We start from the raw sequence: 55847 nt of genomic DNA on the forward strand, positions 1-55847 counted from the left end.
TCCAGGCCGATGGAGATACCGGCGAGGACGACGGTGGCGGGACCGGTGAGCGAGGTCTTGCCGATGTCCCTGACGGGCCGCCGGGTGGTCTCGGTGAAGTAGCCGGTGAGCTGCTGGATCAGGGCGGCCAGCACGATGCCGATCGCCACGGCCACGAGCGCGAGGATCCGCGGGTCGCCGTCCTTCGCGGCGATGCCCGCGTCGGTGACGCCGTCGAGGTCGGCGTACGTGCCGGGGAGGTAGACGAAGACGGCCACCGCCACCAGCACCAGCGAGATCACCGCGGAGATGAAGAAGCCCCGGTTGATCGCGCTCATGCCGCTGCGGTCGGCCCGGCGCGGCGCCACCGCGAAGATGCCGATCATGGCGGTGATCACGCCGATCGCCGGCACGAGCAGGGGGAACGCCAGTCCCGAGTCGCCGAAGGCCACCTTGCCGAGGATCAGCGCGGCGACCAGCGTCACGGCGTACGACTCGAAGAGGTCGGCCGCCATGCCCGCGCAGTCGCCGACGTTGTCGCCCACGTTGTCGGCGATGGTCGCGGCATTGCGCGGATCGTCCTCCGGAATGCCCTGCTCGACCTTGCCGACCAGGTCGGCGCCGACGTCGGCGGCCTTGGTGAAGATGCCGCCGCCGACCCGCATGAACATCGCGATCAGTGCGGCGCCGAGGCCGAAGCCCTCCAGCACCTTCGGCGCGTCGGCCGCGTACACCAGCACCACGCAGGAGGCGCCCAGGAGGCCGAGTCCCACCGTGAACATGCCGACGACGCCGCCCGTGCGAAAGGCGATCTTCATCGCTTTGTGCGAGACGAGGGTGAGATCTTTCTCCGGCTCACCCGGGGCCGGTGTCGCTTCCCGCGCCGCCGCGGCGACGCGCACATTGCTGCGTACGGCGAGCCACATGCCGATATAGCCGGTGGCCGCCGAGAACGCCGCGCCGATCAGGAAGAACACCGATCGTCCGGCACGCTGATTCCAGTCGTCCGCGGGCAGCAGCATGAGCAGGAAGAACACGACGACGGCGAATACGCCGAGCGTGCGCAGCTGCCGGGCCAGATAGGCGTTCGCGCCTTCCTGGACGGCCGCCGCGATCTTCTTCATGCTGTCGGTTCCCTCGCCCGCCGCGAGCACCTGGCGCACCAGGAATCCCGCGAGCACCAGCGCTGCCAGCGCGACGACCGCGATGACCGCGACCAGGGCGCGGTTCCCGTCGGTCAGTACGGCGGCGGCGACGGTCGAGGCATCGCCCAACTGATGAGGGGTGGAAAGCTCCGCCATTCGTCCTCCTTGACGCTTGGGCTGAGCTCAAGATGTGGACGGGATTGTAGGTACCGGAACCTGATCAAAACAGTGCACGACAAAGGGAATTGACCTGTCAACCGGAAGGGCACCGGAAGTAGTAATGCCCCTCCGGCATTAATGCCGTGATCCTTTTTTCTGATCCGTTTACCTGATCCTTTTCCGCGCGACTGATCGTGAAGGAATTCACTTGTCGCCCGCACGGGACCACTGTAGGCGTGGCCGTCATCTTCCGCACACGACAAAGGGCCCTACGAGGTAGGGCCCTTCGGGTGATGCTGAGGGTCAGGCGGGCGGCAGGACCGCGGTCGCGGTCGGCCAGGTCATGCGGATCAGTCCGCCGTCCTTGCCTGCCGAGACCTCCACGTCGTCGACGAGACCGCTGATGACCGCGAGGCCCATCTCGTCCTCCTCGGCCTCCGCGTCGTCGACGGCGGCGTCCGGAGCTCCGGCCCCGGAGACCGCGTGCGGCGCCTTGTCGCCGACCTCGATGGAGAACTGCTTCTCCTCCTCGATCAGCGACACGTTGACCGGCGCCGTGATGCCGCCGTGCTGATGCAGGCCCACGGCCCGGGTGCAGGCCTCGCCGACGGCGAGCCTGACCTCGTCGAGGACGGCCTCGTCCACTCCGGCCCTGCGTGCCACCGCGGCCGCCACGAGACGGGCGGTGCGGACATGCTCGGGCAGCGCGCTGAAACGGAGTTCGACGGTGGCCATGCATCCCCCTCGGACTACGGGCGTGCTACGAGGGGCCGGGCCGCCGACAGCCCGGCCCCTCCTTGGTTCGGTAGTCCCGGGCCCACGGCCCGGGACCGGTCGTCAGTCGGTGGCCGCCACCGCTTCCTCGACCGAGGTGTGAATCGGGAACACCTTGGTGAGGCCGGTGATACGGAAGATCTTGAGAATGCGCTCCTGGTTGCAGACCAGGCGCAGCGAGCCCTCATGGGCGCGCACCCGCTTCAGTCCGCCGACCAGCACGCCGAGCCCGGTGGAGTCGAGGAAGTCCACGCCCTCCATATCGACGACGAGGTGGAAACTCCCGTCGTTCACCAGCTCGACCAGCTGCTCGCGCAGCTTGGGCGCGGTGTATACGTCAATTTCGCCACCGACCTCGACGACCGTACGATCGCCGACGGTACGGGTCGACAGGGACAGGTCCACGGATCCTCCAGCACCTTGCTATCGAGCGGTCGTCCCTCGGGACACCTCGGCTTGAAGCCCCCAGGACGGTTCGCCAGCCGCGATGGCATTCAATCACTTACCGGCAGGCGTGCACGACGCCTTGGTCCCATTGTCCGTCACGCCAGTGACACACTCGGAGCCGATGGCCAAGAATCACCGATCCGATCGACCCCCGGCGGGGCACGGCTCCCGGCCGGATCCGGGCACGGTCCTGGGCCGGCTCGCCGCGGGACCGAGCCGGGCTGCGCGCATCACTCATACGGAGCACTTGCCCCCGCGTGCGGGCCGTCATGCCGTCTGGCCGGACCGGATTCGCCCGGAGGTCGTCGCGGCGGTGCAGGCCGCGGGCATCGAACACCCCTGGGCCCACCAGGCACGGGCGGCGGAACACGCCCTGGACGGCGAGTCGGTGGTCGTCGCCACCGGCACCGCCTCCGGCAAGTCCCTGGCCTATCTGGTGCCGGTCCTGTCGACGCTCCTGGACGGCTCCGAGGCCCCGAACGGGCGTGGCGCCACCGCCCTGTACCTGGCTCCCACCAAGGCGCTGGCGGCCGATCAGTGCCGGTCCGTGAAGGAACTCGCGCGGCCGCTTGGCACATCCGTGCGGGCCGCCGTGTACGACGGCGACACGCCCGTCGAGGAACGCGAGTGGATCCGCCAGTACGCCACCTACGTCCTCACCAATCCGGACATGCTGCACCGCGGGATCCTGCCGTCCCACTCCCGCTGGTCCTCCTTCCTGAAGTCGCTGAAGTACGTCGTCGTCGACGAGTGCCACACCTACCGCGGCGTCTTCGGCTCGCACGTCGCCCAGGTGCTGCGCAGATTGCGCCGACTGTGCGCCCGCTACGGCGCGTCGCCCGTCTTCCTGCTGGCCTCCGCCACCGCAGCCGAGCCTTCCGTGGCGGCCCGCCGGCTCACCGGGCTGCCGGTGGCCGAGGTCGCCGACGACGCCTCACCGCGCGGTGAACTGGTGTTCGCCCTCTGGGAACCGCCACTGACCGAACTGGAGGGCGAGAAGGGCGCACCGGTCCGCCGCACCGCCACCGCCGAGGCCGCCGACCTGCTCACCGACCTCACCGTGCAGGGCATGCGCTCGATCACCTTCGTACGCTCCCGGCGCGGCGCCGAGCTGATCTCGGTGATCGCCCAGGAGCGCCTGGCCGAGGTCGACCGGTCGCTGACCCGGCGGGTGGCGGCCTACCGCGGCGGCTACCTCCCCGAGGAGCGCCGTGCCCTGGAACACGCCCTGCACTCGGGCGAACTCCTCGGCCTCGCGGCGACGAACGCCCTCGAACTCGGCGTCGACATCTCCGGCCTGGACGCCGTGGTCATCGCCGGCTATCCGGGCACCCGGGCGTCGCTGTGGCAGCAGGCCGGGCGGGCGGGCCGGTCCGGGCAGGGGGCGCTGGCGGTGCTGGTCGCCCGGGACGACCCGCTGGACACCTTCCTCGTCCACCATCCGGAGGCCCTGTTCGACCAGCCGGTGGAGTCCACGGTCCTCGACCCCGACAACCCGTACGTCCTCGCCCCCCACCTGTGCGCCGCCGCGGCCGAGCTGCCCCTGACGGAGGACGACCTGAAGCTCTTCGGCCCCGCCTGCGAGGAGCTGCTCCCCCAGCTGGAGGCCGCGAAGCTGCTGCGCCGGCGGACCCGGGCCTGGCACTGGACGCGCCGTGAGCGGGCCGCCGACCTGACCGACATCCGCGGGGAGGGCGGACGCCCGGTCCAGGTCGTCGAGGCGGGGACGGGCCGACTGCTGGGCACGGTCGACGCCGGTGCCGCCCACACGACCGTCCACGAGGGCGCCGTCCACCTCCACCAGGGCCGCACGTACCTCGTGCGGTCCCTGGACCTGGAGGACTCCGTCGCCCTGGTCGAGCAGGCCACGCCGTCGTACTCGACGGTGGCCCGCGACACGACGTCGATCTCCGTCCTCGAGACCGACATCGAGGTCCCGTGGGGCGACGGACGCCTCTGCCTCGGCTCCGTCGAGGTCACCAACCAGGTGGTCTCCTTCCTGCGCCGTCGCCTGATCACCGGCGAAGTCCTGGGCGAGACGAAGCTCGACCTCCCTCCCCGGACCCTGCGCACACGGGCGGTGTGGTGGACGGTCACCGAGGACCAGCTGGACGAGGCCCGGATCAACCCGGAGATCCTCGGCGGCGCCCTGCACGCGGCCGAGCACGCGTCGATCGGCATGCTGCCCCTGTTCGCCACGTGCGACCGCTGGGACATCGGGGGCGTGTCGGTGCCGCTGCACCCGGACACACTGCTGCCGACGGTCTTCGTGTACGACGGCCATCCGGGTGGTGCGGGCTTCGCCGAGCGCGCCTTCCACACGGCCCGGGCCTGGCTCACGGCCACCCGGGAGGCCATCGCCTCCTGCGAGTGCGACGCCGGCTGCCCGTCCTGCATCCAGTCCCCCAAGTGCGGCAACGGCAACGAGCCGCTGCACAAGCGGGGGGCCGTACGACTTGCTCACGGTGCTGCTGCGGGGGGCGGAGACCGGGGCGGAGGGGCGGTAGACGCGCCTCGTCACGGCGTCGCCCGCTCCCCCGCCGGGGCCGCTCCCGGCCCAGCCGCCGGGTCCGCCGCCGGGCTGGCTCTGGACCGGATCTCCGCCCTGAACGGCCCCCGGCCCGACGCCGCCGTCACGTCCGAGACCTGGCCGGTGAGGACGCACCGCACCAGCCGCGTGCCCTGGGCCCGCGCGATCCGGTCCGCGCGGGCGCAGGCCGCCGTACCGCCGAGCGACCAGTGGTCGGCCGCCGCCAGCGCCGCGAGGTCGGCCCCGCCGGCCGCGCGATGCCGGGCCACGACCGCCTGGCCCAGAGCCAGCACGATGCCGAACACCAGGCACAGGACGGCGATCGCACCGACGCTCCAGACGGTGGCGGACCCCCGGTCGCAGCCCCCTGGGGCGTCCCGGCCGGACGCCCGGCGGAGCGAGGGACCGCCCCTCACGGCCCCGCCCCCGCCACTTCGTCCACCGGCGCGTCGGCCGTCCGGCCCGGGGCCGGACCCACTGCCGGGTCCGGCCCCGGATCCGCTGTCGGAGCCGCCGCGCGATCCACGGCCGGGCTCACCGCCTGCTCGACCGAGGCCACGGCCTCCTCCCGCACCTCGAAGGGCAGGCCGTGCAGCATCGGCGATGCGGCCACGACCACCACGCGGACGCGGTCCGCCTCCCGGGCCACGGTGACCCGCGCGCCGTCGGGCGCCGCTTCCCGGGCGACCTTGACGACCGCGTCGGCCGGGTCCTCACGGGCCGCCGCACGGGCGCCCGTGCGGGCCGCGTCCACGCACTGGATCTGGGCGGCCACGACCAGCAGAGCCCACACCAGCGCCATCGCGAACACCACCAGTACCGGCAGCACCACGGCGGTCTCCGCCGTCACGAACCCCCCGTCGGCTCCCCCACGGACCTCTCTCCCACGGACATCCCGTCCCGCCGACCGGTCACATCCGCGCATCGAGCGCCTTCTTCACGATGCCCTGGAGCTCCGCGCTGACCGCCCCGCTCGTCACCACCTTGTAGAGCACCACGGCGAACGCCACCGCCGCGACGATGCCCATCGCGTACTCGGACGTGACCATTCCCGCGTCCCGCCGCGCCACGGCCTGCCGCCACGCCGCACATGCCCCGCACACCAGGGCACGCAGCCGTGCCCGTACCAGTCGACTCATCACAACCCCCGTGAGGTTCGGTTCCGTCATTCACTCGCTCGTCCGTCGGTCACCCGCTCGCCGGCTTCACGCCGTTCCGCTCCGCTCCGTCACCCACCACCTCCTCCGCCGCCCAACACCCCGCCCGCGAGGCCGATCACCACCGGCAGTACGCCCACCGCGACGAACGCGGGCAGGAAGCACAGCCCCACCGGCGCGGTGACCATGACGGCCGCCCGGCGGGCACGGACCGTCGTGGCGCGCGCCCGGTCGGCGCGGGCCTGGGCGGCGAGCCGGGCGACCGGTCCGGCGGCGGGCATGCCGGAGACGTCGGCGCGTTCCAGCAGTCGTGCCAGGGGTCCGGCGTCCGGCAGCGCGGCCAGCCCGCGCCACGCACCGCCCGGTTCGCCGCCGAGCCGGACTTCCGCGGCGCCGCGCGTCAGCGCGTCCCCGACGGGCCCGCCGAGGGCGTCGCCCACGGCCTGGGCCGCGATCACCGGGCCGGCGCCCGCCGCGACGCAGGCCGCCAGCAGGTCCGCGGCCAAGGGCAGTTGACGCGCGGCCTCCACGGCGAGGGTCTCCTGCTCGGCCGACCCGGTGGCCGACCGCTTCGCGTGCCAGCGCCACAGCACCGCCGCCGCGGCCAGCCCCACCACGGCGCCGAAGACACCGCCCACCAGGGCCCACCCGGCGCCCACCGTGCCCACCAGGGGCAGCCATCTGCGCGCGGTGTCCAGCACCTCGCCGCGCCGTGGGCCGGCCCGGGCCGGTGCCGGGATCAGCAGTGCCGCGAGCCGCTTGCGCACCGTCCGCTTCCGCCGTTCGGCCGCGGCCCGGCTCACCAGCCATCCGAGGACCAGTGCCGTCCCCAGCACTGCCCCCAGCCTGTGGACGACGTCCCCGTTCACGCCGCCGCCTCCGCGCCCCGCACGATCCGGGTCACCCACCACACTCCGAGGCCCTCCAGTACCGCGCCGGCCAGCAGGCAGCCGAGCCCTCCTCCGGTGTGCAGCAGCACATGCAGCGGGTCGGAGCCGAGGGCGACACCGAGCAGAAGGCCCAGCACCGGCAGGCCGGCGAGCATCACCGCCGTGGCGCGGGCGCCCGCCAACTGGGCGCGCAGGTCGGCCCGCTGGTCCCGTTCGGCGCGCAGCGCGCCCTCCAGCCTCTCGAGCCCCGCGGCGAGCCCGGCGCCCTGGTCAACGGCCACTCGCCAGCAGGCCGCGAGGCCCCGCAGCCCGTCGGCGCCCGGTCGGCGTGCCGCCGCCGCCAGCGCGGCCGGGACGTCCCCGCCGAACCTGGCTGCCGCCAGGACCGCCGCCTGCCCGTCACCGAGCCCTCCGGAGTCCTGGGCGGCGCACAACAGTGCCTCGCCCGGCTGGCGCCCCGCACGGACCTCGCCCGCGAGCACGCCGCACAGCGCGATCACCGCGTCCTGCCGGTGCTCCCGGTCCCGCCGCTCCCGGCCGGCCACCCGCACCCACCGCAGCACCGGCACTCCGGCCGCCCCCGCGACGACCGGGAGCACCGAGGCGCCCAGGACCGCCAGCACCAGCCCGGCCGCCAAGGACCACCACTCGGCCCGCAGCCGAGCGCGAAGCTGCCGCAGCCCGTCCGCCATCCGGCGTGCCGTGGACGGCCCGGTCCCGCCCGCTCCGTCCCCCGCGAGCAGCACCCGCGCGCGCCGTGCCCCCGCGTGCCACCCGGCCGTCAGCCACGTCCCCGTTCCCAGACACGCCAGGGCGGCGGCCATCGTCACTTCACTCGTCCCCATCACCTGTTCGCCTCCCTTCCCCGGGCCGCGCTCCGAGTCCTTCGCCGCGCAGCAGCTCCCGCAGTCGCCCCCACCCGCGCTCCGCCACGAACGCCTCCGCGCCCCACCGCAGCGCCGGGACCGTCCGCACCAGACCCGACGGGTCCCGTTCCAGTACGTGCACCTCGGCGATCCGCCGCCGTCCCGCCCGGTCCCGCGCCAGGTGCAGGACGACCGACAGGGCCGCCGCCAGTTGGCTGTGCAGGGCCGCCCGGTCGAGCCCCGCGGCGGTGCCGAGCGCCTCCAGCCGGGCGGGTACGTCGGCGGCGGCGTTGGCGTGCACGGTCCCGCAACCGCCTTCGTGGCCGGTGTTCAACGCGGCGAGCAGATGCACCACTTCGGGGCCGCGCACCTCACCGACGACCAGCCGGTCCGGCCGCATCCGCAGGGCCTGCCGCACGAGGTCCTCCAGGCTGACCAGGCCCGCGCCCTCCTGGTTGGCGGGTCTGGTCTCCAGGCGGACGACGTGCGGGTGGTCCGGCCGCAGTTCCGCCGAGTCCTCGGCGAGCACGATCCGTTCACCGGGTCCGACGAGCCCGAGCAGCGCGCTCAGCAGCGTCGTCTTGCCGCTGCCGGTGCCGCCGCTGACGAGGAAGGACAGCCGGGCCCGCAGGAGCGCCCGCAGCACCCGGTCCCCGCCGGGCGGCACGGTGCCCGCCGCCGCCAGCTCGTCGAGCGTGAACGCGCGCGGTCGTACCACCCGCAGCGACAGACACGTGCAGCCGACGGCGACCGGAGGCAGCACGGCGTGCAGCCGGGTGCCGTCGGGCAGCCGGGCGTCCACCCACGGCCGGGCGTCGTCGAGCCGGCGCCCGGCGACAGCGGCGAGGCGCTGTGCGAGCCGCCGCACCGCCCCGGCGTCCGCGAAGGCGACCGACGTGAGCTCCAGGCCCCCGCCCCGGTCCACCCAGACCCGGTCCGGGGCGGACACCAGGACGTCGGTCACCGACGGATCGGCGAGCAGCGGTTCCAACGGTCCGCTGCCGACGAGCTCCGACCGCAACTGCTCGGCGGCACCGAGGACCTCCGCGTCCCCCAGCACCCGCCCCTGCTCCCGCAGCGCCTGTGCCACGCGCGCCGGAGTCGGCTCCGCCCCGCTCTCGGCGAGCCACCGCCGCACACCGTCGAGCAGCCCGGAGGCGGACCCCGCGGCCGTCCCGGGCCCGCCCTCGAGGGCAGCTGCGGGCACCCGCCCCGGCGTGAGGGCGGAAGCCGGGACCGGAAACGTCCTCGGACCCCGCGGTTCCTCTCCCCGGGCAAGCACGGTGGTCATGCGGGAGGCCTGCGCGGCAGACGGCTCCGACCGGACCCTCGGGGCAGCCCCCGCCGGCGCCCTCGCGCACGACCCCACGGCCGCCCCCACGGTCTCCAGGGGACCCGCCCACGCGGGCCGCCTGGGCACCTCCTCGCGCCCCATCCCGGCAGGCTGCCCGGGACCCACCCCCCTGGCCGCCCGCGCAGCCACCACACCGGCCGGCACGCCCTCGCCCCCCACGTCTTCGGCGCCCACCGGCGTCCTCATGCCGCACCGCCCGTCTCCGCCGCCAGGGCGCGCTCCCAGAACTCCCGGCAGAAGCGCGCCAGTGGCCCGCGTCCGGCGGCACCCGGAGGGCGCTTGCCCTCGGCCGCCCGCAGCACCCCGGACTCGACGGGCACCTCACCGACCAGCGGCAGCCCGAGCAGCCGGGCCACCTCGCGGTCGTCGAGCCCCGGCGCGTACGGACCCCGCACCGCGACCCGCAGGTCGCGCAGGACCATGCCGACCGCGGAGGCCACCCGCCCGGCCGCCGCGACGGCACGCAGCTCGGCCGGGACGACGAGGAGTCCGACGTCGATCTGGGCGAGGACCTCGGCGACCCCGTCGTCGATCCGGCGCGGCAGGTCGACGACGACCGTGCCGCCCCTGCGCCGCGCCGCGGCGAGGACCGCCCGTACGGCCGGGGCCGGCACGGCGACGCAGTCCCCCCGGTCCCAGCTGAGCACGCGCAGCGAATGCAGCTCGGGCAGCGACTCCTCCAATGCGCCCCCGCCGACCCGCCCGCGTGAGGCCGCGAACGCGGGCCATCTGAGTCCCTCGGCCGTCTCGCCGCCGAGCAGGACGTCGAGTCCGCCGCCCAATGGGTCGGCGTCCACCAGCAGGCTGCGCAGTCCCTGGCGTGCCGAGGTGACGGCGAGCGCGCAGGCCAGGGTGGACGCTCCGGCACCTCCGCGACCGCCGATGACACCCACGGTGAGGGCGGGGCGGCCGACGCCCTCCGTGACGTCGGCGATGCGGTCGACCAGCCACTGCTCACCGTCGGGCAGCATCAGGACGTGGTCGGCGCCGATCTCGACGGCCCTCTGCCAGACCCCGGAATCGTCCTGGTCTCGGCCGACCAGCACCACGCCTCGTCTGCGCGCGGCCCCGCGTACGCGCCGTGCGGCGTCGTCGCCCACCAGGACGAGCGGCGCCGCCTCCCAGCTGCCGCGCTGCCCGGACTCCGACGGCCTCCCGGGCACCGAGTGGTGCACCTCGGGTGTGGCGCCGGCCGCCGCGCACAGGCGCAGCAGGTCGTCGAGGAGCTCGGTGTCCTCGGTGACGATCAGTGGGCCGCCCTGTCGTCCACCGGCGGCGGGCGGCGGATCGTGTGTGAAGGTCCCGGTCATGCCTTCGTCCCCCTTCGTTGTGCACTGCTTCGCTGTGTTCCGCTTCGTCGCGTTCTGCTGCGTTGGCGTCCTGCGCGTCACTTCGCCGGAAACCGGCCATATGCGCCCGGCAAAGCGAACCGGTCATGAGCGGCGCGTCCCGAACGCGTGGAATCACGGTGCAGCGGTCCGCGAAATCGTGTGGATCTTGGTCGATAACTGTGGACAACTCGGGGGCCGTGAATATCGCCGTCACCCATACCGGTGAGTCCGGAGTCGCCCCGCTCCACCCAGCGCACGAGTCCCGCAGAGCAGCCCGACGGCTACACACAGTTAATAATCATGCGCATGACAAACTGCTCCCCCAAAGGGACCCGGCGCGCCGACCGCGCCACCTGCGAGAAGAAAAACCCACCCGGACATGCGACGACCCCCGCCGGGGGGGAGAGCGGGGGTCGTCTCCACGGCCGACTCGGGGGGGGAGGAGTCGGACCGGGTTAGCACGGTCGCGAACGATCCGTGACTTCCATGGTGTACCCGAGAGCCTTCTCAGGCAAACCCACACGCCACACCTTACGCCGAATGGGCTGCGCCTATGCTCGGGGTCGTGGAAAACCACTCCTCGCCCCGTACCGCGGCCTTCTTCGACCTGGACAAGACGGTCATTGCGAAGTCGAGCACACTCACCTTCAGCAAGTCGTTCTACCAGGGCGGGCTGATCAACCGCAGGGCCGCCCTGCGGACCGCCTATACCCAGTTCGTCTTCCTCGCGGGCGGCGCCGACCACGACCAGATGGAGCGGATGCGCGAGTACCTGTCCGCGCTCTGCCGCGGCTGGAACGTCCAGCTGGTCAAAGAGATCGTCGCCGAGACTCTGCACGACCTGATCGACCCGATCATCTACGACGAGGCCGCGTCCCTGATCGAGGAGCACCACACCGCCGGCCGTGACGTCGTCATCGTCTCCACGTCGGGCGCCGAGGTCGTCGAACCGATCGGCGAGCTGCTGGGGGCGGACCGGGTGGTGGCCACGCGCATGATCGTGGGCGACGACGGCTGCTTCACCGGGGAGGTGGAGTACTACGCCTACGGCCCGACCAAGGCCGAGGCGATCCGCGAACTGGCCGCGTCCGAGGGGTACGACCTCGCCCGCTGCTACGCGTACAGCGACTCGGCGACCGATCTGCCGATGCTGGAGGCCGTCGGCCATCCGCACGCCGTCAACCCGGACCGCGCCCTGCGGCGTGAGGCACTCGCGCGTGAATGGCCGATTCTCGATTTCCACCGGCCCGTACGGCTCAAGCAGCGGATCCCGGGCTTCGCCGTACCGCCGCGTCCTGCCCTTGTCGCCGCCGCCGCGATAGGTGCCGCGGCGGCCACTGCGGGCCTCGTCTGGTACGCGAGCCGACGCCGGACGGCAGTGGCCTGATCCGCACCCTTTCACACGTGTTTGACCGCAGAAGTAAAGAAGTGCGGCGAAGGCTTCCGCTTGTTCCCGGGCAGGAGTACAAAGGAGTCAACGGCCCGCGAGACCAAGGACATCCGAAAGGATCGCCTTAAGAACGCATTTGGCCCCACGGACCGAGCATGAACACCGGGCACCCACGCGACGTCGACCCGTCGATTACGGGCCAGCCGCACCAGGTGACGGGCAAAGTCCCGACCTGATGGGCATATATCGAGGACGCTTGGTAACGCGGTGAGCATGCCAGCGGCGGTACGAATTCTCGTACCGCCGCATTGCGTTGCGCGGCTCCGGCGCCCGGCTTACGCCGCTCCGCGCTGGAGCGCCTCGCACACCGCCGTCGACTCGCGCGCGCCCAGCTCCACCGCCCTGCCGCAGTGCGCGATCCAGGCGGCCATGCCCTCGGGGGTACCGGAGACGTATCCGTCGAGGGCCGCCAGGTAGGCCGCGCGCCCCAGCTCGGCGTGTCCGACCTCGGCGGCGCAGACCGACTTCGGATCCAGGCCGCTGCCGACCAGGACGATCCGCTCGGCCGTACGCGCGACGAGGCCGTTGTGCGAGGTGAAGGGACGCAGGGCCATCAGCTCGCCGTGCACGACGGCGGCGGTCACCAGCGCCGGGGCGGAACCCCCCGCGACGACCAGCTCCGCCAGGCCCTCCAGACGGCCGTGGGCCTCCCCGGCACCCGGCAGCGGGAGCGCGACGAGTGGCTCGTCCACCGGCTCGCCCTCCTGGCGCGGCCGTCCCACCTGATCGGCCTTGTCCGCGGCCGCCACCAGGTGCAGCCGGGCCAGCACCCGCAGCGGGGACTGGCGCCAGATGGACAGCAGCTGTCCCGCCTCGGCGGTCAGCCGCAGGGCCGCGCCCACCGTGCGCGCCTCGTCGTCGCCGCTGAAGTCCGTCCGCCGGCGCACCTCCTCCAGCGCCCAGTCCGCGCCGGACAGCGCCGCCGAACCCCGGGCGCCGCGCAGCGCCGCCTCGGACGTGATCTCGTTGCTGCGTCGCCGCATGATCCGGTGACCGTAGACCCGGTCCACGGCCTTGCGTACGGACTCCACGGTCTCGGCCGCACCGGGCAGCGAGCCCAGGGCCGCGAGCGGATCGGCGGTCGCGCCTGTCGTACTCATGGGTACGACCCTACGCACCCCGACGCCACACCCCACGAATGAGTGGTCTTCTTCACGCACCTCCAGACTCTCCTGCCACGGACAGCTATCGCTCCACTACGCTTGGTGAACATGAAAATTGCTTTCGTCGGGAAGGGCGGCAGCGGCAAGACCACCCTGTCCTCCCTGTTCATCCGCCAGCTCGCCGCCACCGGCGCGCCCGTCGTCGCGATCGACGCCGACATCAACCAGCACCTGGGCGCCGCACTGGGCCTCGACGAGGCGGACGCGGCCGCGCTGCCCGCGATGGGCGACCACCTTCCGCTGATCAAGGACCACCTGCGCGGCACCAACCCGCGCATCGCCTCCGCCGACAAGATGATCAAGACGACGCCGCCCGGCGAGGGCTCGCGGCTGCTGCGGGTGCGCGAGGACAACCCGGTCTACGAGGCCTGCGCCCGCCCGGTGGAACTCGACGGCGACACCGTCCGTCTGATGGTCACCGGACCCTTCACCGAGGCCGATCTGGGAGTCGCCTGCTACCACTCCAAGACAGGAGCGGTGGAGCTGTGTCTGAACCACCTGGTCGACGGCCGTGACGAATACGTCGTGGTCGACATGACGGCGGGCTCGGACTCGTTCGCCTCCGGCATGTTCACCCGCTTCGACGTCACGTTCCTGGTCGCCGAGCCGACCCGGAAGGGGGTCTCCGTCTACCGCCAGTACAAGGAGTACGCCCGCGACTTCGGCGTCGCCCTGCAGGTCGTCGGCAACAAGGTGCAGGGGCAGGACGACCTCGACTTCCTGCGCGACGAGGTCGGGGACGACCTGCTGACGACCGTCGGACACTCGGACTGGGTGCGCGCCATGGAGAAGGGCCGCCCGCCCCGGTTCGAGCTCCTGGAGGACGTCAACCGCCGGGCGCTGCGGACGTTGCACACGGCCGCGGACGCGGCGTACGAGCTGCGGGACTGGGAGCGCTACACGCGGCAGATGGTGCACTTCCACCTGAAGAACGCCCGGAGCTGGGGCAACGAGCGGACCGGGGCAGACCTCGCCGCGCAGGTCGACCCCGGTTTCGTCCTCGGCGAGGAGGTCGTCGCCCCGGTGTGACGCCTACTGCTTGGTCGCCGGCGCTCCGGGCACGCCCTTCGGCGCCGGCGCGGGGGCGGCCGACAGGAAGGACGCCCAGCCCTTCTCGGGTGCCTCGCCGACGCCCAGGGTGCGCAGCTTCTTCAGGGTCTTCGGGTCCTGGGCGTCCAGCCAGTCCACGAGCTGCCGGAAGGAGACGCAGCGCACCTCCTCCTTGGTGCACACCTTCTCGACGACCTCCTCGACGGCCCGCATGTAGGTGCCGCCGTTCCACGACTCGAAGTGGTTGCCGATGATCAGCGGCGCGCGGTTGCCGTCGTAGGCCCGCTGGAAACCCTGCAGCAGGCTGTCGCGCATCTGGTCGCCCCAGAACTCGTGCTTGGCGGGGTCGCCCTGGGTGGCGGTGCCGGACTGGTTGACCATGAAGTTGTAGTCCATGGTGAGCTGCTCGTAGGAGTGCCCGGGGAACGGGACGAGCTGCATCGACAGGTCCCACAGTCCGTACTTCTTCTTCGGCCAGACCTGGTTGTTCACGCCGCTGCTGTCGTACCGGAAGCCCATCTGGCTCGCGGCCCGCATGAAGTTCTCCTGGCCCTCCAGGCACGGGGTGCGGGCGCCGATCAGCTCCTTGTCGTAGTCGAAGGGCAGCGGTGAGGCGTTCTTCAGCCCGGTGTTGGTCTTCCAGGTCTTCACGAACCGCTTGGCCTGGCTGATCTCGCTCTTCCACTCGTCGACCGACCACTCGCCGACGCCGCCACCGGCACCGCAGAAGTGACCGTTGAAGTGAGTACCGACCTCGTTGCCCTCCAGCCACGCCTGACGCAGCTGTGTGACGGTGTCGGTGATGCCCTCCTCGTCGTTGAAGCCGATGTCGGAGCGGCCCGGGGAGTGCTGCGGCGGCTGGTAGAGGTCCCCCTTGTCCTTCGGCAGCATGTACACGCCGCTCAGGAAGTACGTCATGGTGGCGTTGTTCTCCTTGGCCACCTCACGGAAGTGGGAGAACAGCTTCTGGCTGTCCTCGCCCGCCCCGTCCCACGAGAACACCACGAACTGCGGAGGCTTCTGACCGGGCTTGAGACGCTCGGGCCGGGGCAGATGTGGCTGCGCGCCGGTGTACGCCGTCGAGCCGTCACCGATCAGCCGTACCGCGTTCTTGGGCGCCGGCGCCGCTTTTCCCTTCTCCTTCTGCGGTCCGTGCGTTCCCTCGGAATGGTTGCCGCTGGTGCCGATCGCGCAGCCGGCGAACGACGCGGCGCAGATCGCGGCGATCACGACGCGCGTGGCGGTCCTGTGGTTGGCGGCCATGTTCCGCCCACCTTCTTCCTTCTCTCGGGCCAACGCCGACGAGGGCGATGTCGGGTGCTGTACCGGGACGTGCCGTCAGCGCCGTCAAGGTGGCACGAGTCCGAGAAGGAATTAGTACGACAAGCCGATGAAAAGACTGATTCACTCGCCAGAGCGGCCTATTACTCCATATGCGCGAAAAGTCTATGCCTCCTCTTTACTCTGAATTACGATCCGTTTACTGAGCGCATTCACCGAGTGCTCAGGCGTCCCGCCGCTGTACGCCGTGACCCACGGCCGCGACACCGCCCCCGCCGAGCGGGGGACCACCCCTGACCGCGACCGCGCAGCCCCGGAGGAGACGGGAAACATGTCAGCCTGCGTCCCCGCCCGCGCCGATTCGGCCCGGACCAAGCACGTCCACCCACCCCACAGCCCACCGCCCGAGCGCCCCCGGCGATTCCGCATCGCGGGCGCCGACGTCTCGGCCTCGATCGCGGTCTTCCTGATCGCCCTCCCCCTGTCCCTGGGCATCGCCCTCGCCACCGGCGCGCCCCTCCAGGCCGGCCTCGTCGCCGCCGCGGTGGGCGGGATCGTCGCCGGGCGGCTCGGTGGCTGCCCGCTCCAGGTCAGCGGACCCGCGGCCGGACTCACCGTGGTCACCGCCGACCTCATCCACCGCTACGGCTGGCGTACGACCTGCGCCATCACCGTCTTCGCCGGGCTCGCCCAGCTGGGCCTGGGCTGTCTGCGCGTGGCACGCACCGCCCTCGCCGTCAGCCCCGCCATCGTGCACGGCATGCTCGCCGGCATCGGCGTCACCATCGCCGTCGCCCAGCTGCACATCGTCCTCGGCGGCACGCCGCAGAGCGCGGTTCCCGACAACCTGCGCGCACTGCCCGCCCAGTTGGCGGACGTGCAGCCCGCCGACCTGGCGGTGAGCGTGCTGACCCTGACCCTGCTGCTGCTCTGGCCCCGCGTCCCCGGCCGGGCCGGGCAGCTCCTGGGCAAGGTGCCCGCCGCCCTGGTCGCCGTCGCCGGTGCCACCGCGGTCGCCGCCCTCGCCGGACTCCGGCTGCCCAAGGTCGACCTGCCCTCCTGGAGCAGCCACGCCCTGGCCACGCTGCCCGACGGTCCGGTGCTCGGGCTCGTCGCCGCCGTCCTCACCACCACGCTCGTGTGCAGCGTGCAGTCCCTGCTCGGCGCGGTCGCCGTGGACAAGCTCGTCGCCGCCCGGCCGGGTCCGACCGGCCGCGTCGAACGCTCCGACCTGGACCGCGAACTGCTCGGCCAGGGCGCCGCCAACGTCGTCTCCGGAACCCTCGGGGGTCTGCCCATCGCCGGCGTGGCGGTACGCAGCTCGGCGAATGTGCAGGCGGGCGCCGTCAGCCGGAACTCCACGATCCTGCACGGCGGTCTCGTGGTGATCGCCGCGCTGCTGATGGTCCCGGCCCTGGAGCTCATCCCGCTCGCCTCGCTCGCCGCCCTGGTCATGGCCGTCGGCCTCAAGATGGTGTCCCTGAACCACATCCGCACGGTGACCCGCCACCGAGAGGTCCTGGTCTACGCCGTCACCACCTGCGGCGTGGTGTTCTTCGGCGTCCTGGAGGGCGTCGCACTGGGCATCGCCGTGGCCGTCGGAGTCGCCCTGCACCGGCTGACCCGCACCCGCATCAGGCACGTCGACACGGAAGGAGTCCACCACGTACACGTCCGGGGCCAGTTGACGTTCCTGGCGGTGCCTCGGCTCAGCAGAGTCCTGCACCAGGTGCCTCACGGTGCCGACGCCGTCGTGGAGTTGGACGGATCGTTCATGGACCACGCGGCGTACGAGACGCTGCAGGACTGGCAGAAGACGCACACCGCGCAGGGCGGCTCCGTCGAGATCACCGGGCGTCGCCCCGGGCTCCGCATCTCCGAGCCGGCCGACACGGACGGCTGCCGCTGCCGCCCCTGGACGCCCTGGCGCAACCACCAGTGCGAACGCCCGCAGACGGCACCCGCGCCCTCGCCCGACGGCGCCCGGCAGCCCGGGGCCGACGGGACGGACGGCACCGGCGGTACCGGTGACACCCCCGGGCCCGACCAGCTCGGCAGAGCGAGTCGTAGCGGGTCCAGCGGACGCGAACTGGCGCGCGGCATCAGCGCCTTCCACCGCAACACCGCCCCACTGGTGCGCGGCGAGCTGGCCCGGCTGGCGCGCGAAGGGCAGCAGCCCTCCCAGCTGTTCCTGGCCTGCGCCGACTCCCGGCTGGTCACGTCGATGATCACCTCCAGCGGCCCCGGCGACCTCTTCGTCGTGCGCAACGTGGGCAACCTCGTGCCGCTGCCCGGCGAGGAGGGCGGTGACGACTCGGTCGCCGCCGCGATCGAGTACGCGGTGGACGTGCTGAAGGTGCGGTCCATCACGGTGTGCGGCCACTCGGGGTGCGGTGCCATGCAGGCGTTGCTCAGCACCGAGCCCGGGGGCCCGCAGACGCCGCTCAAGCGGTGGCTGCGGCACGGGGCTCCGAGCCTGCGGCGTCTGACCGAGGACGAGGAGTCCTGGACCCGGCTGGCGGGACGGCGCCCCGCCGACGCCGCCGAGCAGCTCTGCCTGGCCAACGTGGTCCAGCAACTGGAGCATCTGCGCGCCCACGGATCGGTGTCCCGGGCGCTGGCCGCCGGGGAGCTGGAGCTGCACGGCATGTACTTCCACGTGGGCGAGGCCCAGGCGTACCTGCTCACCGAGGGGGACGGGGCCGGGCGGTTCGAGCTGGTGCGGGAGACCGACCTGACCGCCTGAGCCGTACGAGAGCCGACGGGCGCGGAGTGTGAGAGGCGTTACACACGCTGAACCCCGCGCCGTCGGCGCCCGTGGGTACGGATGACCACTGGCCACGGAGACGGCGGACAGCCCTGACAGGTCTAAACCAATTGCCCGTCGACCCTTGTCATCGGCCCCTCGGGTCTGATGAGGTGTGGCCTGGGACACAACGGACAACCCTGAGAAAGGGAGATGTCGTGAGCAACGATTCCTTGGCCAACCTGCTCAAGGAAGAACGCAGGTTCGCACCCCCCGCCGACCTGGCCGCGAACGCCAACGTCACGGCAGAGGCGTACGAACAGGCCAAGGCTGACAGGCTCGGCTTCTGGGCCGAGCAGGCCCGCCGACTGAGCTGGGCGCAGGAGCCGACCGAGACCCTGGACTGGTCGAACCCGCCGTTCGCCAAGTGGTTCAAGGACGGCAAGCTCAACGTCGCCTACAACTGCGTCGACCGGCATGTGGAGGCCGGGCACGGCGACCGGGTCGCCATCCACTTCGAGGGCGAGCCCGGCGACAGCCGCGCCATCACCTACGCCCAGCTCAAGGACGAGGTCTCCAAGGCCGCCAACGCCCTGCTGGAGCTCGGTGTGCGCAAGGGCGACCGGGTCGCCGTCTACATGCCGATGATCCCGGAGACGGCGATCGCGATGCTGGCCTGCGCCCGGATCGGTGCCGCCCACTCGGTCGTCTTCGGCGGCTTCTCCTCCGACGCGCTCGCGACCCGCATCCAGGACGCCGACGCCCGCGTCGTCATCACCTCCGACGGCGGCTACCGGCGCGGCAAGCCCTCCGCGCTCAAGCCCGCCGTCGACGAGGCGGCCGAGCGTGCCGGCACCGTCGAGCACGTCCTCGTCGTCCGCCGCACCGGCCAGGACGTCGCGTGGGACGACTCCCGCGACACGTGGTGGCACGAGATCGTCGACCGGCAGTCCCCGGAGCACACGCCGGAGGCGTTCGACGCCGAGAACCCGCTGTTCATCCTGTACACGTCCGGCACGACGGGCAAGCCCAAGGGCATCCTGCACACCTCCGGCGGCTACCTCACGCAGACGGCGTACACGCACTGGGCGGTCTTCGATCTCAAGCCGGAGACCGACGTCTACTGGTGCACCGCCGACGTCGGCTGGGTCACCGGGCACTCGTACATCGTCTACGGCCCGCTCGCCAACGGCGCGACCCAGGTGATGTACGAGGGCACCCCGGACACCCCGCACCAGGGCCGCTTCTGGGAGATCGTGCAGAAGTACGGCGTGACGATCCTCTACACCGCGCCCACCGCGATCCGGACGTTCATGAAGTGGGGCGACGACATCCCCGCGAAGTTCGACCTGTCCTCCCTGCGCGTGCTCGGCTCGGTGGGCGAGCCGATCAACCCCGAGGCGTGGATCTGGTACCGCAGGACCATCGGCGCCGACGCCACGCCGGTCGTCGACACCTGGTGGCAGACCGAGACCGGCGCGATGATGATCTCGCCGCTGCCCGGCGTCACCGAGGCCAAGCCCGGCTCCGCCCAGCGCCCGCTGCCCGGAATCTCCGCCACCGTCGTCGACGACGAGGCGAACGAGGTGCCCAACGGCGGTGGCGGCTACCTGGTCCTCACCGAGCCGTGGCCGTCGATGCTGCGCACCATCTGGGGCGACGACCAGCGGTTCATCGACACGTACTGGTCGCGGTTCGAGGGCAAGTACTTCGCCGGGGACGGCGCCAAGAAGGACGACGACGGCGACATCTGGCTGCTCGGCCGCGTGGACGACGTGATGCTCGTGTCCGGGCACAACATCTCCACCACCGAGGTCGAGTCGGCCCTCGTCTCCCACCCGTCGGTCGCCGAGGCGGCCGTGGTCGGCGCGGCGGACGAGACGACCGGCCAGGCCATCGTGGCCTTCGTGATCCTGCGCGGCACGGCCTCGGAGACCGACGACCTGGTCGCCGAGCTGCGCAACCACGTCGGCGCCACCCTCGGCCCGATCGCCAAGCCCAAGCGGATCCTGCCGGTGGCCGAGCTGCCCAAGACCCGCTCGGGCAAGATCATGCGCCGCCTGCTGCGCGACGTGGCGGAGAACCGGGCCCTGGGCGACGTCACCACCCTGACCGACAGCAGCGTGATGCAGCTGATCCAGGACAAGCTCCCGGCGGCACCCAGCGAGGACTGATCCGCAGGACTGAAGCAGCGGACCGAGGGGCACTCGGCGGGAGATCCGCCGGGTGCCCCTTCGCACGGGGGCGTCCGCGGCGCGAGCACCGTCCAGCCCGTTCGCGCCGGAGCGACCCGTTAGGTAAGCTAAGGAACGCGTAAGAGTCACAACAAGATCCTCATGGTGCGCCGGGAAGTCTGGTCGGCACGTGTTCCGTGCTGCCCATCGACCGGAGGTCCCCCGTGACGTCGCCCCGCACCCCCCGCAAGGCCTTCGGCCGGCTGTCCCTGCCGGAGCGGACCTACCTCACGGACGCCCTGCGCACCGAGACCGTCGGCGGGGTCCTGCTGCTCGTCGCCGCGGTCGCCGCGCTGATCTGGGCGAACATCCCGGCGCTCCACGACAGCTACGAGAGCGTCAGCCACTTCCACTTCGGCCCCGGGGCCCTCGGCCTGAATCTGTCCGTCGAGCACTGGGCGGCGGACGGACTGCTGGCCGTCTTCTTCTTCGTCGCCGGGATCGAGCTCAAGCGCGAGCTGGTCGCCGGCGACCTCAAGGACCCGAAGGCCGCCGCGCTGCCCGTGGTGGCGGCCCTGTGCGGCATGGCCGTACCGGCGGTCGTCTACACGCTCACCAACGCCGCGGGCGGCGGATCACTGGCCGGCTGGGCCGTGCCCACCGCGACCGACATCGCCTTCGCGCTCGCCGTCCTCGCCGTCATCGGCACGTCCCTGCCCAGCGCCCTGCGCGCCTTCCTGTTGACGCTCGCCGTCGTCGACGACCTCTTCGCGATCCTGATCATCGCCGTCTTCTTCACGGACAGCCTGAACTTCGCCGCGCTCGGCGGTGCGGCCGTCGGCCTCGCCGTCTTCTGGCTGCTGCTCCGCAAAGGCGTGCGCGGCTGGTACGTGTACGTCCCGCTCGGTCTCGTCATCTGGGGCCTGATGTACAACAGCGGCGTCCACGCCACCATCGCGGGCGTCGCGATGGGCCTGATGCTGCGCTGCCACACCCGCGAGGGCGAGGAACACTCCCCCGGTGAGCACATCGAGCACCTCGTGCGCCCGCTGTCGGCCGGCCTGGCGGTCCCGCTGTTCGCGCTGTTCAGCGCGGGCGTGGCCCTCTCGGGCGGCGCGCTGGCCGACGTGTTCACCAAGCCGGAGACGCTCGGCGTCGTGCTCGGTCTCGTCCTCGGCAAGGCGCTCGGCATCTTCGGCGGCACCTGGCTCACCGCGCGCTTCACCCGGGCCTCGCTCAGCGACGACCTCGCCTGGGCCGACGTGTTCGCGGTGGCGACCCTGGCCGGCATCGGGTTCACCGTCTCCCTGCTCATCGGCGAGCTGGCCTTCGAGGGCGAAGCGACGATGACCGACGAGGTCAAGGCGGCCGTCCTGGCCGGATCGGTCATCGCGGCGACCCTGGCGACCGTGCTGCTGAAGATCCGGAACGCCAAGTACCGCCGGATGATCGAGGCCGAGGAGCGCGACGACGACCTCAGCGGTGTACCGGACATCTACGAGGAGGACGACCCGGCGTACCACCTGCGGATGGCGGCCATCTACGAGCGGAAGGCCGCCGAACACCGGCGGATCGCCGAGGAGAAGGAGACGGCGCGGCTTGCCGAAGTGCCGGGCGGGGCAGGCGATGAGGGCGACGGTCCGGCATGATCTGACCTGACGGTACAAAAGACGGGACCGTACGCAGTCGGACGGAAGACGACGACCGCCACGGAACCGTACGCAGCAAGCCAGCAGAAGAGGGAGACCGCGATGAGCGCACCCGACGGCAGCCCGGTCGGCACCGAACGCAGCATCGGCCAGCTGTTCGCCTCGGCGACCACCGAATTGTCGGCGCTGGTGCACGACGAGATCGCACTGGCCAAGGCGCAGCTGAGGCAGGACGTCAAGCGCGGGGCGACCAGCGGCGGCGCCTTCTCGCTGGCGGGCCTGCTCCTGGTGTTCTCGCTGCCGATGCTGAACTTCGCCCTGGCCTACGGGATCCGGACCTGGAGCGGCTGGAACCTCGCGGTCTGCTTCCTGCTGTCCTTCGCGGCGAACGTCCTGATCGCCGGCCTCCTCGCGCTGATCGGCATCACCTTCGCCAAGAAGGCCAAGAAGGGCCGCGGCCCGCAGAAGGTCGCCGCCTCCGTGAAGCAGTCGGCGGGCGTCCTGCAGAACGCCAAGCCGCACCCGCGCCCGGAGCTGCCGGCCGACCGGTCCCCCGAGGCCATCGAGGCTGTGGCACGCTCGTCCTCATGACGGACCCCGCCACTCCATCGGCGCAACCCACCTCGGTCGTACGACCCGACATCCCCGGCGGGCGCGAAGTGACCCACCGGGACGTCGCCGCCAACGGCGCCCGCTTCCACATCGCCGAGCTCGGCGACGGACCGCTGGTGCTGCTGCTGCACGGCTTCCCGCAGTTCTGGTGGACCTGGCGGCACCAGCTGACGGCGCTGGCCGACGCCGGTTTCCGCGCGGTCGCCATGGACCTGCGCGGCGTCGGCGGCAGCGACCGCACGCCGCGCGGTTACGACCCCGCGGGCCTCGCCCTGGACATCACCGGCGTGATCCGCTCGCTCGGCGAGCCGGACGCCGCGCTGGTCGGCCACGACCTGGGCGGCTACCTGGCCTGGACGGCCGCGGCGATGCGGCCCAAGCTCGTGCGGCGGCTCGCGGTGTCGTCGATGCCCCACCCCCGGCGCTGGCGCTCGGCCATGCTCGGGGACGTCCGGCAGACCCGGGCGGGATCGTACATCTGGGGCTTCCAGCGTCCCTGGATCCCGGAGCGGCAGCTGACCGCGGACGACGGCGCGCTGGTCGGCCGGCTCATCCAGGACTGGTCGGGGCCGCGGCTGCCGGACGAGAAGGCGGTGGAGGTCTACCGCCGGGCCATGTGCATCCCGTCCACGGCGCACTGCTCCGTCGAGCCGTACCGCTGGCTGGTCCGCTCGCTGGCCCGCCCCGACGGCGTCCAGTTCTACCGCCGCATGAAGCGGCCGGTGCGGGTGCCGACGCTGCATCTGCACGGTTCGCTGGACCCCGTGATGCGGACGCGGAGCGCGGCGGGATCCGGTCAGTACGTCGAAGCGCCCTACCGCTGGCGGTTGTTCGACGGACTCGGGCACTTCCCGCACGAAGAGGATCCGGTCGCTTTCTCCACAGAACTGATCAACTGGCTGAAGGATCCCGAACCCGATCGGTGACCGAACGGACTCGCCCGGTATCCGTACCGGAACGCTTGTCCTATGAACGGCCACTTGCCCGGCGCATAGGCCAATTGAGGGGCCCGGGAGCGGTTATCGACCTTGGGGCGGGGGCACACGTCCCGGTATGGGCTGGACGCACGACTACAGTGACGTAGCACGCGACGGCCGCTCCACGAGCGGCGCGAGCACCCACCGACGCGGCGGCACCCCGCAACTGGCGGGGACCGATCTACGAGTGGGCATTCCGCGCATTCTGCGCCGCCGGGCCCGCTGGGTCTCCGTACGCCTGCGTCATCCGCGTACCTGACCGCCACGCGGTTCACGCCCACGGAGCCGGACTCCCTCAGAGCGCACAGCTGTCGCTGTCCACCTGCTGGTTGGCGGCGCGGCCCTCGGCGATGTCCTCGCGGATCTCGTCCGCGGTGAGCGCGTAGCCGGTGTCCGGGTCGTCGAGGGACTTGGCGAAGACCACGCCGTAGACCTCGCCCTCGGGCGTCAGCAGCGGGCCGCCCGAGTTGCCCTGACGGACGGTCGCGAACAGCGAGTAGACGTCGCGGCGGACCGTGTCGCGGTGGTAGATGTCCGGGCCGCTGGCCGTGATGCGCCCGCGCACGCGCGCGGCCCGCACGTCGTACGCCCCGTTCTCCGGGAAGCCCGCGACGATCGCGTCGTCGTCCCTGTTCGCGTCGTCGTCCGTGAACCGCAGTGCGGGGGCGCGCAGTTCCGGCACGTCGAGTACGGCGATGTCGCGCTGCCAGTCGTAGAGGACGACCGTCGCGTCGTACTTGCGGCCCTCACCGCCTATCTGCACGGTGGGCTCGTCGACGCCGCCCACCACATGGGCGTTGGTCATCACGCGGCGCTCGGCGAAGACGAATCCGGTGCCCTCCAGCACCTTGCCGCAACCGGTGGCCGTGCCCGTGACCTTGACGATGGAACGCTTGGCGCGGGTCGCGACCGGGCTGTTGACGAGGGCCGGGTCGGGCGGCTGGACGTCGGTGATCGGCTCGTTGGAGAACGGGCTGAAGACCTGCGGGAAGCCGTTCTGCGCGAGGACGGAGGAGAAGTCCGCGAACCAGGTGTCGGCCTGCGCGGGCAGAGCCCGGGAGACGCCCAGCAGCACCTTGGAACTGCGGACCTCCTTGCCGAGCGTGGGCAGCGTGGTGCCGGCGAGGGCGGAGCCGATGAGCCAGGCGACGAGGAGCATGGCGACGACGTTGACCAGGGCGCCGCCGGTGGCGTCCAGGGCCCGGGCCGGGGACCAAGTGATGTACCGGCGCAGCTTGTTGCCCAGGTGCGTGGTCAGGGCCTGGCCGACGGAGGCGCAGATGATGACGACGACGACCGCGACGACGGCGGCGGTCGTACTCACCTCCGCGTTGTCCGTCAGGGCGTCCCAGACGACCGGCAGCAGGTAGACGGCGACGAGACCGCCGCCGAGGAAGCCGATCACGGACAGGATGCCGACCACGAAACCCTGGCGGTAGCCGACGATCGCGAACCAGACGGCGGCCAGCAGCAGCAGGATGTCCAGCACGTTCACTGATTCAGGCCTCGCCTCGTCGTCCTACGCTCACACCGGTCACCCTGTCATGACCGCCAGTCCAGCGGGACCTGCTTGTCCCTGTCCCAGGGCCGCTCCCAGCCCGCGAAGTGCAGCAGCCGGTCGATGATCCCGGCGGTGAAGCCCCACACCAGGGTCGATTCGACCAGGAATGCCGGGCCTCGGTGGCCGCGGGGGTGGACGGCGGTGACACGATTGGCCGGGTCCGTGAGATCGGCCACGGGGACCGTGAAGACCCGCGCCGTCTCGTTCGGATCGACGACACCGACCGGGCTGGGCTCGCGCCACCAGCCGAGCACCGGCGTGACGACGAAGCTGCTGACCGGGATGTACAGCTTGGGCAGGGCCCCGAAGAGCTGCACACCGGCCGGATCGAGGCCGGTCTCCTCCTCGGCCTCGCGCAGGGCGGCCCGCAGCGGCCCCTCCCCCTGCGGATCACCGTCCTCCGGGTCGAGGGCGCCGCCGGGGAACGAGGGCTGGCCCGCGTGCGAGCGCAGGGAGCTGGCCCGCTCCATGAGCAGCAGCTCCGGGCCGCGACCGCCCTCGCTCTCGGCTCTGCCCTCGCCGAAAAGGATCAGCACGGCGGACTGCCGCCCGGCGCCGTCGGCCGGGGGGAGGAAGCGGCTCAGCTGTCTCGGCCGGACCGTCCGAACGGCCCGTGCCACCGGCTCCAGCCAGCCGGGCAGGCCCACCTCGCTGAGCGCCACGCCCTGAGTGTTGCCCGCCCGCGTCATCGCCACCCCCGTTCTGCCGTGTCCAACGCCCGACGCCCCCGAGATCGTTCCGTCATCCGGCCCCCAGCGGCGGCGCCGGGGTGCCGCCCGCGTCCAGGTAGGCCTGCGGGGGCTTGAGCCGCTGGCCGGGGAGGCCGCCCTTCTCGTACTTCAGCAGCTTCTTCGCCTTCTCGGGGTCCGTCTCGCCCTCGCCGTACGCCGGGCAGAGCGGGGCGATGGGGCAGGCCCCGCAGGCGGGCTTGCGGGCGTGGCAGATGCGGCGGCCGTGCCAGATGACGTGGTGGGACAGGTCCGTCCAGTCGCTCCTGGGGAACAGCGCGCCGACGGCCGCCTCGATCTTGTCCGGGTCGGTCTCCTCGGTCCACTGCCAGCGGCGCACCAGGCGCTGGAAGTGCGTGTCCACGGTGATGCCGGGGCGGCCGAAGGCGTTGCCCAGCACGACGAAGGCGGTCTTGCGGCCGACACCGGGCAGCTTGACCAGGTCCTCCAGGCGTCCGGGGACCTCGCCGCCGAAGTCCTCCGTGAGGGCCTTGGACAGCCCTATGACCGACCTGGTCTTGGCCCGGAAGAAGCCGGTCGGGCGCAGGATCTCCTCGACCTCCTCGGGGTTGGCGGCGGCCAGGTCCTCGGGGGTGGGGTACTTGGCGAAGAGGGCGGGCGTCGTCTGGTTGACGCGCAGGTCGGTGGTCTGGGCGGAGAGCACCGTGGCCACCAGGAGCTGGAAGGGGTTCTCGAAGTCCAGCTCCGGGTGGGCGTACGGATACACCTCGGCGAGTTCGCGGTCGATACGGCGGGCCCGGCGGACCAGGGCGGTTCGCGACTCGTTCCGCGGGGAGTGCGGGGCGATGGTCTTCGCAGGGGCCACGCCCCTGACCGCGGCGGCGGCCTTCGCCGGGACGACGGCGGGCTTCTTGGCGGGCGCCTGCCTCTTGAGCTGCGCCTGCTTCCTGGCGGCTGCCGGCTTCTTGGCGGGGGGCGCCTTCTTCGCGGGGGCCGACTTCTCGGCGTGCGCCTGCTTCTCGGCCGACGCCGCCTTCTTGGCGGGGGCCGCCTTCTTCGCCGGCGCTTTTTTCGCAGGGGCCGGCTTCTTCGCCGGCGCCTGCTCCGCTGCCGCGGCCGGCGCCTTCTCGGCGTTCTTCTTCAAGGCACCCTTCTCCGCGGTCACTCGCTTGGCAGGCGCCGCCTTCTTTGTCGTTTTCGCCGTTTTCCTGCCGCCATCGGGGCCCTGTTCGCCCACAGCGGAATCGCGACGTACAACCACCCGCGCAGCCCCCTAGGCCTGTGCTCTCACCGGCGATTCGGACACCCGGCCAGCCTACGACCCGGCACCGACATCCGCCCCGGACCCTGAAGATCGGCGTCCAATTGGACCCCTGCCGCGTACCCCAGGACATGTGTGCGGCATCCTTGTGACAGATCACACTGTTTGGACTGTCCGGCAAAATGGGCACCACGGACCCCTGGTACACCGGGGGAACAAGATCCTCTGAGCCGGTCGACAAGGAGAGAACTCGTGGACGACGTTCTGCGGCGCAACCCGCTCTTCGCGGCGCTCGACGACGAGCAATCCGCGGAGCTCCGCGCCTCCATGAGTGAGGTGACCCTCGCCCGCGGCGACTCGCTGTTCCACGAAGGCGACCCCGGAGACCGCCTTTACGTGGTCACGGAGGGCAAGGTCAAGCTCCACCGCACGTCCCCCGACGGCCGCGAGAACATGCTGGCCGTCGTCGGACCGAGCGAGCTCATCGGCGAGCTGTCGCTCTTCGACCCGGGCCCGCGCACGGCGACCGCCACCGCGCTGACCGAGGTCAAGCTGCTCGCCCTCGGCCACGGCGACCTCCAGCCCTGGCTGAACGTCCGCCCGGAGGTCGCCACCGCTCTGCTGCGCGCCGTTGCGCGCCGGCTGCGCAAGACCAACGACGCCATGTCGGACCTGGTCTTCTCGGACGTCCCCGGCCGCGTCGCCCGCGCCCTGCTGGACCTCTCCCGCCGCTTCGGCGTGCAGTCCGAGGAAGGCATCCACGTCGTGCACGACCTGACGCAGGAGGAGCTGGCCCAGCTGGTCGGCGCGTCCCGCGAGACGGTCAACAAGGCCCTGGCGGACTTCGCCCAGCGCGGCTGGCTCCGGCTGGAGGCCCGCGCGGTGATCCTGCTGGACGTGGAGCGGCTCGCCAAGCGCTCCCGCTGACGGACCTCAGTCGGGCAGCTGGATGAGCCCGTGCTCGCCCAGGTACTCCAGCTGCGCCCGCACCGACAGCTCCGCCGCCGGCCACAGTGAGCGGTCGACGTCCGCGTACACGTGGGCGACGACCTCGCCCGGCGTCCGGTAGCCGTCCTCCACCGCCGTCTCGACCTGGGCGAGGCGGTGGGCGCGGTGGGCGAGGTAGAACTCGACGGCGCCCTGGGCGTCGTCCAGGACCGGCCCGTGGCCGGGCAGCACCGTGTGCACGCCGTCGTCGGCCGTGAGCGACCTGAGCCTGCGCAGGGAGTCCAGGTAGTCGCCGAGACGGCCGTCGGGGTGGGCCACCACCGTCGTGCCGCGGCCCAGGACGGTGTCGCCCGTCAGGACCGCCCGGTCGGCCGGGAGATGGAAGCACAGGGAGTCCGCGGTGTGCCCCGGGGTGGAGACGACCCTCAGCTCCAGGCCGCCGACCGTGACCACGTCGCCCGCGGCCAGCCCCTCGTCGCCCAGGCGCAGCGCCGGGTCCAGTGCCCGTACGTTCGTGCGCGTCAGCTCGGCGAAGCGCGCGGCGCCCTCCGCGTGGTCCGGGTGACCGTGCGTCAGCAGGGTGAGGGCGACGCGCTTGCCCGCCCGCTCGGCGGTGTCGACGACGTTCCGCAGGTGGGTGTCGTCCAGCGGGCCCGGGTCGACCACGACGGCCAGGTCGGAGTCGGGCTCGGCGAGGATCCAGGTGTTCGTGCCGTCCAGTGTCATCGCGGAGGCGTTGGGCGCGAGGACGTTCACCGCGCGCGCGGTGGCGGGCCCCGAGAGGACCCCGCCGCGCGGCTGGCCGGGCAGTGCTGCTGCGTCCGTCATGCGGGGGCTCCCCCGGTCGGGTCGGAAGGTGTGGCCGGCGTCGGCGTGGTGGCCGGGACGTGCTTGGTGAACTCGTCGTGCCCCGGCCAGGAGAGCTCGATCTCGCCCTCGACCAGCCGTGCCCGGGCCAGTACGGGCGTCATGTCGCGGTCCGGCGCCGACGCGAGCGCCTCGGCCGCCGTACCGCACTGCGCGAGCGCGCGCAGGGTCGCGACGGTCGGCGGCATCATCAGCAGCTCGCCCTTGTCGTACCCCTCCGCCGCGTCGGCCGGGGTGATCCACACCGTCCGGTCGGCCTCCGTGGAGGCGTTGCGCGTGCGCTGGCCCTCGGGGAGGGCGGCCACGAAGAACCACGTGTCGTAGCGCCGGGACTCGAACTCCGGGGTGATCCAGCGGGCCCAGGCGCCCAGCAGGTCGGAGCGCAGGACGAGGCCCCTGCGGTCCAGGAACTCCGCGAACGACAGGTCCCGGGCGACCAGGGCCGCGCGGTCGGCCTCCCAGTCCGCGCCCGTGGTGTCGCCGACCACCGAGTCGGGGGTGGGGCCGGCGAGCAGGACGCCCGCCTCCTCGTACGTCTCCCTCACGGCCGCGCAGACGATCGCCTGGGCGCCCGCCTCGTCGACGCCGAGCCGGTCCGCCCACCACGCGCGCGTGGGGCCCGCCCAGCCGATGTCACGGTCGTCGTCGCGCGGGTCGACCCCGCCGCCCGGGTAGGCGTACGCGCCCCCGGCGAACGCCATCGAGGCGCGGCGGCGCAGCATGTGGACGGCGGTGCCGGTGCCGGTGTCCTTGAGGAGCATGACGGTGGCCGCGCGTCTCGGGGTGACCGGGGTGAGGGTGCCGTCCGCCAGCGCGCGGATGCGGTCCGGCCACTCCGGGGGGTACCACTGACCATTCGCCATGGCCGGAGGCTATCCGGTGACGGGCGGATGTTCGAGTGGCTCCCGGGACCGGACGGGCGTCAGCCTCTGAGGGCCGACCGGTCGGTGAACAGCCGGTTCGTCTCCTCAGGCACTCCAGCGGGAGCCGACGGCCGCAGCCGCCGAGGAGCGGTACGAAGTGGGAGCCGGTACGCGCGGACGGCGCAGGGCCACCGAGGCGGGCACCGGGTCGCGACGCGGGACCCCCGGACCAGGCGGACGGCACAGGGCCGGGTTCTCTCCCATCGGCGGCTGCGGGCCGACGCCGGCTGGTCGCGCGGTTCCCCGCGCCCCTTCGGGGCGCGATCACTGCACGTGCCTCCAGGGGCGCGGGGAACTGCGCGAGCGGCCACCGACGGCCCGCACGCACGACGAAACCGCGACCCGCCTCCGAGTCGGGCGTCCGCCCCGGCGGATCACGCCTCGGTGAGCTCCACCTGGATCTCGACCTCCACCGGCGCGTCCAGCGGCAGTACCGCCACGCCGACCGCGCTGCGGGCGTGCACGCCCTTGTCGCCGAGGACCGCGCCGAGCAGTTCGCTGGCGCCGTTGACCACGCCCGGCTGGCCGGTGAAGTCGGTCGCGGAGGCGACGAAGCCGACGACCTTGACCACGCGCGCGATGCGGTCGAGGTCACCGGCGACGGACTTCACCGCGGCCAGGGCGTTCAGCGCGCACGTGCGGGCCAGGTCCTTGGCCTCCTCCGGCGTGACCTCGCCGCCCACCTTGCCGCTGACCGGAAGCTTGCCGTCCACCATCGGCAGCTGGCCGGAGGTGTAGACGTACCGGCCGGACTGCACGGCCGGCTGGTAGGCGGCCAGCGGCGGGACGACCTCGGGCAGCGTCAGGCCGAGCTCGGCCAGCTTCTCCTCGACGGCGCTCACGCCTGCTTCTCCCGCTTCAGGTAGGCCACGAGCTGCTCGGGGTTGTTCGGCCCGGGCACGACCTGGACGAGCTCCCAGCCGTCCTCGCCCCAGGTGTCCAGAATCTGCTTCGTGGCATGGACGAGCAGCGGCACGGTTGCGTATTCCCACTTGGTCATGCGGCCGACTCTAGCCGCTGCCCGAGGCCCGGCAGACGGCCGACCGCGGCCACGTTCTCCACAGCCACCGGCGTACTCCGCGGGCGGACTGGTTACGCTCGAATACGTGAGCAGGCTCCAGGTCGTCAGCGGCAAGGGCGGAACCGGCAAGACCACGGTGGCCGCGGCCCTCGCGCTGGCCCTGGCCACCGAGGGGAAGCGCGCGCTTCTCGTCGAGGTCGAGGGTCGCCAGGGCATCGCGCAGCTCTTCGAAACCGAAGCGCTGCCTTATGAGGAGCGGAAGATCGCCGTCGCTCCCGGGGGCGGGGAGGTGTACGCCCTGGCCATCGACCCCGAACTGGCCCTTCTGGACTACCTCCAGATGTTCTACAAACTGGGCAGCGCCGGACGGGCCCTGAAGAAGCTCGGCGCGATCGACTTCGCGACCACCATCGCGCCCGGGGTCAGAGACGTCCTGCTGACCGGCAAGGCCTGCGAGGCGGTGCGGCGCAAGGACAAGAGCGGGCGGTTCGCGTACGACTACGTCGTCATGGACGCGCCGCCCACCGGACGCATCACCCGCTTCCTCAACGTGAACGACGAGGTCGCCGGGCTCGCCAAGGTCGGTCCGATACACAATCAGGCACAGGCCGTGATGCGGGTGCTGAAGTCGCGGGAGACGGCCGTGCACCTGGTGACGCTCCTCGAGGAGATGCCGGTCCAGGAGACCGCGGACGGCATCGCCGAGCTGCGCGCGGCCCGGCTGCCGGTGGGGCGGGTCATCGTCAACATGGTCCGGCCCGCGCTGCTGGACGCGACCGATCTGGAACTCGTACGGAGCACGCCGCGCGCGGCACTCGCGCGGTCCCTGTCCGACGCCGGGCTCGGCGGGGCGCGGCGGGGCGGGCACGCCGAGCGGCTGGTGGACCCGCTGCTGGCACAGGCCGACGAGTACGCGGAACGGTACGCGCTGGAGCGGGAGCAGCGAGCGGCCCTGGGCGCGCTGGACCTGCCGCTGCACGAACTGCCGCTGCTCGCCGAGGGAATGGACCTGGCGGGCCTGTACGAACTGGCCACCGAGCTGCGGAAGCAGGGGATCGCATGAGTCCGGAACCGGATCGGCGGGGGGAGAGCGGCCGCCGTCTCTCCGCCGCGCGTGTGCTGGACGTCGATCCGCTGCTGGAGGACCCGAGGACGCGCATCGTGGTGTGCTGCGGCTCGGGCGGCGTCGGCAAGACGACCACCGCGGCGGCCCTCGGCCTGCGCGCGGCCGAGCGGGGCCGCAAAGTGGTCGTCCTCACCATCGACCCGGCCCGGCGGCTCGCCCAGTCCATGGGTATCGACTCGCTGGACAACACCCCGCGCCGGGTGAAGGGCGTCGACGACTCGGCGGGCGGTGAGCTGCACGCCATGATGCTCGACATGAAGCGCACCTTCGACGAGATCGTCGAGGCGCACGCGGACCCCGGACGGGCGGCCGCGATCCTGGGCAACCCCTTCTACCAGTCGCTCTCGGCGGGCTTCGCGGGCACGCAGGAGTACATGGCGATGGAGAAGCTGGGGCAGCTGCGGGCGCGGGACGAATGGGACCTCATCGTCGTCGACACGCCGCCGTCCCGCTCGGCGCTGGACTTCCTGGACGCCCCGAAGCGCCTCGGGTCCTTCCTCGACGGCAAGCTGATCCGCGTCCTGCTGGCCCCCGCGAAGGTCGGCGGCCGGGCCGGCATGAAGTTCCTGAACGTCGGCATGTCGATGATGACCGGCGTCCTCGGGAAGGTGCTCGGCGGGCAGTTCCTGAAGGACGTCCAGACGTTCGTGGCCGCGATGGACTCCATGTTCGGCGGGTTCCGCACCCGCGCGGACGCCACCTACAAGCTGCTCCAGGCTCCGGGGACGGCGTTCCTGGTGGTCGCGGCCCCGGAGCGGGACGCACTGCGCGAGGCCGCGTACTTCGTGGAGCGGCTGGCGGCCGAGGACATGCCGCTCGCCGGTCTGGTGCTCAACCGTGTCCACGGCAGCGGGGCCGACGGGCTGTCGGCCGAGCGGGCGGTCGCCGCCGCGGAAAATCTTGAGGATCCTCGCATTGTGGATCAGGACGACGGGAAAGCTGGAGTTCGTAACTCTCCCGACACGTATGGCAGTTCAGATGCGCCCGACCCGGAAGCCGCTGCCGGAACCCACGCCGGGGCCCACGCCGGAAGCGAGACCGACGCCCACGCCGATCCCTCCCCCGAGGCTCCGGACACGCCGGAGCGGTCCGTCGACCAGCTCACCGCGGGTCTGCTGAGGCTCCACGCGGAGCGCATGCACCTGCTGGCCCGCGAGCAGCGCACGCGTGACCGCTTCACCGCGCGTCACCCCGAGGTGGCGGTCACCGAAGTGGCCGCGCTGCCCGGTGATGTGCACGACCTCGCGGGGCTGCGGGACATCGGGGACCGGCTCGCGACGGGCCGGCCCGAGCTGCCCGAGCCCGGTGCCTGATCCACCGCCGACCCGACCGGGGCGTCCGCTTCCGAGGAACGCCCCCGGCCGCCTCAGCCCACGGCCGCGTAGTTCTCGTAGACCTCGTCGTCGTCGAGGGGCACGATGCCGGCCCCTCGCTCGTACTCCGTCCGCGCCGTCTCCAGCAGTCGGCGCCAGGAGGTCACGGTGGGCCGCCGGCGCAGCAGTGCGCGGCGCTCCCGCTCCGTCATGCCTCCCCACACGCCGAACTCGACGCGGTTGTCGAGCGCGTCGGCCAGGCACTCGGTCCGCACCGGACATCCGGTGCACACCGCCTTGGCCCTGTTCTGCGCTGCTCCCTGAACGAACAGTTCGTCCGGATCGGTAGTGCGGCAGGCGGCCTGCGCACTCCAGTCGGTTACCCAGCCCATACCGGCGCCGTCCTCTCCCGAATCGAGGCTCCCCCACGGCGGCAGCGGCATATTCACCGCCGCCAGTTGAGGACGTTACGGAAGGTGGGCACAGCGCAACACCCCCTTCGGGCCCAATCTTGAATGGCCCGAACGGACTATGCGTAAGCGGCAGATCACCCGGGGGAGTGAGCTGGCGACATGCGTGACGATCCCGGCATTCGGGTCATCTCTGTTGCGCCACAACGGACACCAAGTGACACACAAGGTGGATACGGACACGCACCCCCCACGCCGTGGCACGCGCTCGTACACACCAACGCGCCCCCCAGCGGGGCCTCTCGGAAGAAGTCGAGCGGGCCCGGAACGATTCGGGGTCGCCGGACGTATTGATACGTGGCCTCACTGCTGTGACAGTTGAGTGCAGCTTAGGCCAAGGCATATACGCGTGTCCGGCGAATGAGAACGTAGGCTGCCTCCATGCCAAAGAAGCGCTCGGGCGGTGGTCTGTCGCCAACGCAGCAGGCCGCCAAGTTCCTCGGTGTCAGTGTGCTCGCGGGAGCCGTCCTGGCCGGCATCGCGCTGCCGGCCGTGGGCGCGCTGGGGCTGGCGGCCAAGGGTTCGGTGGAGAGTTTCGACGAACTCCCGGCCAACCTGAAGACTCCTCCGCTGAGCCAGCGCACCACCATCCTCGACTCCGAGGGCGGTACCATCGCCTCCGTCTACTCGCGCGACCGCACGGTGGTCGGCCTGAAGGACATCTCGCCGTACATGCAGAAGGCGATCGTCGCCATCGAGGACTCGCGCTTCTACCAGCACGGCGCGGTCGACCTGAAGGGCGTGCTGCGCGCGCTCAACAAGAACGCCCGCAGCGGCGGGGTCTCCGAGGGCGCGTCCACGCTCACGCAGCAGTACGTCAAGAACGTCTTCGTCGAGGAGGCCGGTGACGACCCGACGAAGGTCGCCCAGGCCACCCAGCAGACCATCGGCCGCAAGATCCGCGAGCTGAAGTTCGCGATCCAGGTCGAGGAGGAGCTGGGCAAGAAGAGGATCCTCGAGAACTACCTCAACATCACCTTCTTCGGCCAGCAGGCCTACGGCGTCGAGGCGGCCGCCCAGCGGTACTTCTCCAAGAGTGCCAAGGACCTCAACCTCCAGGAGTCCGCCCTCCTGGCCGGCATCGTCCAGTCGCCCACCCGCTACGACCCGGTCAACGACGAGGCCGAGGCCGTCAAGCGGCGCAACGTGGTGCTGGCGCGTATGGCCGAGGTCGGCGACATCTCGCGGGCGGAGGCGGACAAGGCGCAGAAGGCGCCGCTGGAGCTGAAGGTCAGCCGTCCCAAGAACGGCTGCATCACGGCCGTGAAGGGCGCGAGCTTCTTCTGCGACTACGTGCGCTCCGTGTTCCTGAGCGACCCGGTCTTCGGCAAGACCAAGGAGGACCGGGCCAAGGTCTGGAACCAGGGCGGTCTGACCATCCGCACGACCCTCGACCCGCAGGCCCAGAAGTCGGTACGGCAGTCGATCAAGGACCACGTCAACTCGGGCGACGACGTGGCGACCGCAGCGACCATCGTCCAGCCCGGCACCGGCAAGATCGTCGCGATGGGCCAGTCCCGCCCGTACGGCGTCGACGTCAAGCAGCACGAGACGACGCTCAACCTGTCGGTGAACCAGGCCATGGGCGGCGGCGCGGGCTTCCAGCCGGGCTCGACGTTCAAGCCGATCGTGGCCGCGGCGGCCCTCGAGGGCGGGATGCCGGCGACGAAGCAGTACTCCTCGCCGTACAAGATGGACTACCCGACCCCGGTCGCGGCCTGCGACGGCAGGACGTGGAGCGACAAGGGCGTCGAGCTGACCAACGAGAACGAGACCGAGGTCGGCCCGTACGACATGAAGGAAGCGACCGCCAAGTCGGTCAACACCTACTACGTGCAGATGATCAGCGACATCGGCATCTGCCCGGTCACGCAGATGGCCGAGAAGATGGGCGTCGCGCGCGCCAACGGCAAGAAGCTCGAGCAGACCCCGTCCATCGCGCTCGGCGTCACCGAGGTGTCCCCGCTGACCATGGCGAGCGCGTACGCGACCTTCGCCTCGCGCGGCATGTACTGCACGCCGATCGCCATCGAGTCGATCAGCCAGCGGATCGGGAACAAGAGCAAGTCGCTGGAGGTGCCGAAGTCCACGTGCTCGCGGGCCATGTCCGAGACCACGGCCGACACCGTCAACACGCTCCTCAAGGGCGTCGTCGAGGACGGTACGGGTACGCAGGCCGGCCTCGGCAGCCGTCCGAGCGCGGGCAAGACGGGTACGACGGACGAGCGCTACGCGGCGTGGTTCGTGGGCTACACGCCCAACCTCGCCGGCGCCGTGTGGGTCGGTGACCCGAAGCACGAGCGGCAGATGGTCGACATCACCATCGGCGGCGTCCCGTACGACAAGGTCTTCGGCGGCGCGGTCCCCGGCCCGATCTGGCGGGACATGATGTCCGGCGCGCTGGAGGGCAAGCCCGCTCCCGACTTCACCCTCGTCGACATCCCCGACGCCGACAAGGGCAAGGACAAGGAGAAGGACAAGGGCGACGGCGGCGGCGGCGGCCGGAACAACGGGGGCGGCGGCGACGGGGGAGACGACGGCGGCGGCGACGGCGGCTTCCCGGGAGGCGCCTGGGGCGACCTCTTCCAGGGCCAGGGCAACGGCGGGAACGGCCCCGGCGGCCGACGCGACTGAGGCCCCGCACCCCGCTCGCACCGACGGCCCCCTTCCTCACCGGGAAGGGGGCCGTCGGTGCGAGCGGACTCGGCTCAGCCGGCCAGCAGCTTCTTGACCGCGGCGGCGACCCGGCCGCCCTCGGCCTGCCCGGCCACCTTCGGGTTCACGATCTTCATGACGGCGCCCATGGCCCGCGGCCCCTCGGCACCGGCCGCCTTGGCCTCCTCGACGGCCTGGGCGACGATCGCGTTCAGCTCGTCGTCGGACAGCTGCTTGGGCAAGTACGCGGCGAGCACCTCGCCCTCCGCCTTCTCCCGCTCGGCCTGCTCGGGGCGGCCGCCCTGGGCGAAGGCGTCGGCGGCCTCGCGGCGCTTCTTCGCCTCGCGAGTGATCACCTTCTGCACCTCGTCGTCGGAGAGCTCCCGCTTCTCCTTCCCCGCGACCTCCTCCTTGGTGATCGCGGCGAGCGTCAGCCGGAGCGTCGAGGAGCGGAGCTCGTCACGCTCCTTGATCGCGGCGTTGAGGTCGTCGTGCAGCTTCGACTTGAGCGTGGTCATGGGTGCGATTGTCGCAGGTGCGGCAGGAAGGACGCCCGCTGATTTACCAGGCCCCGCGACGAGTCCCCGCGCGGTCGGCTCCGGCCACCGCTTCTGACACGATGGAGGTATGCGCGCGCGATACGGAGTACCCCTGGGAATCACGGCGGTTGGCGCCGCCGGTCTGGCCTACGCGGCGGGCTTCGAGGCCCGTTCCTTCCGCCTCCGACGGGTGACGATCCCCGTCCTGCCCTCCGGGATGCGCCCGCTGCGCGTGCTCCAGGTCTCCGACATCCACATGGTCGGCGGCCAGCGCAAGAAGCAGCGCTGGCTGCGCTCGCTGGCCGGGCTGCGCCCCGACTTCGTGATCAACACCGGCGACAACCTGTCCGACCCGGAGGGCGTCCCGGAGACGCTGGACGCGCTGGGCCCCCTGATGGAGTTCCCGGGCGCCTACGTCTTCGGCTCCAACGACTACTACGGCCCCAAGCTCCGCAACCCCGCCCGGTACCTGCTGGAGAAGGCCCAGGGCCGCCACGGCCTCAACGGCAACGCGCCCGCCGTCGGCGCCGTCCACAACCCGTGGGAGGACCTGCGGGACGGTTTCGACGCGGCGGGCTGGCAGAACCTCACCAACACGCGCGGCACGCTGAAGGTCGAGGGGGTGTCGGTCGAGCTGACCGGCCTCGACGACCCGCACATCAAGCGGGACCGGTACGCGGAGGTGGCGGGCGGTCCGTCGGGCGCGGCGGACTTCTCGATGGGCGTGGTCCACGCGCCCTACCTGCGCGTCCTGGACTCCTTCACGGCGGACGACTATCCCCTGATCCTCGCCGGCCACACCCACGGCGGCCAGCTGTGCATCCCCTTCTACGGCGCGCTGGTCACCAACTGCGACCTGGACACGGACCGCGTGAAGGGCCTGTCCACGCACACGGCCCAGGGCCGCACGGCCTACCTCCACGTGTCGGCGGGCTGCGGCACCAACCGCTACACCCCCGTCCGTTTCGCCTGCCCGCCCGAGGCGACGCTGCTGACACTGGTGGGGCGCGAGCAGCGGAGGTAACCCACTCGGCCCACCCGTATGGTCCGATATGTCCGGCCTCCCTAGCGTGAGGCCATGACAGCTCCGATACCCAGGGACATCCCGGACCTGCCCGCGGTGCCGCGCCCGCCCAGGCTCCTGCCCTCACCGGTCCCGGCGAGCGCGGTCCTGACCCCGGTCCGGCGCCCGCTGGCCGCCGGCTTCCGCCTGCTCACCGCGTTGCTGGCACTGACCGGCGCGGCGCTCGAGCTGACCCTCGGCGGCCCGGCCCTCCGGGCCCTGAGCTACTTCATGGTCCAGAGCGGCATCCTGCTGGCCCTGGTCATGGTCGCCTCGGCCCGCCGCGCCTGGTCCGCCGGGCGCCCCCTGTCCGGCGCCCTGACGGGCGCGGCGCTGCTCTACGCCGTCGTCGCCGGCCTGGTGCACCACCTGCTCCTGGCCGACGCGACGAGCCCGTTCGCCGTGGCCGGCGCCGGCGGCACGGGGTGGCACGCCGTCGCCGTCCAGCTCACGTGCACGGTCACGCCGGCCGCCGCGGCCCTGGACTGGCTCCTGCTCACCGGCCCCGGCCGCCTGCACCTGCGCCAGGCCGCCGCGTGGCTCCTCTACCCCCTGGCCTACCTGGGCTTCTCCCTGGCCCGCGGCGAGCTCCTCCTCCCCGGCACCGAGGGCCGCTACCTCTACCCCTTCCTCGACGTCGACCAGCACGGCTACAAGGGCGTCCTGGGCAACGCGCTCCTCCTGGGACTCGCCGTCTACGCCCTGGCCGTCCTGCTCGTCGCGCTGGACCACATCCGCCCGGACCCGCTGCGCCGCCGCTGGTAAACCCGATTTCGTGTCCGGGCGCCGGTGGGCTAAAGTAAACGACGTCGCCGCGACGAGCAGTGACAATCGGGGTGTGGCGCAGCTTGGTAGCGCGCTTCGTTCGGGACGAAGAGGTCGTGGGTTCAAATCCCGCCACCCCGACAGTGAAGTAACCATTCAGGGGCCTGATCCGCAGCGCGGGTCGGGCCCCTGAATGGTTTCTGGAGATCGTTCGGGAGGACTGCTTGATGACTGACCGGCCCTTGACGCTCATGGCAGTGCACGCCCACCCCGACGACGAGGCCACCGGAACCGGAGGGGTTCTCGCGCGGTACGCGGCGGAAGGCATCCGCACGGTCCTCGTGACGTGCACCGACGGCGGTTGCGGCGACGGACCGGGCGGTGTGAAGCCGGGCGATCCCGGGCACGATCCGGCGGCCGTCGCACTGATGCGCCGTCAGGAACTCAAGGCGAGCTGTGACGTCCTGAAGATCAGCGACCTGGAGACGCTGGACTACGCCGACTCCGGGATGATGGGCTGGCCGACCAACGACGCCCCGGAGTCCTTCTGGCAGACCCCCGTGGAGGAGGGCGCGGCCCGGCTCGCGGAACTCATGCGGCACTACCGGCCCGACGTGGTCGTCACCTACGACGAGAACGGCTTCTACGGCCACCCCGACCACATCCAGGCCCACCGCATCACGATGGCGGCGCTGCGGATGACCGCGCTGACGCCGAAGGTGTACTGGACCACGATGCCCCGCTCGATGATGCAGCGGTTCGGCGAGGTCATGCGCGAGTTCCATCCGGACATGCCGGAGCCGGACCCTGCCGAGACCGCCGCGATGGCCGAGATCGGCCTCCCCGACGACGAGATCACCACGTGGGTGGACACCACCGCGTTCAGCGGCCAGAAGTTCGACGCGCTGGCCGCGCACGCCAGCCAGGGCGAGAACATCTTCTTCCTCAGGATGGGCAAGGAGAGGTTCGGCGAGTTGATGGGCGTGGAGACCTTCGTACGGGTCCAGGACGCCACCGGCGAGGCCGTACCCGAGAACGATCTCTTCGCCGGCCTGCGCTGATCCGCTCGCCCGGAGCCGAGCCCCGAAAAAGACCGGTCCGTGCTCAAGTGAGCGGCCTAAGCTCGGGGTCATGACCTTGAGATGGCAGAACGTGATCGTGCACGCGGCGGATCCGGCGGGTCTGGGTCAGTGGTGGGCCGAGGCTCTTGGGTGGGTCGTGGTGCACACGTCCGACGTGGAGTTCGCGATCCGGCCGGAGCCGGATCGCGCGCCGGGGCTGGAGTTCGTTCTGCTCGACGAGCCCAAGAAGGCCAAGAGCCGGCTGCATCTCGACTTCGTGCCGGACGACCAGGACGCCGAGGTGGCCCGTCTCGTGGCTCTTGGCGCCCGGCGCGTCGACATCGGCCAGGGGGATCAGTCGTGGGTGGTACTCGCCGATCCCGAAGGCAACGAGTTCTGCGTCCTCGGCCGGCGGCAGCAGTAGGCGACTCCCCCGGAGCGGCGTCGTCGGGCCGGAGCTGAAGCGCAGCACCCACGGCCGCGCCGTTCCTGATCCCTCATCACCGGCGGACGGGTTCTTCAAAGGTTCTTCATCGGTTCCCGCCTACCTTCGGGCTGCCCGTCGCGGTCGCGGCCGGGTGGGACGAGAGGGCGGGAGAGCCGATGAGGGTGAAGCGGGGGCTGCTGGTCGCGGCCGCGTCGGTCGCGGCGTTGGGGCTGGCCGGCTGCGGGGGCGACGGCGGTGGGGCCGAGGTGCCGTCGGCCGGTGCCGGCGGGGCTTCGGCGTCGGCCGGGAAGTCCGGTGCCGGCAAGGACGTGCTGGCCGAGTACGTGGAGGGCAAGCGCGCGTGGGTGGCGTGCATGCGCCGCAACGGCGTCGACCTCGACGATCCTGACGACAAGGGCCAGATCGACTTCGGCGACGGTGACGCCGTACGGAGCATGAAGAAGAACCCCGGGTTTTTGACGGCGACCGAGAAGTGCGCGTCGGTCGATCCGCCCCTGCCCGAGGGCCTCGAGGAACTCATCAACCCCCGGCCCAGGCTCTCCGCCGAGCAGATCGAGGCCGCGCGCGACTACGCGGCGTGCATGCAGAAGAACGGCGCCCCCGACTACCCCGACCCCGGCCCGGACGGATATCCGGAGAACAACAACTCCGGCATCTCCGTGTGGGACCAGAGCTCGGCCGGCGCGCAGCGTGCGGCGCGGGTCTGCGCGCCGATCAGCGGCGATCCGACCGGCCGGCCGCCGGCCAAGGGCTGATGATGACGACGCAGACCGATGACGCGCACGAGGCGGGGCTCGGGCCGCGTCCGCCGCGGGGCCGCCGTACGGCGCTGATCGCCTCCGCCGTGGTCGTCGTGGCGGTGGTCGCCGTGGTCGGCGCGCTCGGGCTGGGCGGCGGCGAGGACGAGGGGCCGGGTGCGCCGCCCCGGTCCGGCTCCGTCGTGGCCGTGGCCCGTACGACGCTCACCGAACGCACCCGGGTGGACGGGCAGTTGGGGTACGGGACGGAGCTGCCGCTGCCGGTCAAGGCGGACGGGACCGTCACCCGGCTGCCCCAGCAGGGCGCGACCGTCGGGCGTGGTGAGGAGCTGCTCCGGGTCGACGACCGGCCGGTGATCCTCCTGTACGGAACGCTGCCCATGTACCGGTCCCTCGGGCTGGGCGCGGAGGCGGACGCCCAAGGCGACTCCCGAGGCGACGCACGCGGCCAGGACGTCCCGGGCAACGGCGGTGGGCGAACGGCGCCGCGTGAGATGCGGGGGATGGACGTCATGCAGTTCGAGACCAACCTCGCCGCCCTCGGCTACACCGGGTTCACCGTGGACGAGACGTTCACCGCCAAGACCGCCGACGCCGTCGAGCGGTGGCAGAGGTCCCTCGGACTGGAGGAGACCGGCACCGTCGGGGTGGGTGACGTCATCTACTCCGCGGGGAGGGTGCGGATCGGCCGGGCCGGCGTCCGGCCCGGCGCGGCGGTCGGCGAGAACGCCCTCACCTACACCGACACGGCGCGGAAGGTCGTCGTCGACGCCTCCGCCGCCGACGCCGCCTGGGCGGTACGCGGCGCGGCCGTCACCGTCCGGCTGCCCACCGGCACGTCCGTGCCGGGCACCGTGGCGGTGATCGGCAAGCAGGCGTCCCCGGCCGAGGGCGACGGCGGCGAGGCCGGGGCGGGGGCGGGGCAGCCCGCCACGATCCCCGTGACCGTCACCATCGAGGACCAGAAGGCCGTCGGCCGGCTGGAGAGCGGGCCGGTCACCGTCGAGTACGTGGGCCGGGAGGCCAAGGACGTCCTGGCCGTGCCGGTCTCCGCACTCGTCGCCCTGGCCGAGGGCGGCCACGGCCTGGAGACCGGGGACGGACGGTTCGTCGCGGTGCGGACCGGGCTCTTCGCGGACGGCGAGGTGGAGGTCAGCGGTCCCGCGGTCCGCGAGGGCATGAAGGTGAGGATCCCCGAGTGACGGCGGTCGTGGAGTTCGAGGCGGTCTCCAAGACCTACCCCGGCGGTGTGGCGGCGGTCCGGGACGTGAGCCTGCGCATCGAGCGCGGTGAACTCGTCGCGATCGTCGGCCCGTCGGGTTCCGGCAAGTCGAGCATGCTGCATCTCATGGGCAGCCTCGACCGTCCCTCCGCGGGCCGCGTGCTCGTCGACGGACACGACGTGGCGAGCCTCACCGACCGGGAGGTGTCCGCCCTGCGGGCCACCCGGATCGGGTTCGTCTTCCAGCAGTTCCATCTGGCGGTCGGCGTACCCGTGCTGGACTCGGTCGCGGACGGCCTGCTCTACGCGGGCGTCCCGCTGCGGCGCCGGCGGGCCGAGGCGTCGGCCGCGCTGGACCGGGTCGGGCTCGGTCATCGGGTCCACCATCTCCCGCACCAGCTCTCCGGCGGCGAGCGGCAGCGCGTGGCGGTCGCCCGTGCGGTGATCGGCGGGCCGTCGGTGCTGCTCGCGGACGAGCCGACCGGGAACCTCGATTCGGCGTCGGGCGCCACCGTCCTCGCCCTGCTGCGGGAGCTGAACGCGGCCGGCACGACCGTCGTGGTCATCACCCACGACCGTGAGATCGCCGCCGAGTTGCCGCGCCGGATCGAGCTGCGCGACGGCCGCCTGGCCGGCGACACGGCACGGCGGACGACGATCGGGGTGCCGCGGTGACGGGCAACGGCATGGACAACGGTACGGACACCGGCACGGGCACCGGTTTCCCGCGCCGGGGGCGGGACGTCCCGGATCCCGGACCGGACACCCCGCGGTTCCGCCCGCCCCCGCCGCCCGGGGCCGCGGCCGTCCCCCCGGCCCGGCCGGGACGGGCCCGCTCGCGGCTGCGCGCCGCCCGGCTCGGTCCGGCGGACGTCGTGCGGCTCGGCGGCACCGGGCTGCGCACCCGGCCCCTGCGGGTCTTCCTGTCCGCGCTCGGCATCGCCATCGGCGTGGCCGCCATGCTGGCGGTGGTCGGCATCTCCGGCTCCGGCCAGGCGGAGGTGGACCGCCGGCTCGACGCCCTCGGCACCAACCTGCTGCGGGTCGCTCCGGGCGAGACACCCTCCGGTACCCGGGCCGAACTGCCCAGGGAGTCCGTGGCGATGATCCGCCGCGTCCCGCCCGTGCAGAAGGCCGCGGCGACCGGTGCCACCGGCGTCAACGTCTACCGCAACGATCACATCGCCGTCGGCCGCACCGGCTCGCTCGCGGTCCTCGCCGCCGACGCCGAGCTGCTGCCGGCCGTCGGCGGGCACGTCCGCAGGGGGCGGTGGCTGGACTCCGCGACGGAGGACTACCCGGCCGTCGTGCTGGGGTCCACCGCGGCCCAGCGGCTCGACGTGTACGCGCCCGGGACCCGGGTCTGGCTCGGGGGGCGCTGGTTCTCGCTGGTCGGCGTGCTCGATCCGGTGCCGCTCGCTCCGGAGATCGACAGCGCCGCCCTGGTCGGCTGGTCGGCGGCCCGGACGTACCTCGGCTTCGACGGGCACCCCTCGACGGTCTACGTCCGCGCCCGGGACAGCCGGGTCGCCGCCGTACGGGCGGTGCTCCCGGCCACGGCGCACCCCGAGAAACCCGGCGAGGTGCAGATCTCCCGCCCCTCCGACGCGCTCGCCGCGCGCGAGGCCACGGAGTCGGCGCTGACCGGCCTGCTGCTCGGTCTCGGCGGGGTGGCGCTGCTGGTCGGCGGGGTGGGGGTGGGCAACACGATGGTCATCTCGGTGCTGGAACGCCGCCCCGAGATCGGCCTGCGACGGTCCCTCGGGGCGACCCGGGGGCAGATCCGCACCCAGTTCGTCGCGGAGTCGCTGCTGCTGTCGCTGATCGGCGGGCTGGGCGGGACGGTGATCGGGACGCTGATCACGGCGGGCTACGCGCTCAGCCGCGACTGGCCGACGGTCGTGCCGGCCTGGGCGAGCGCGGCCGGCATCGCCTCGACGCTGGCCATCGGCATGGTCGCGGGCCTGTATCCGGCGGTCCGGGCGAGCAGGCTGTCCCCGACGGAGGCACTGACCGGGAGCTGAACCGGGCCGTCCGGACGTCCCGTACCGTGCGGGGTCCGATCGAGGGTGGGGTGCGTGGCACGCACACGTCGCGGCAGGTGGGGCAGGGGGAGGACGGTCGTGAGTTTCCGTATCCGGGTGCTGGGGCTGCTCCTGCTGGTCGCCCTGACCGCCACCGCGGCCACCGCCTGGCTGACCCTCCGCCAGGCGAACCGCCAGGTCCAGGAGACCGTCAGCGCGGGACGGCAGGACATCGCCCGCATCACCGGCGAGCTGCGCGCGTACGGACTCGCGCACGGCACCTGGGACGGGCTCTCCGCGACCGTGGGCAGGCTCGCGCGGGACACCGGGCAGCGCGTCCGCGTCGCCACCGAGACCGGTGTCCTGCTCGCCGACTCGGACGCCCTCGCGGGCCGTGCTCCCCGCCCGCCGACCGGCCAGCCCCCGGTCCTCGTGGACCCGCGCCCGGCGCTGCGCGTACCGGTCGGCCAGGTGCCCCGGATGGCGCTGAAGCAGGCCGCCGCCGCGATGACCGACTACCGGGCGACGGCGGCGTACGCGGCCTGCCTGACCCGGTCCGGAGCCGAGGTGACGGCCTCCCCGGACCGGAACGGGGTGCCGCGTGTGAGTACGGACCGCAGGACCGCCCAGTGCCGTGGGCCGGGGGAAGGGCCGGACCCGCTGACCCAGCGGGACCTCGACGCGCTCCGGCCGTGCGAGAAGGACCCGCGGTTCGCCGTCTGCGTGCAGCGGGTGTTCAACGAGCGGATCCGGCCCGTCGCCCCGCCGCGCCTCGAGGTCCGCATCGGCGTCCGGAACGAGTCGCCGCCCACCCTCGCCGTGGCGCCCACCGTCGCCGTCGCGGCCGGCGTCGCACTCGCCACCGTCCTCGGCGCGCTGCTGCTCAGCCGTGCGGTGCTGCGTCCGGTGCGGGCCATGACGGTGGCCGCGAGGGGGCTCGGCGCGGGCGATCTGAGCCGGCGCGTCCCCGTCTCCGGGCGGGACGAGATCGCGCAGCTGGGCGGCGCCTTCAACCGCATGGCCGACTCGCTCCAGGCCGGTGAGGAGGGGCAACGCCGCCTCACCGGTGACATCGCGCACGAACTGCGCACCCCGCTGGCCAATCTGCGCGGTTACCTGGAGGCGCTGCGGGACGGTGTCGTCGAGCCGACCCCGGAACTGCTCGCCTCCCTGCACGAGGAGGCCCTGCTGCAGCAGCGCATCGTGGACGACCTCCAGGACCTGGCCCTGGCGGAGGCCGGTGCGCTCACGTACCACCCGTGCGAGGTCGACCTGCGCGAGCTGCTCGACACCAGCCGTACCGCGCATCTCGCGCAGGCCGAGACGGCGGAGGTCGCGCTGGAGCTGGCGGCGCCGCAGCCGGTGCGGGTGACCGCCGACCCGGACCGGCTGCGCCAGGCCGTCGGAAACCTCCTCGGCAACGCGCTGCGGGCCACGGGGCCCGGGGGCACCGTGACCCTGGCCCTGGGCGTGCGGGGCGGGCGGGCCGCGGTGGAGGTCCGGGACACCGGCACGGGGATCCCGGCCGAGGACCTGCCGCACCTCTTCGACCGTTTCTGGCGGGCGGATCCGTCCCGGGGGCGGGCGACCGGGGGCAGCGGGCTGGGGCTGTCCATCGCCCGGCAGATCGTCACCGACCACGGCGGGACCGTCGAGGTGCGCAGCGAAGTCGGGGCGGGGACGGTGTTCACGGTGCTGCTGCCGACCGCTCCGGGCGGGCCTGCGGCGCGCTGAACCGGCGCGGGACGCGATCCCGGCGGAGCAGGAGCGCCCCCGCCCCGGCGGATCGGGGAGGCCCGCCGAGCCGGCGCCCCGCCCGTCAGCTGTTCGCCGGGCCGGTGCCGTCCGCGAGGCGGTAGCCGCGTCCGTAGACCGTCTCCAGGCGGTGGGGCTGCCCGGGGACCGTCGCCAGTTTCCGGCGCAGGTTCATGACGTGCGCGTCGACGGTCCGCTCCTGCACGTCGCGGTCGAAGCCGAAGACCCGCTCGATGATCTGCGCCCGGGTGAAGACGCGGCCGGGTTCCCTGGCCAGCGCCTCCAGGACGGAGAACTCCTTCGCGGTCAGCGTCACCGGCCGCCCCGCCACCCGGACCTCGAAGCGCGCGGTGTCCACCTCCACGTCGCCGACGCGCAGCACCGCGGGCTCCGCGGCACCGGCGGTCTTCCTGGACCGGCGCAGCAGCGCCCGTACCCGTGCGGTCAGTTCGCGGGGGCTGTAGGGCTTGGTGAGGTAGTCGTCGGCGCCCAGGTCGAGGCCGAGGAGCATGTCCTCCTCGGTCGTGCGGGCGGTGAGCAGCAGGATCGGGACGTCCGACTCGGCGCGCAGGATCCGGCACACGTCCAGTCCGTCGACCAGCGGCAGCATCACGTCGAGGACGATGAGGTCGGGCGCGGACGACCGGGCCCGTTCCAGCGCGGCGCGGCCGTCCGCCGCGACCTGGACCGCGTTGCCCTCCCGCTCCAGGTAGATGCGGATCAGCCGGGACTGCTTCTCGTCGTCCTCCGCCACCAGAATCCGAGCGCTCACCGCTTCTCCCCCACCCAGGTCTCGCGCGTTTCCCGCACCGTAGTACAGGCGGCCGGCCGCGGCCCGCGCACGGGAGACACGGGACCGCTTGCATGACCATGCGAAGTGATGCATACTTTTTCCATGTCCAAAGTCCTCACCTCCCTGCCCACCGGTGAGCGCGTCGGTATCGCCTTCTCCGGCGGCCTCGACACCTCCGTCGCGGTCGCGTGGATGCGCGACAAGGGCGCCGTACCGTGCACCTACACCGCTGACATCGGTCAGTACGACGAGCCCGACATCGCCTCGGTGCCCGGCCGTGCGAAGACCTACGGCGCCGAGATCGCGCGCCTGGTCGACTGCCGTGCGGCACTGGTCGAGGAGGGACTGGCCGCGCTGACCTGCGGGGCGTTCCACATCCGCTCGGGCGGGCGGGCGTACTTCAACACCACGCCGCTCGGCCGCGCGGTCACCGGCACGCTGCTGGTGCGGGCCATGCTCGAGGACGACGTCCAGATCTGGGGCGACGGCTCGACGTTCAAGGGCAACGACATCGAGCGGTTCTACCGCTACGGCCTGCTCGCCAACCCGCATCTGCGGATCTACAAGCCCTGGCTGGACGCGGACTTCGTGACCGAGCTGGGCGGCCGCAAGGAAATGTCGGAGTGGCTGCTCGCCCACGGCCTGCCCTACCGGGACAGCACGGAGAAGGCGTACTCCACCGACGCCAACATCTGGGGCGCCACCCACGAGGCCAAGACGCTGGAGCACCTCGACACCGGCGTGGAGACCGTGGAGCCCATCATGGGCGTGCGGTTCTGGGACCCGTCGGTCGAGATCGCCGCCGAGGACGTGACCATCGGCTTCGACCAGGGCCGCCCGGTGACGATCAACGGCAAGGAGTTCGCCTCCCCCGTCGACCTGGTGATGGAGGCCAACGCCATCGGTGGCCGCCACGGCATGGGCATGTCCGACCAGATCGAGAACCGGATCATCGAGGCCAAGAGCCGCGGCATCTACGAGGCGCCCGGCATGGCCCTGCTGCACGCGGCGTACGAGCGGCTCGTCAACGCGATCCACAACGAGGACACCCTCGCCCAGTACCACACCGAGGGCCGGCGGCTCGGCCGGCTGATGTACGAGGGCCGCTGGCTGGACCCGCAGTCGCTGATGATCCGCGAGTCGCTGCAGCGCTGGGTCGGCTCGGCCGTCACCGGCGAGGTCACCCTGCGGCTGCGGCGCGGTGAGGACTACTCGATCCTCGACACCACGGGCCCGGCGTTCAGCTACCACCCGGACAAGCTGTCGATGGAGCGCACCGAGGACTCCGCGTTCGGCCCGGTGGACCGGATCGGCCAGCTCACCATGCGCAACCTCGACATCGCCGACTCGCGCGCCAAGCTGGAGCAGTACGCCGGCCTCGGCCTGATCGGCACCGCCAACCCGGCCATCGGCGCCGCGCAGGCGGCGGCGACCGGACTGATCGGCGCGATGCCCGAGGGCGGCGCCGAGGCCATCGCCTCCCGTGGCGAGGTCTCCGGCGAGGACGAACTGCTGGACCGCGCCGCGATGGAGTCGGGCACGGACTGACACGGACCACCGACCTGTGACCGAGGGGCCGGTCCGACGCGGAGGCGTCGGACCGGCCCCTCGTCGTCGTCACCACTTGCCTCACCTATCGACTTTCGATAGCTTTTAATCGCTGCTCGATCGATGGAGGGGTGATGGGAAAGCTGACCGTGCTCGCGCTGCGAGCCGTGATCGGGGTGCTGCTCGCCGGTTCGGTGTTCGTCCAGGCGGTGATGGTGCCGCTGCTGGCCAAGGACTTCCGGGGAGCCGACCCGGACCTGGTGGCCGCGCGGACCCCGGTGCTCGTGATCGTCGTTCTGGGGGTCGTGACGGCACAGATCGTCCTGGTCTGCGTGTGGCGGCTGGTGACGATGGTGCGGCGGGGAACGGTGTTCTCCCCCGGCGCCTTCCGCTACGTCCACATCGTGATCGGTGCCTTCGTGGCGGCCGCGCTTCTGGTGTTCGCGCTCGGGGTCGTCCTGGCACCGGGCGAGGCCGTCGCCCCGGGCGTCGTCCTGCTGCTGGGCGGGGTCGCCCTCGCGGTCCTGGGCGTCGCGCTGATCGTGCTCGTGCTGCGGATGCTCCTCGCCCAGGCCGTCGCCCGCGACGTCGAGGCGTCGCGGATGCAGGCCGAGCTGGCCGAGGTGATCTGATGCCGATCGCGGTGGACATCGACGTGATGCTGGCCAAACGCAAGATGTCCGTGGGCGAGCTCGCGGAACGCGTCGGCATCACCCCCGCCAACCTGGCGGTCCTCAAGAACGGCCGCGCCAAGGCCGTACGCTTCGCGACGCTCGCCGCGCTCTGCGAGGCGCTCGAGTGCCAGCCCGGGGACCTGCTGCGCTGGGAGGCCGGGGACGGCGAGAGCGGCGGGGACGGCGAGAGCGGCGGGGACGCCGGAAGCGCGGGCGGCGCCGGGAGGTCCGCAGGCGTCCGGAGCGCCGTGGGCGAGTGACGCCGTAGGGGGCGGGCACGGCCCCAAGTGGCCCTAGGGAGCCGCCCGGGCGCACCCTGGGAGAAGATCTCCTTGCCCACAGGCACCCACCCGGGAAGGACCCGCCCCGTGATCATCTTCGGCACCAAGGGATACCTCTACCAGCTCGCGATACTGACGCTGGTCTGCCGCTCCTGCAACACCCCCTCCGCGCACACGCTCAGGAAGCGCGTCGTCAAGTTCACCCTGTTCTTCATCCCGCTGTTCCCCTTCTCCACGAAGTACGCGCTCCAGTGCACCTTCTGCGGCGCCGAGCAGCAGGTGACCAGGGAACAGGCCGAGCAGCTCCTGGCCCAGGCCTCGGGCGGCCAGGGCGGACCGGCGTACGGGCAGCCGCAGCAGCAGCCGTACCAGTCCTAGGCACCCGTCCGCGTTGCCGGTTTCCGGCAGCCCTGACTACCCTCTCGTTGCCGGACACCGCGCACCGGGCGTGACCGGCAGGGGAGGCGCGGAGTGGGGGAACAGCAGGAGGCGTACCTGACCGGGTACGCCGAGATCCTCGCGCAGGTCGCCGGCACGGGACGCCGGCTGAACCGCGACGAGCTGGAGGAGCGGCGGCGGCTCGGCGAACAGGCCGCGGAACAGGGCCACAGCCTGCGCACCCTCGTCCGGGGACATCTGGAGGCCACGCGCGCCCGCTGGCCCGGCGAGGCGGGGAGCGCGGGCACGACCGACAGCGTGCTCGGCGCCGTCGGCCAGGCCGTCGACGCCTTCGCCGAGGGGTACGAACGCGCCCAGCGTCTCGCCGTACGGCAGGAGGAGGCCGCCAGGCGGGAGTTCATCGACGACCTGCTCTACGGGCGCAGCGACCTGGGGCGGCTCGCGGAGCGGGCGGAACGTTTCGGTCTGGTGCTGTCCCGGGCCCACGCCGTGGCGGTGGCGCAGGGGCCCGAGGCGTACGACGACACCGCCCCCGTCACCCGGCTCGTGGAGACCGCGCTCATCTCCCGCTTCGGCGACCGGCGGATCCTGATCGCCACCAAGAACGGCCAGCTCATCTGCATCGCGCCCGGCGACCAGGACGACGTCCTCGCCTTCTTCGCCAAGCAGGCCTACGCCGCGACGGAAGGCAGCCGGGTGGCCATCGGCCGGCCCCGGACCGGCGCGGGCGGCGTGGTGCACAGCTACGAGGAGGCGCTGAGCACCCTCGAACTCGCCGCACGCCTGGAACTCGACGAGCCCGTGGTGCGCGCCGCCGACCTGCTGGTCTACCCGGTGCTCACCCGCGACCGGCAGGCCATGGCCGACCTCGTGCTGAGCGTGCTGGGCCCGCTGCGCGACGCCCGGGGCGGTGCCGAGCCGCTGCTGCGGACCCTGGAGGTGTACTTCGACGCCGGGTGCACCGCGGCCGAGGCCGCACGGCGCCTCGCGCTCAGCGTGCGGGCGCTGACCTACCGGCTGGACCGCATCCACCAGCTGACCGGGGCCGACCCCGCCGACCCCGTGCACCGCTACACCCTGCAGACCGCGGTCATCGGGGCCCGGCTGCTGGGCTGGCCCGCCGAGGAGATCTGACCGGCGGCGACAGCCCGAAGACCAGCGACAGGGCGGGCAGCACGACCCCCGTGACACCCGGTCCGAGAGACCGGGCGCTGCGTGCCGTCCCCCTCCCGCCCGTCGCTGAGCTTCGGTGGAACGCATCCTCACACGGACGGTGACGGCCCGTCACTGCCGGGCCCCGGCAATCTTCGCGCGTCTTCCATGCCGCCCTCGCGCTCTGGAACCGGTGGGGCCGCTCGGGCAGTCTCCTCCGGTGTGGTGAGCCTTCCGAACCAGGTTCCGCCGGGCGGTGCGCCCGGCGATGCGTCCGCGCACATGGTGGTGTGCGGCGACGACGGGCTGGCGCACCGGCTGGCGGCCGAACTGCGCGGGGTCTACGGCGAGCAGGTCACGCTCGTCGTCCCGCCCTCAGGGCGTCGGGTACGCCAGCCCGTGGTGGGCCGGGCCCGCGCGGCCTCGGCCGCACTCCTGGACCGCTTCAACGCGGCCGTCAACCGGACGGGCAACGGCGACGCGGGCGGCACCGGGCGGGAACTGGAGGCCGCCGAGCCGACCGAGGACGTCCTCGCGGAGGCCGGTGTGGACCGGGCCGCCGCACTCGCCCTCGTCTACGACGACGACGAGACCAACATCCGGGCCGCCCTCACGGCCCGCCGGCTCAACCCGCGGCTGCGACTCGTGCTGCGCCTGTACAACCGGCGGCTCGGCCAGCACATCGAGGCGCTCCTCGACCAAAGTGCCGCGCTCGCGGCCGGCGGCGGGCGCCCCGCCGGACCGGACGGCGTCGAGGCCTCCACGACCGTGCTCTCCGACGCCGACACGGCGGCGCCCGCCCTCGCGGCGACCGCGCTCGTCGGCACCAGCAAGGTCGTCCAGACGGACGGGCTGCTGCTGCGCGCGGTGGAACGGCAGCCGCCCCGCCCCGGTGAGGTCGCCGACCCCGGACTGTGCACGCTGGCCCTGCTGTCCGCGACGAGCAACGACCCGGCCGGTGCGGACGGTTCGGAGGGCAGCGGCGAGCAGGGGCCGCAGCTGCTGCCCGACGCGGCGGCGGTGGAGGCGGCCACCGGCCGCGGCACCGTCGTCCTGGAGCAGGTGTCGTACTCGGGGCCGTCGCTGCCCGCCGGGCGGGCCGGTGTGCCGCCGTTCGCCTCGCTGTTCTCGCGGCGGCTGCGGTGGTCGCTGGCCGGTCTGGCGGCCTGTGTGGTCGCGCTCGCCGTGGCACTCATGGTGGTCACCGGCGACCATCCCCTGCACGCGACGTACGTGACGCTGCTCGACCTCTTCGCCATCAACGAGCCCGCGCACAACGAGGACTCCGGGCGGCAGGTGCTGCAACTGCTGTCCGGTTTCGTCGGGTTACTGCTGCTGCCCGTGCTCCTGGCGGCCGTGCTGGAGGCCCTGGGGACCTTCCGCAGCGCCTCCACGCTGCGCAAGCCGCCGCGCGGGCTCGGCGGGCACGTCGTTCTGCTCGGTCTCGGCAAGATCGGCACACGGGTGCTGACCCGGCTGCGGGAGATGGACATCCCCGTGGTGTGCGTCGAGGGCGACCCCGAGGCGCGCGGCATGGCGACCGCACGGCGGCTGCGGGTGCCGGTGGTGCTCGGGGACGTCACGCAGGAGGGCGTCCTGGAGGCGGCAAAGATCCACCGGGCGCACTCGCTGCTCGCGCTGACCAGCGTCGACACGACGAACCTGGAGGCGGTGCTCTACGGGCGGTCCGTGCGGCCCGACCTGCGGGTGGTGCTGCGCCTGTACGACGACGACTTCGCGACCGCGGTGTACCGCACCCTGCGGGGTGCGCATCCCGGGGCGCTGACCCGCAGCCGCAGCGTGACCCATCTGGCCGCGCCGGCGTTCGCCGGGGCGATGATGGGGCGCCAGATCCTGGGGGCGATCCCCGTGGAGCGGCGGGTGCTGCTGTTCGCGGCGGTGCGGGTGGCGGGGCATCCGCAGCTGGAGGGGAAGACGGTCGGGGAGGCGTTCCGGGCGGGGGCGTGGCGGGTGCTGGCGCGGGAGGTCTCCGACGGGGGGCGGGACGGGGCGGGTGCCGGTGGCGGTGCCGGTGCGGAGGGGGGTCGGGAGTCGCGGTTGGTGTGGCAGATGCCCGAGACGTATGTCCTGCGGGGTGAGGATCGGGTGGTGCTGGCGGCGACGCGGCGGGGGTTGGCCGAGTTGCTCGGGCGGCGGGCGCGGCAGCAGGCGGGGTTGTAGGGGCGCCGCCCCCACAACCCCGCCAGGGGGCGCCGCCCCCTGACCCCCGGGCCGGCTCGGTCGGCCGAGGGGTCGGGGGATCAGCCCTGCGGCAGGTGGCGTGCTGCGAAGTCCAGTTCCAGGGCTACCTGCTTGATGCGTTCGTCGACCACCAGGGAGCCGTGGCCCGCGTCGTAGCGGTAGACCTCGTGGACCGCGCCCCTCGCCTCCAGGCGCTCGACGTAGTTCTCGATCTGGCGGATCGGGCAGCGCGGGTCGTTGACCCCCGCGGAGATATACACCGGGGCCTTGACCCGGTCGACGTAGGTCAGGGGCGAGGACGCCTCGAAGCGGTCGGGGACCTCCTCGGGGGTGCCGCCGAGGAGCGTGCGGTCCAGGGCCTTCAGGCCCTCCATCTCGTCGTGGTACGCGGTGACGTAGTCGGCGACCGGGACGGCGGCGATGCCCAGGGCCCACGCCTCGGGCTGGGTGCCGAGGCCGAGGAGGGTGAGGTAGCCGCCCCAGGAGCCGCCGGTGAGGATCAGGCGGGCGGGGTCGGCGAGCCCGGAGGTGACCGCCCACTCGCGCACCGCCGCGATGTCCTCCAGCTCGATGAGACCGACCCGGTGCTTGAGGGCGTCGGTCCAGGCCCGGCCGTACCCCGTGGAGCCGCGGTAGTTGACGCGGACCACCGCGTACCCGTGGTCGACCCAGGCGGCCGGGCCCGCGGCGAAGGAGTCGCTGTCGTGCCAGGTCGGTCCGCCGTGGATGTCGAAGACCGTCGGGAGCGGTCCGGTCGCGCCCGCCGGCTTCTGCACCAGGGCGTGGACCCGGCCGCCGGGGCCCTCCACCCAGACGTCCTCCACCGGCACCGAGCCGGGCGACCTCATGCCGGGCGGGTCGAGCACCACCCGGCCGGTGGTGGAGCGCACCGCCGACGGCTCGGCCGCCGACGACCACAGGTACTCCACGCTGCCGTCGGGGCGGGCCGTCGCACCGGAGACGGTGCCCGCCGGGGTCTCGATCTCCACCAGCTCGCGCCCGTCGAAGTCGTACCGGAACAGTTCGCTGCGGGCCTCGAAGCCGTGCACGATCAGCAGGCCGCTGCCGTCCGGGTACCACTCGGCGCTCACGTCACCGGGCAGCTCCAGCGCGAGGTCCGTCTGCTCGCCCGTCGCCACGTCCCACACCAGGGGCTCCCAGCGGCCCCGGCGCTGGTGCCCGATGAGCAGGCGGGTGTCGCCGTCGACGGGGGCGAAGCCCAGCACCTCCAGGCCCAGCTCCTTCTCACCGCCGTCGGTGTCGTCGAGCTCGGCGACCGTCGTGCCGTCGGGGCGCAGGACGCGCAGCGCGGAGTGCATGGCGTCGCCGTGCTCGGTGTGCTCGATGGCGATCAGCGTGCGGTCGTGGGAGAGGTCGCCGACGCCCGCCGACTCGCGGTGGCGGTAGATCTCCACCGGGGCATCGCCCTCGTGCGCGAGGTGGATCGTCGTGCCGTCCTCGTCGGTCGAGCGGCCGATCACCGCCGTCCGCCCGTCCCGGCCGAGGGCGAGGCCCGCCGGGTAGGAGGGGTCGAGGCCCGGCACCGCGAGCTCGTCCTCGCCGCCCACGAAGGGCTGGCGGCGCCACACGCCGAACTCGTCGCCGTCCTTGTCGTCGAACCACCAGATCGACGCACCGTCCGGGGAGAGCACACCGTCCGTCGTGCCGTTGGGCCGGTTCGTGACCTGTCGCTGCTCGCCGGTCGCGCGGTCCCAGGCGTACAGCTCGTACGTCCCCGTCGCGTTCGACACGAACAGGGAGCGGTCCGGCGCGTCCTCGGCCCAGTCGGGCAGGGAGACCCGCGGCGCGCGGAACCTCTTCTCCCAGTCCGGCATGCCCTCGCCCTGTCCCCGTACGCCCCGCGTGCCCTGCTGATCCGGTGAGACGGACCCGTTGCTCTCAGTCATGGCCCCATAGTGCCTCGCCGCGCCGACAACGCGCAGATCAGATCCCCAGCCTGTGGACAACCTCGCTCATCCACAGCCCCGCGGGCGGTCCACCGGCACGCGCCCCGTACCGTGGAGGGCGTGTACCGGTTTCTGCTGACCCCCCGATGGTGGGGAATCAACGTCTTCGTCGTGCTCGCCATCCCGTTCTGCATCTTCATGGGGTCGTGGCAGCTGGGCCGGTTCGAGGACCGGGTGCAGGACCACAACAGCGCCACCACCCAGGCGGAGTCGGCCCGGCACGAGCCGGCCCGCCCGCTGGCCGAGCTGCTGCCCGTCGACAAGGCGACGGTCGGCAAGCAGACCACGGTGAGCGGCCGCTACGGCGAACAGCTGCTCGTGCCCGAGCGGAAGCTGGACGACCGGCAGGGCTACTACGTCCTCACGCTGCTGCGCACCGACACCGGCCGGGCGCTGCCCGTCGTACGGGGCTGGCTGCCCGGCGACCCCGACCCGGCGAAGGTTCCGGCCCCGCCCGCCGGCGAGGTCACCGTCACCGGCGCGCTCCAGGCGTCCGAGACGCCCGGCGACAACGGCGTCAGCTCCCGCTCCGGATGGCCGCAGGGCCAGACCGGCGCGATCAGCGCGGCGTCGCTGGTGAACCTCGTGCCGTACGACGTGTACGACGCGTGGGTCACGCTCAACACGG

At 72.5% G+C, this 55847-nt stretch carries 51 protein-coding genes, 1 tRNA gene and 1 pseudogene (2 of these 53 running past the window's edge); 30 read left to right on the forward strand and 23 right to left on the reverse strand.

Annotated elements, in window-relative coordinates; genetic code table 11:
* From IEZ05_RS11435 to bldG, 3 genes are all read right to left on the reverse strand, one after another.
* Positions 1-1280, reverse strand: partial view of a sodium-translocating pyrophosphatase gene (locus tag IEZ05_RS11435; RefSeq protein WP_189229948.1) — the 5' portion only. Its footprint begins 1126 nt before the window's first position; 1280 of the gene's 2406 nt are visible here — the first part of the coding sequence; the start codon lies at positions 1278-1280; its stop codon lies off the left edge, out of view.
* Positions 1281-1586: 306 nt separating this feature from the next.
* Positions 1587-2018, reverse strand: coding sequence for an ATP-binding protein (locus IEZ05_RS11440; RefSeq protein ID WP_189229949.1), 432 nt, complete (start codon positions 2016-2018; stop codon positions 1587-1589).
* Positions 2019-2120: 102 nt separating this feature from the next.
* Positions 2121-2462 (reverse strand): anti-sigma factor antagonist BldG, encoded by a 342-nt coding sequence (gene bldG / locus IEZ05_RS11445; protein WP_003975386.1) that lies wholly within the window; start codon positions 2460-2462, stop codon positions 2121-2123.
* Between the two features lie 82 nt (positions 2463-2544).
* Between bldG and IEZ05_RS11450 the strand changes: the two are divergent.
* Positions 2545-5011: pseudogene (locus tag IEZ05_RS11450) on the forward strand (DEAD/DEAH box helicase).
* 10 nt (positions 5012-5021) lie between these two features.
* Here IEZ05_RS11450 and IEZ05_RS11455 read toward each other — a convergent pair.
* The 7 genes from IEZ05_RS11455 to ssd all read right to left on the reverse strand — a co-directional run bounded on the left by IEZ05_RS11455 (position 5022) and on the right by ssd (position 10611).
* Positions 5022-5450, reverse strand: a complete 429-nt coding sequence (locus IEZ05_RS11455; protein ID WP_189230333.1) for an Rv3654c family TadE-like protein — start codon at positions 5448-5450, stop codon at positions 5022-5024.
* Entirely contained in the window at positions 5447-5959 is a 513-nt protein-coding gene (locus tag IEZ05_RS11460) for a TadE family type IV pilus minor pilin (RefSeq protein ID WP_189229950.1), read from the reverse strand. Before IEZ05_RS11460 ends, IEZ05_RS11455 begins: the two co-directional genes overlap by 4 nt.
* On the reverse strand, positions 5946-6173 hold the full coding sequence (locus IEZ05_RS11465) for a DUF4244 domain-containing protein (RefSeq protein WP_189229951.1): 228 nt from the start codon (positions 6171-6173) through the stop codon (positions 5946-5948). Before IEZ05_RS11465 ends, IEZ05_RS11460 begins: the two co-directional genes overlap by 14 nt.
* 89 nt (positions 6174-6262) lie before the next feature.
* On the reverse strand, positions 6263-7060 hold the full coding sequence (locus IEZ05_RS11470) for a type II secretion system F family protein (protein WP_189229952.1): 798 nt from the start codon (positions 7058-7060) through the stop codon (positions 6263-6265).
* Entirely contained in the window at positions 7057-7926 is an 870-nt protein-coding gene (locus tag IEZ05_RS11475; protein WP_229869682.1) for a type II secretion system F family protein, read from the reverse strand. The genes IEZ05_RS11470 and IEZ05_RS11475 overlap by 4 nt, the downstream gene beginning before the upstream one ends.
* Positions 7913-9097, reverse strand: coding sequence for a TadA family conjugal transfer-associated ATPase (locus tag IEZ05_RS11480; RefSeq protein ID WP_189230334.1), 1185 nt, complete (start codon positions 9095-9097; stop codon positions 7913-7915). The genes IEZ05_RS11475 and IEZ05_RS11480 overlap by 14 nt, the downstream gene beginning before the upstream one ends.
* Positions 9098-9483: 386 nt before the next feature.
* Positions 9484-10611 carry a septum site-determining protein Ssd gene (gene ssd, locus IEZ05_RS11485; RefSeq protein WP_189229953.1) on the reverse strand — a complete coding sequence of 376 codons (1128 nt, stop codon included), beginning with the start codon at positions 10609-10611 and terminating at the stop codon, positions 9484-9486.
* A gap of 574 nt (positions 10612-11185) precedes the next feature.
* Between ssd and IEZ05_RS11490 the strand changes: the two genes are divergently transcribed.
* Positions 11186-12019 (forward strand): HAD family hydrolase, encoded by an 834-nt coding sequence (locus tag IEZ05_RS11490; RefSeq protein WP_189229954.1) that lies wholly within the window; start codon positions 11186-11188, stop codon positions 12017-12019.
* Positions 12020-12357: 338 nt separating this feature from the next.
* Here the strand turns inward: IEZ05_RS11490 and IEZ05_RS11495 are convergent, their stop codons facing one another.
* Complete coding sequence (locus IEZ05_RS11495; RefSeq protein ID WP_189229955.1) at positions 12358-13182, reverse strand: Fic family protein; 825 nt, start codon at positions 13180-13182, stop codon at positions 12358-12360.
* 111 nt (positions 13183-13293) lie between these two features.
* Between IEZ05_RS11495 and IEZ05_RS11500 the strand changes: the two genes are divergently transcribed.
* Positions 13294-14274 (forward strand): ATP-binding protein, encoded by a 981-nt coding sequence (locus tag IEZ05_RS11500; RefSeq protein ID WP_189229956.1) that lies wholly within the window; start codon positions 13294-13296, stop codon positions 14272-14274.
* Between the two features lie 3 nt (positions 14275-14277).
* Here the strand turns inward: IEZ05_RS11500 and IEZ05_RS11505 are convergent, their stop codons facing one another.
* On the reverse strand, positions 14278-15558 hold the full coding sequence (locus tag IEZ05_RS11505; RefSeq protein ID WP_189229957.1) for a polysaccharide deacetylase family protein: 1281 nt from the start codon (positions 15556-15558) through the stop codon (positions 14278-14280).
* 349 nt (positions 15559-15907) lie between these two features.
* Here IEZ05_RS11505 and IEZ05_RS11510 point away from each other — a divergent pair, with 349 nt between their 5' ends.
* The 6 genes from IEZ05_RS11510 (at position 15908) to IEZ05_RS36315 (ending at position 23993) form a co-directional block, all read left to right on the forward strand.
* Entirely contained in the window at positions 15908-18322 is a 2415-nt protein-coding gene (locus tag IEZ05_RS11510; RefSeq protein WP_189229958.1) for a bifunctional SulP family inorganic anion transporter/carbonic anhydrase, read from the forward strand.
* Positions 18323-18540: 218 nt separating this feature from the next.
* Positions 18541-20496 (forward strand): acetate--CoA ligase, encoded by a 1956-nt coding sequence (gene acs / locus IEZ05_RS11515; protein ID WP_189229959.1) that lies wholly within the window; start codon positions 18541-18543, stop codon positions 20494-20496.
* A gap of 224 nt (positions 20497-20720) precedes the next feature.
* On the forward strand, positions 20721-22145 hold the full coding sequence (nhaA, locus tag IEZ05_RS11520) for a Na+/H+ antiporter NhaA (RefSeq protein ID WP_189229960.1): 1425 nt from the start codon (positions 20721-20723) through the stop codon (positions 22143-22145).
* Between the two features lie 102 nt (positions 22146-22247).
* On the forward strand, positions 22248-22736 hold the full coding sequence (locus tag IEZ05_RS11525) for a phage holin family protein (protein WP_189229961.1): 489 nt from the start codon (positions 22248-22250) through the stop codon (positions 22734-22736).
* Positions 22733-23683 (forward strand): alpha/beta fold hydrolase, encoded by a 951-nt coding sequence (locus IEZ05_RS11530; protein ID WP_189229962.1) that lies wholly within the window; start codon positions 22733-22735, stop codon positions 23681-23683. Before IEZ05_RS11525 ends, IEZ05_RS11530 begins: the two co-directional genes overlap by 4 nt.
* A 127-nt stretch (positions 23684-23810) precedes the next feature.
* Positions 23811-23993 carry a hypothetical protein gene (locus IEZ05_RS36315; protein WP_225637763.1) on the forward strand — a complete coding sequence of 61 codons (183 nt, stop codon included), beginning with the start codon at positions 23811-23813 and terminating at the stop codon, positions 23991-23993.
* 36 nt (positions 23994-24029) lie between these two features.
* On the opposite strand, the gene IEZ05_RS11535 is transcribed toward IEZ05_RS36315, so the two are convergent.
* The 3 genes from IEZ05_RS11535 to nth are packed head-to-tail and all read right to left on the reverse strand — an operon-like array spanning position 24030 to position 27128.
* Complete coding sequence (locus IEZ05_RS11535) at positions 24030-25229, reverse strand: MarP family serine protease (protein WP_189229963.1); 1200 nt, start codon at positions 25227-25229, stop codon at positions 24030-24032.
* A gap of 47 nt (positions 25230-25276) precedes the next feature.
* The gene (locus tag IEZ05_RS11540; protein WP_189229964.1) at positions 25277-25984 is read right to left on the reverse strand and encodes an NUDIX hydrolase; all 708 of its coding nucleotides are present in this window, start codon (positions 25982-25984) and stop codon (positions 25277-25279) included.
* A 52-nt stretch (positions 25985-26036) separates the two neighbouring features.
* Positions 26037-27128, reverse strand: a complete 1092-nt coding sequence (gene nth, locus IEZ05_RS11545) for an endonuclease III (protein ID WP_308426924.1) — start codon at positions 27126-27128, stop codon at positions 26037-26039.
* 369 nt (positions 27129-27497) lie between these two features.
* Here nth and IEZ05_RS11550 point away from each other — a divergent pair, with 369 nt between their 5' ends.
* Positions 27498-28172 (forward strand): Crp/Fnr family transcriptional regulator, encoded by a 675-nt coding sequence (locus IEZ05_RS11550; protein ID WP_019329813.1) that lies wholly within the window; start codon positions 27498-27500, stop codon positions 28170-28172.
* Positions 28173-28178: 6 nt separating this feature from the next.
* On the opposite strand, the gene IEZ05_RS11555 is transcribed toward IEZ05_RS11550, so the two are convergent.
* From IEZ05_RS11555 to IEZ05_RS11570, 4 genes are all read right to left on the reverse strand, one after another.
* Positions 28179-29021 (reverse strand): MBL fold metallo-hydrolase, encoded by an 843-nt coding sequence (locus IEZ05_RS11555; RefSeq protein ID WP_189229966.1) that lies wholly within the window; start codon positions 29019-29021, stop codon positions 28179-28181.
* On the reverse strand, positions 29018-29923 hold the full coding sequence (locus tag IEZ05_RS11560) for an NUDIX hydrolase (RefSeq protein ID WP_189229967.1): 906 nt from the start codon (positions 29921-29923) through the stop codon (positions 29018-29020). The genes IEZ05_RS11555 and IEZ05_RS11560 overlap by 4 nt, the downstream gene beginning before the upstream one ends.
* 434 nt (positions 29924-30357) lie before the next feature.
* Positions 30358-30825 (reverse strand): RidA family protein, encoded by a 468-nt coding sequence (locus IEZ05_RS11565; RefSeq protein WP_189229968.1) that lies wholly within the window; start codon positions 30823-30825, stop codon positions 30358-30360.
* The gene (locus IEZ05_RS11570) at positions 30822-30983 is read right to left on the reverse strand and encodes a DUF4177 domain-containing protein (RefSeq protein ID WP_003975360.1); all 162 of its coding nucleotides are present in this window, start codon (positions 30981-30983) and stop codon (positions 30822-30824) included. Before IEZ05_RS11570 ends, IEZ05_RS11565 begins: the two co-directional genes overlap by 4 nt.
* Positions 30984-31089: 106 nt before the next feature.
* On the opposite strand from IEZ05_RS11570, the gene IEZ05_RS11575 reads away from it, so the two are divergent.
* Complete coding sequence (locus IEZ05_RS11575) at positions 31090-32067, forward strand: ArsA family ATPase (RefSeq protein WP_189229969.1); 978 nt, start codon at positions 31090-31092, stop codon at positions 32065-32067.
* Positions 32064-33443: an ArsA family ATPase gene (locus IEZ05_RS11580; protein ID WP_189229970.1), complete on the forward strand. Its 1380-nt coding sequence runs from the start codon at positions 32064-32066 to the stop codon at positions 33441-33443. The genes IEZ05_RS11575 and IEZ05_RS11580 overlap by 4 nt, the downstream gene beginning before the upstream one ends.
* A 53-nt stretch (positions 33444-33496) precedes the next feature.
* Here the strand turns inward: IEZ05_RS11580 and wblA are convergent, their stop codons facing one another.
* Positions 33497-33835, reverse strand: coding sequence for a transcriptional regulator WblA (wblA, locus tag IEZ05_RS11585; RefSeq protein WP_188185285.1), 339 nt, complete (start codon positions 33833-33835; stop codon positions 33497-33499).
* A gap of 459 nt (positions 33836-34294) precedes the next feature.
* Here wblA and IEZ05_RS11590 point away from each other — a divergent pair, with 459 nt between their 5' ends.
* Positions 34295-36547 (forward strand): transglycosylase domain-containing protein, encoded by a 2253-nt coding sequence (locus IEZ05_RS11590; protein ID WP_189229971.1) that lies wholly within the window; start codon positions 34295-34297, stop codon positions 36545-36547.
* A 74-nt stretch (positions 36548-36621) separates the two neighbouring features.
* Here IEZ05_RS11590 and IEZ05_RS11595 read toward each other — a convergent pair whose 3' ends face one another.
* Positions 36622-37086: a GatB/YqeY domain-containing protein gene (locus IEZ05_RS11595; protein ID WP_189229972.1), complete on the reverse strand. Its 465-nt coding sequence runs from the start codon at positions 37084-37086 to the stop codon at positions 36622-36624.
* A gap of 109 nt (positions 37087-37195) precedes the next feature.
* Between IEZ05_RS11595 and IEZ05_RS11600 the strand changes: the two genes are divergently transcribed.
* The 10 genes from IEZ05_RS11600 (at position 37196) to IEZ05_RS11645 (ending at position 46182) form a co-directional block, all read left to right on the forward strand.
* Positions 37196-38131, forward strand: a complete 936-nt coding sequence (locus tag IEZ05_RS11600; protein WP_189229973.1) for a metallophosphoesterase — start codon at positions 37196-37198, stop codon at positions 38129-38131.
* A gap of 54 nt (positions 38132-38185) precedes the next feature.
* The gene (locus tag IEZ05_RS11605; RefSeq protein WP_189229974.1) at positions 38186-38935 is read left to right on the forward strand and encodes a Pr6Pr family membrane protein; all 750 of its coding nucleotides are present in this window, start codon (positions 38186-38188) and stop codon (positions 38933-38935) included.
* Between the two features lie 67 nt (positions 38936-39002).
* A tRNA-Pro gene (locus IEZ05_RS11610) sits at positions 39003-39076 on the forward strand.
* A gap of 86 nt (positions 39077-39162) precedes the next feature.
* A complete protein-coding gene (locus tag IEZ05_RS11615) occupies positions 39163-39996 on the forward strand; it encodes a PIG-L family deacetylase (protein WP_189229975.1) in 834 nt (277 codons plus the stop codon).
* A 70-nt stretch (positions 39997-40066) separates the two neighbouring features.
* Positions 40067-40420 carry a VOC family protein gene (locus tag IEZ05_RS11620; protein ID WP_189229976.1) on the forward strand — a complete coding sequence of 118 codons (354 nt, stop codon included), beginning with the start codon at positions 40067-40069 and terminating at the stop codon, positions 40418-40420.
* Between the two features lie 179 nt (positions 40421-40599).
* The gene (locus IEZ05_RS11625; protein WP_189229977.1) at positions 40600-41199 is read left to right on the forward strand and encodes a hypothetical protein; all 600 of its coding nucleotides are present in this window, start codon (positions 40600-40602) and stop codon (positions 41197-41199) included.
* Positions 41199-42404, forward strand: coding sequence for a peptidoglycan-binding domain-containing protein (locus tag IEZ05_RS11630; RefSeq protein WP_189229978.1), 1206 nt, complete (start codon positions 41199-41201; stop codon positions 42402-42404). The genes IEZ05_RS11625 and IEZ05_RS11630 overlap by 1 nt, the downstream gene beginning before the upstream one ends.
* Complete coding sequence (locus tag IEZ05_RS11635) at positions 42401-43099, forward strand: ABC transporter ATP-binding protein (RefSeq protein WP_189229979.1); 699 nt, start codon at positions 42401-42403, stop codon at positions 43097-43099. The genes IEZ05_RS11630 and IEZ05_RS11635 overlap by 4 nt, the downstream gene beginning before the upstream one ends.
* Positions 43100-43110: 11 nt before the next feature.
* Positions 43111-44448: an ABC transporter permease gene (locus IEZ05_RS11640; RefSeq protein ID WP_189229980.1), complete on the forward strand. Its 1338-nt coding sequence runs from the start codon at positions 43111-43113 to the stop codon at positions 44446-44448.
* Between the two features lie 99 nt (positions 44449-44547).
* On the forward strand, positions 44548-46182 hold the full coding sequence (locus IEZ05_RS11645; protein WP_189229981.1) for a sensor histidine kinase: 1635 nt from the start codon (positions 44548-44550) through the stop codon (positions 46180-46182).
* An 85-nt stretch (positions 46183-46267) separates the two neighbouring features.
* On the opposite strand, the gene IEZ05_RS11650 is transcribed toward IEZ05_RS11645, so the two are convergent.
* Positions 46268-46975, reverse strand: a complete 708-nt coding sequence (locus tag IEZ05_RS11650; protein ID WP_189229982.1) for a response regulator transcription factor — start codon at positions 46973-46975, stop codon at positions 46268-46270.
* A 123-nt stretch (positions 46976-47098) separates the two neighbouring features.
* Between IEZ05_RS11650 and argG the strand changes: the two genes are divergently transcribed.
* The 6 genes from argG (at position 47099) to IEZ05_RS11680 (ending at position 53231) form a co-directional block, all read left to right on the forward strand.
* Complete coding sequence (gene argG / locus IEZ05_RS11655) at positions 47099-48544, forward strand: argininosuccinate synthase (RefSeq protein WP_189229983.1); 1446 nt, start codon at positions 47099-47101, stop codon at positions 48542-48544.
* Positions 48545-48678: 134 nt separating this feature from the next.
* Positions 48679-49176, forward strand: coding sequence for a DUF2975 domain-containing protein (locus IEZ05_RS11660; RefSeq protein ID WP_189229984.1), 498 nt, complete (start codon positions 48679-48681; stop codon positions 49174-49176).
* The gene (locus IEZ05_RS11665; RefSeq protein WP_189229985.1) at positions 49176-49478 is read left to right on the forward strand and encodes a helix-turn-helix domain-containing protein; all 303 of its coding nucleotides are present in this window, start codon (positions 49176-49178) and stop codon (positions 49476-49478) included. Before IEZ05_RS11660 ends, IEZ05_RS11665 begins: the two co-directional genes overlap by 1 nt.
* A gap of 108 nt (positions 49479-49586) precedes the next feature.
* Entirely contained in the window at positions 49587-49877 is a 291-nt protein-coding gene (locus IEZ05_RS11670) for a zinc-ribbon domain-containing protein (protein ID WP_189229986.1), read from the forward strand.
* A 93-nt stretch (positions 49878-49970) separates the two neighbouring features.
* Positions 49971-51032, forward strand: a complete 1062-nt coding sequence (locus tag IEZ05_RS11675) for a PucR family transcriptional regulator (RefSeq protein ID WP_189229987.1) — start codon at positions 49971-49973, stop codon at positions 51030-51032.
* A gap of 300 nt (positions 51033-51332) precedes the next feature.
* Entirely contained in the window at positions 51333-53231 is a 1899-nt protein-coding gene (locus IEZ05_RS11680; protein ID WP_189230336.1) for an NAD-binding protein, read from the forward strand.
* An 80-nt stretch (positions 53232-53311) separates the two neighbouring features.
* Here the strand turns inward: IEZ05_RS11680 and IEZ05_RS11685 are convergent, their stop codons facing one another.
* Positions 53312-55159: a S9 family peptidase gene (locus tag IEZ05_RS11685; RefSeq protein WP_189229988.1), complete on the reverse strand. Its 1848-nt coding sequence runs from the start codon at positions 55157-55159 to the stop codon at positions 53312-53314.
* Positions 55160-55279: 120 nt separating this feature from the next.
* On the opposite strand from IEZ05_RS11685, the gene IEZ05_RS11690 reads away from it, so the two are divergent.
* Positions 55280-55847 carry the 5' portion of an SURF1 family protein gene (locus IEZ05_RS11690; RefSeq protein WP_189229989.1) on the forward strand. The gene runs 263 nt beyond the window's last position, so 568 of the gene's 831 nt are visible here — the first part of the coding sequence; it begins with the start codon at positions 55280-55282; its stop codon lies off the right edge, out of view.

It is taken from the genome of Streptomyces flaveolus (assembly GCF_014648815.1).
Classification (GTDB): Bacteria; Actinomycetota; Actinomycetes; order Streptomycetales; family Streptomycetaceae; genus Streptomyces; species Streptomyces flaveolus.

Excerpts from the sequence above, each read along its gene's own strand:
- IEZ05_RS11680 (WP_189230336.1), top strand. The coding sequence starts at position 51,333 with ATGGTGGTGTGCGGCGACGACGGGCTGGCGCACCGGCTGGCGGCCGAA.
- IEZ05_RS11495 (WP_189229955.1), bottom strand. The coding sequence starts at position 13,182 with ATGAGTACGACAGGCGCGACCGCCGATCCGCTCGCGGCCCTGGGCTCG.
- IEZ05_RS11595 (WP_189229972.1), bottom strand. The coding sequence starts at position 37,086 with ATGACCACGCTCAAGTCGAAGCTGCACGACGACCTCAACGCCGCGATC.
- IEZ05_RS11500 (WP_189229956.1), top strand. The coding sequence starts at position 13,294 with ATGAAAATTGCTTTCGTCGGGAAGGGCGGCAGCGGCAAGACCACCCTG.
- IEZ05_RS11600 (WP_189229973.1), top strand. The coding sequence starts at position 37,196 with ATGCGCGCGCGATACGGAGTACCCCTGGGAATCACGGCGGTTGGCGCC.
- IEZ05_RS11580 (WP_189229970.1), top strand. The coding sequence starts at position 32,064 with ATGAGTCCGGAACCGGATCGGCGGGGGGAGAGCGGCCGCCGTCTCTCC.
- wblA (WP_188185285.1), bottom strand. The coding sequence starts at position 33,835 with ATGGGCTGGGTAACCGACTGGAGTGCGCAGGCCGCCTGCCGCACTACC.
- IEZ05_RS11620 (WP_189229976.1), top strand. The coding sequence starts at position 40,067 with ATGACCTTGAGATGGCAGAACGTGATCGTGCACGCGGCGGATCCGGCG.
- argG (WP_189229983.1), top strand. The coding sequence starts at position 47,099 with ATGTCCAAAGTCCTCACCTCCCTGCCCACCGGTGAGCGCGTCGGTATC.
- IEZ05_RS11640 (WP_189229980.1), top strand. The coding sequence starts at position 43,111 with ATGGACAACGGTACGGACACCGGCACGGGCACCGGTTTCCCGCGCCGG.
- IEZ05_RS11630 (WP_189229978.1), top strand. The coding sequence starts at position 41,199 with ATGATGACGACGCAGACCGATGACGCGCACGAGGCGGGGCTCGGGCCG.
- IEZ05_RS11505 (WP_189229957.1), bottom strand. The coding sequence starts at position 15,558 with ATGGCCGCCAACCACAGGACCGCCACGCGCGTCGTGATCGCCGCGATC.
- IEZ05_RS36315 (WP_225637763.1), top strand. The coding sequence starts at position 23,811 with ATGGGCTGGACGCACGACTACAGTGACGTAGCACGCGACGGCCGCTCC.
- IEZ05_RS11460 (WP_189229950.1), bottom strand. The coding sequence starts at position 5,959 with ATGCGCGGATGTGACCGGTCGGCGGGACGGGATGTCCGTGGGAGAGAG.
- IEZ05_RS11475 (WP_229869682.1), bottom strand. The coding sequence starts at position 7,926 with ATGGGGACGAGTGAAGTGACGATGGCCGCCGCCCTGGCGTGTCTGGGA.
- IEZ05_RS11605 (WP_189229974.1), top strand. The coding sequence starts at position 38,186 with ATGACAGCTCCGATACCCAGGGACATCCCGGACCTGCCCGCGGTGCCG.
- IEZ05_RS11440 (WP_189229949.1), bottom strand. The coding sequence starts at position 2,018 with ATGGCCACCGTCGAACTCCGTTTCAGCGCGCTGCCCGAGCATGTCCGC.
- IEZ05_RS11660 (WP_189229984.1), top strand. The coding sequence starts at position 48,679 with ATGGGAAAGCTGACCGTGCTCGCGCTGCGAGCCGTGATCGGGGTGCTG.
- IEZ05_RS11490 (WP_189229954.1), top strand. The coding sequence starts at position 11,186 with ATGCTCGGGGTCGTGGAAAACCACTCCTCGCCCCGTACCGCGGCCTTC.
- IEZ05_RS11465 (WP_189229951.1), bottom strand. The coding sequence starts at position 6,173 with ATGAGTCGACTGGTACGGGCACGGCTGCGTGCCCTGGTGTGCGGGGCA.
- ssd (WP_189229953.1), bottom strand. The coding sequence starts at position 10,611 with ATGACCGGGACCTTCACACACGATCCGCCGCCCGCCGCCGGTGGACGA.
- IEZ05_RS11560 (WP_189229967.1), bottom strand. The coding sequence starts at position 29,923 with ATGGCGAATGGTCAGTGGTACCCCCCGGAGTGGCCGGACCGCATCCGC.
- IEZ05_RS11685 (WP_189229988.1), bottom strand. The coding sequence starts at position 55,159 with ATGACTGAGAGCAACGGGTCCGTCTCACCGGATCAGCAGGGCACGCGG.
- IEZ05_RS11510 (WP_189229958.1), top strand. The coding sequence starts at position 15,908 with ATGTCAGCCTGCGTCCCCGCCCGCGCCGATTCGGCCCGGACCAAGCAC.
- IEZ05_RS11525 (WP_189229961.1), top strand. The coding sequence starts at position 22,248 with ATGAGCGCACCCGACGGCAGCCCGGTCGGCACCGAACGCAGCATCGGC.
- IEZ05_RS11570 (WP_003975360.1), bottom strand. The coding sequence starts at position 30,983 with ATGACCAAGTGGGAATACGCAACCGTGCCGCTGCTCGTCCATGCCACG.
- IEZ05_RS11590 (WP_189229971.1), top strand. The coding sequence starts at position 34,295 with ATGCCAAAGAAGCGCTCGGGCGGTGGTCTGTCGCCAACGCAGCAGGCC.
- IEZ05_RS11615 (WP_189229975.1), top strand. The coding sequence starts at position 39,163 with ATGACTGACCGGCCCTTGACGCTCATGGCAGTGCACGCCCACCCCGAC.
- IEZ05_RS11665 (WP_189229985.1), top strand. The coding sequence starts at position 49,176 with ATGCCGATCGCGGTGGACATCGACGTGATGCTGGCCAAACGCAAGATG.
- IEZ05_RS11625 (WP_189229977.1), top strand. The coding sequence starts at position 40,600 with ATGAGGGTGAAGCGGGGGCTGCTGGTCGCGGCCGCGTCGGTCGCGGCG.
- IEZ05_RS11555 (WP_189229966.1), bottom strand. The coding sequence starts at position 29,021 with ATGACGGACGCAGCAGCACTGCCCGGCCAGCCGCGCGGCGGGGTCCTC.
- IEZ05_RS11530 (WP_189229962.1), top strand. The coding sequence starts at position 22,733 with ATGACGGACCCCGCCACTCCATCGGCGCAACCCACCTCGGTCGTACGA.
- IEZ05_RS11540 (WP_189229964.1), bottom strand. The coding sequence starts at position 25,984 with ATGACGCGGGCGGGCAACACTCAGGGCGTGGCGCTCAGCGAGGTGGGC.